The 57671-nt window shown below is 53.4% G+C and carries 44 protein-coding genes, 4 tRNA genes and 11 pseudogenes (2 of these 59 running past the window's edge); 24 read left to right on the top strand and 35 right to left on the bottom strand.

Features of this window, described 5'->3' with window-relative positions; translation table 11 throughout:
• A pseudogene (locus O3W44_RS10265) lies at nucleotides 1-1000 on the top strand (c-type cytochrome); it begins 265 nt to the left of the window's first position.
• A gap of 32 nt (nucleotides 1001-1032) precedes the next feature.
• Here the strand turns inward: O3W44_RS10265 and O3W44_RS10260 are convergent.
• The 3 genes from O3W44_RS10260 to O3W44_RS10250 all read right to left on the bottom strand — a co-directional run bounded on the left by O3W44_RS10260 (nucleotide 1033) and on the right by O3W44_RS10250 (nucleotide 3070).
• A complete protein-coding gene (locus tag O3W44_RS10260) occupies nucleotides 1033-1695 on the bottom strand; it encodes a MarC family NAAT transporter (protein ID WP_269292979.1) in 663 nt (220 codons plus the stop codon).
• Nucleotides 1696-1720: 25 nt separating this feature from the next.
• A complete protein-coding gene (locus O3W44_RS10255) occupies nucleotides 1721-2356 on the bottom strand; it encodes a hypothetical protein (protein ID WP_269292978.1) in 636 nt (211 codons plus the stop codon).
• 210 nt (nucleotides 2357-2566) lie between these two features.
• Nucleotides 2567-3070 carry a DUF2501 domain-containing protein gene (locus O3W44_RS10250; RefSeq protein WP_269292977.1) on the bottom strand — a complete coding sequence of 168 codons (504 nt, stop codon included), beginning with the start codon at nucleotides 3068-3070 and terminating at the stop codon, nucleotides 2567-2569.
• A gap of 580 nt (nucleotides 3071-3650) precedes the next feature.
• Between O3W44_RS10250 and O3W44_RS10245 the strand changes: the two genes are divergently transcribed.
• From O3W44_RS10245 to O3W44_RS10235, 3 genes are all read left to right on the top strand, one after another.
• Entirely contained in the window at nucleotides 3651-4046 is a 396-nt protein-coding gene (locus O3W44_RS10245) for a DUF2382 domain-containing protein (protein WP_269292976.1), read from the top strand.
• A 97-nt stretch (nucleotides 4047-4143) separates the two neighbouring features.
• Nucleotides 4144-5160: a YsnF/AvaK domain-containing protein gene (locus tag O3W44_RS10240; protein WP_269292975.1), complete on the top strand. Its 1017-nt coding sequence runs from the start codon at nucleotides 4144-4146 to the stop codon at nucleotides 5158-5160.
• A 342-nt stretch (nucleotides 5161-5502) separates the two neighbouring features.
• Nucleotides 5503-5587: transfer RNA gene (locus tag O3W44_RS10235), tRNA-Leu, on the top strand.
• A gap of 377 nt (nucleotides 5588-5964) precedes the next feature.
• Here O3W44_RS10235 and O3W44_RS10230 read toward each other — a convergent pair.
• Nucleotides 5965-6633, bottom strand: a complete 669-nt coding sequence (locus O3W44_RS10230) for a YecA/YgfB family protein (RefSeq protein WP_269292974.1) — start codon at nucleotides 6631-6633, stop codon at nucleotides 5965-5967.
• 345 nt (nucleotides 6634-6978) lie between these two features.
• Between O3W44_RS10230 and O3W44_RS10225 the strand changes: the two are divergent.
• Both O3W44_RS10225 and O3W44_RS10220 read left to right on the top strand, forming a co-directional pair.
• A pseudogene (locus O3W44_RS10225) lies at nucleotides 6979-8212 on the top strand (serine hydrolase domain-containing protein).
• A 107-nt stretch (nucleotides 8213-8319) separates the two neighbouring features.
• The gene (locus O3W44_RS10220; protein ID WP_269292973.1) at nucleotides 8320-8823 is read left to right on the top strand and encodes an RcnB family protein; all 504 of its coding nucleotides are present in this window, start codon (nucleotides 8320-8322) and stop codon (nucleotides 8821-8823) included.
• Between the two features lie 43 nt (nucleotides 8824-8866).
• Here O3W44_RS10220 and O3W44_RS10215 read toward each other — a convergent pair whose 3' ends face one another.
• From O3W44_RS10215 to O3W44_RS10200, 4 genes and pseudogenes are all read right to left on the bottom strand, one after another.
• Nucleotides 8867-9979, bottom strand: coding sequence for an NAD(P)/FAD-dependent oxidoreductase (locus O3W44_RS10215; protein WP_269292972.1), 1113 nt, complete (start codon nucleotides 9977-9979; stop codon nucleotides 8867-8869).
• Nucleotides 9980-10014: 35 nt separating this feature from the next.
• Nucleotides 10015-10784, bottom strand: a pseudogene (locus O3W44_RS10210) (amino acid ABC transporter ATP-binding protein).
• Nucleotides 10784-11592 (bottom strand): annotated as a pseudogene (locus tag O3W44_RS10205) (amino acid ABC transporter permease). Before O3W44_RS10205 ends, O3W44_RS10210 begins: the two co-directional pseudogenes overlap by 1 nt.
• Nucleotides 11593-11647: 55 nt before the next feature.
• Nucleotides 11648-12460 carry an ABC transporter substrate-binding protein gene (locus O3W44_RS10200; RefSeq protein ID WP_269292971.1) on the bottom strand — a complete coding sequence of 271 codons (813 nt, stop codon included), beginning with the start codon at nucleotides 12458-12460 and terminating at the stop codon, nucleotides 11648-11650.
• Between the two features lie 193 nt (nucleotides 12461-12653).
• On the opposite strand from O3W44_RS10200, the pseudogene O3W44_RS10195 reads away from it, so the two are divergent.
• Nucleotides 12654-13756: pseudogene (locus O3W44_RS10195) on the top strand (LacI family DNA-binding transcriptional regulator).
• Here O3W44_RS10195 and pdxR read toward each other — a convergent pair.
• Nucleotides 13723-15177 carry a MocR-like pyridoxine biosynthesis transcription factor PdxR gene (gene pdxR / locus O3W44_RS10190; RefSeq protein ID WP_269292970.1) on the bottom strand — a complete coding sequence of 485 codons (1455 nt, stop codon included), beginning with the start codon at nucleotides 15175-15177 and terminating at the stop codon, nucleotides 13723-13725. The pseudogene O3W44_RS10195 and the gene pdxR overlap by 34 nt on opposite strands.
• 99 nt (nucleotides 15178-15276) lie before the next feature.
• Between pdxR and O3W44_RS10185 the strand changes: the two are divergent.
• A pseudogene (locus O3W44_RS10185) lies at nucleotides 15277-15986 on the top strand (GNAT family N-acetyltransferase).
• A gap of 147 nt (nucleotides 15987-16133) precedes the next feature.
• On the opposite strand, the gene opgB reads toward O3W44_RS10185, so the two are convergent.
• Nucleotides 16134-18431, bottom strand: coding sequence for a phosphatidylglycerol--membrane-oligosaccharide glycerophosphotransferase (opgB, locus tag O3W44_RS10180; protein ID WP_269294414.1), 2298 nt, complete (start codon nucleotides 18429-18431; stop codon nucleotides 16134-16136).
• Between the two features lie 246 nt (nucleotides 18432-18677).
• Nucleotides 18678-19067: a tautomerase family protein gene (locus tag O3W44_RS10175; protein ID WP_269292969.1), complete on the bottom strand. Its 390-nt coding sequence runs from the start codon at nucleotides 19065-19067 to the stop codon at nucleotides 18678-18680.
• Between the two features lie 119 nt (nucleotides 19068-19186).
• Here O3W44_RS10175 and O3W44_RS10170 point away from each other — a divergent pair, with 119 nt between their 5' ends.
• Entirely contained in the window at nucleotides 19187-20107 is a 921-nt protein-coding gene (locus O3W44_RS10170) for a LysR family transcriptional regulator (protein WP_269292968.1), read from the top strand.
• On the opposite strand, the gene O3W44_RS10165 is transcribed toward O3W44_RS10170, so the two are convergent.
• Entirely contained in the window at nucleotides 20081-21100 is a 1020-nt protein-coding gene (locus O3W44_RS10165) for a glycosyltransferase family 32 protein (protein WP_269292967.1), read from the bottom strand. The genes O3W44_RS10170 and O3W44_RS10165 overlap by 27 nt on opposite strands.
• A gap of 547 nt (nucleotides 21101-21647) precedes the next feature.
• Between O3W44_RS10165 and O3W44_RS10160 the strand changes: the two are divergent.
• Nucleotides 21648-22595 (top strand): annotated as a pseudogene (locus tag O3W44_RS10160) (WD40 repeat domain-containing protein).
• On the opposite strand, the gene O3W44_RS10155 reads toward O3W44_RS10160, so the two are convergent.
• The 4 genes and pseudogenes from O3W44_RS10155 to O3W44_RS10140 all read right to left on the bottom strand — a co-directional run bounded on the left by O3W44_RS10155 (nucleotide 22592) and on the right by O3W44_RS10140 (nucleotide 26252).
• On the bottom strand, nucleotides 22592-23146 hold the full coding sequence (locus O3W44_RS10155; RefSeq protein WP_269292966.1) for a histidine phosphatase family protein: 555 nt from the start codon (nucleotides 23144-23146) through the stop codon (nucleotides 22592-22594). The pseudogene O3W44_RS10160 and the gene O3W44_RS10155 sit on opposite strands and share 4 nt — an antisense overlap.
• A gap of 458 nt (nucleotides 23147-23604) precedes the next feature.
• Nucleotides 23605-24069 (bottom strand): YbaK/EbsC family protein, encoded by a 465-nt coding sequence (locus O3W44_RS10150; RefSeq protein WP_269292965.1) that lies wholly within the window; start codon nucleotides 24067-24069, stop codon nucleotides 23605-23607.
• Nucleotides 24070-24166: 97 nt separating this feature from the next.
• A complete protein-coding gene (gene fhuF, locus O3W44_RS10145; protein WP_269292964.1) occupies nucleotides 24167-24958 on the bottom strand; it encodes a siderophore-iron reductase FhuF in 792 nt (263 codons plus the stop codon).
• A gap of 197 nt (nucleotides 24959-25155) precedes the next feature.
• Nucleotides 25156-26252, bottom strand: a pseudogene (locus O3W44_RS10140) (GGDEF domain-containing protein).
• 226 nt (nucleotides 26253-26478) lie between these two features.
• On the opposite strand from O3W44_RS10140, the gene O3W44_RS10135 reads away from it, so the two are divergent.
• Nucleotides 26479-26763: a DUF1435 domain-containing protein gene (locus tag O3W44_RS10135; protein ID WP_269292963.1), complete on the top strand. Its 285-nt coding sequence runs from the start codon at nucleotides 26479-26481 to the stop codon at nucleotides 26761-26763.
• 47 nt (nucleotides 26764-26810) lie between these two features.
• Here the strand turns inward: O3W44_RS10135 and O3W44_RS10130 are convergent.
• The 4 genes from O3W44_RS10130 to rsmC all read right to left on the bottom strand — a co-directional run bounded on the left by O3W44_RS10130 (nucleotide 26811) and on the right by rsmC (nucleotide 28314).
• Nucleotides 26811-26897: transfer RNA gene (locus O3W44_RS10130), tRNA-Leu, on the bottom strand.
• A gap of 28 nt (nucleotides 26898-26925) precedes the next feature.
• Nucleotides 26926-27012 (bottom strand) — tRNA-Leu (locus O3W44_RS10125).
• 30 nt (nucleotides 27013-27042) lie between these two features.
• A tRNA-Leu gene (locus O3W44_RS10120) sits at nucleotides 27043-27129 on the bottom strand.
• A 153-nt stretch (nucleotides 27130-27282) separates the two neighbouring features.
• Nucleotides 27283-28314 carry a 16S rRNA (guanine(1207)-N(2))-methyltransferase RsmC gene (gene rsmC / locus O3W44_RS10115; protein WP_269292962.1) on the bottom strand — a complete coding sequence of 344 codons (1032 nt, stop codon included), beginning with the start codon at nucleotides 28312-28314 and terminating at the stop codon, nucleotides 27283-27285.
• Nucleotides 28315-28420: 106 nt separating this feature from the next.
• On the opposite strand from rsmC, the gene O3W44_RS10110 reads away from it, so the two are divergent.
• The 3 genes and pseudogenes from O3W44_RS10110 to yjjG all read left to right on the top strand — a co-directional run bounded on the left by O3W44_RS10110 (nucleotide 28421) and on the right by yjjG (nucleotide 29940).
• Nucleotides 28421-28831, top strand: a complete 411-nt coding sequence (locus O3W44_RS10110) for a DNA polymerase III subunit psi (protein WP_269292961.1) — start codon at nucleotides 28421-28423, stop codon at nucleotides 28829-28831.
• A pseudogene (rimI, locus tag O3W44_RS10105) lies at nucleotides 28803-29242 on the top strand (ribosomal protein S18-alanine N-acetyltransferase). Before O3W44_RS10110 ends, rimI begins: the two are co-directional and overlap by 29 nt.
• A 17-nt stretch (nucleotides 29243-29259) precedes the next feature.
• Nucleotides 29260-29940: a pyrimidine 5'-nucleotidase gene (gene yjjG, locus O3W44_RS10100; protein WP_269292960.1), complete on the top strand. Its 681-nt coding sequence runs from the start codon at nucleotides 29260-29262 to the stop codon at nucleotides 29938-29940.
• 70 nt (nucleotides 29941-30010) lie between these two features.
• Here the strand turns inward: yjjG and O3W44_RS10095 are convergent, their stop codons facing one another.
• Nucleotides 30011-30670 carry a YtjB family periplasmic protein gene (locus tag O3W44_RS10095; RefSeq protein ID WP_269292959.1) on the bottom strand — a complete coding sequence of 220 codons (660 nt, stop codon included), beginning with the start codon at nucleotides 30668-30670 and terminating at the stop codon, nucleotides 30011-30013.
• 107 nt (nucleotides 30671-30777) lie between these two features.
• Between O3W44_RS10095 and serB the strand changes: the two genes are divergently transcribed.
• The 3 genes from serB (at nucleotide 30778) to nadR (ending at nucleotide 34522) form a co-directional block, all read left to right on the top strand.
• On the top strand, nucleotides 30778-31755 hold the full coding sequence (gene serB, locus O3W44_RS10090) for a phosphoserine phosphatase (protein ID WP_269292958.1): 978 nt from the start codon (nucleotides 30778-30780) through the stop codon (nucleotides 31753-31755).
• Between the two features lie 14 nt (nucleotides 31756-31769).
• Complete coding sequence (gene radA, locus O3W44_RS10085; RefSeq protein ID WP_269292957.1) at nucleotides 31770-33152, top strand: DNA repair protein RadA; 1383 nt, start codon at nucleotides 31770-31772, stop codon at nucleotides 33150-33152.
• A gap of 134 nt (nucleotides 33153-33286) precedes the next feature.
• Complete coding sequence (gene nadR / locus O3W44_RS10080; RefSeq protein ID WP_269292956.1) at nucleotides 33287-34522, top strand: multifunctional transcriptional regulator/nicotinamide-nucleotide adenylyltransferase/ribosylnicotinamide kinase NadR; 1236 nt, start codon at nucleotides 33287-33289, stop codon at nucleotides 34520-34522.
• A 69-nt stretch (nucleotides 34523-34591) separates the two neighbouring features.
• Here the strand turns inward: nadR and O3W44_RS10075 are convergent, their stop codons facing one another.
• Nucleotides 34592-35593 (bottom strand): zinc-binding alcohol dehydrogenase family protein, encoded by a 1002-nt coding sequence (locus O3W44_RS10075; RefSeq protein ID WP_269292955.1) that lies wholly within the window; start codon nucleotides 35591-35593, stop codon nucleotides 34592-34594.
• 95 nt (nucleotides 35594-35688) lie between these two features.
• On the opposite strand from O3W44_RS10075, the gene O3W44_RS10070 reads away from it, so the two are divergent.
• Nucleotides 35689-36585 carry a LysR family transcriptional regulator gene (locus tag O3W44_RS10070; RefSeq protein WP_269292954.1) on the top strand — a complete coding sequence of 299 codons (897 nt, stop codon included), beginning with the start codon at nucleotides 35689-35691 and terminating at the stop codon, nucleotides 36583-36585.
• 35 nt (nucleotides 36586-36620) lie between these two features.
• Here the strand turns inward: O3W44_RS10070 and ettA are convergent, their stop codons facing one another.
• Nucleotides 36621-38288 (bottom strand): energy-dependent translational throttle protein EttA, encoded by a 1668-nt coding sequence (ettA, locus tag O3W44_RS10065; protein ID WP_269292953.1) that lies wholly within the window; start codon nucleotides 38286-38288, stop codon nucleotides 36621-36623.
• Between the two features lie 183 nt (nucleotides 38289-38471).
• Here ettA and O3W44_RS10060 point away from each other — a divergent pair, with 183 nt between their 5' ends.
• Both O3W44_RS10060 and O3W44_RS10055 read left to right on the top strand, forming a co-directional pair.
• The gene (locus tag O3W44_RS10060) at nucleotides 38472-39140 is read left to right on the top strand and encodes an NAD(P)-dependent oxidoreductase (RefSeq protein WP_269292952.1); all 669 of its coding nucleotides are present in this window, start codon (nucleotides 38472-38474) and stop codon (nucleotides 39138-39140) included.
• On the top strand, nucleotides 39032-39418 hold the full coding sequence (locus tag O3W44_RS10055) for an NAD(P)-dependent oxidoreductase (RefSeq protein ID WP_269292951.1): 387 nt from the start codon (nucleotides 39032-39034) through the stop codon (nucleotides 39416-39418). Before O3W44_RS10060 ends, O3W44_RS10055 begins: the two co-directional genes overlap by 109 nt.
• Here O3W44_RS10055 and deoR read toward each other — a convergent pair.
• The 9 genes and pseudogenes from deoR to atzF form a co-directional block, all read right to left on the bottom strand.
• On the bottom strand, nucleotides 39415-40179 hold the full coding sequence (gene deoR / locus O3W44_RS10050; RefSeq protein ID WP_269292950.1) for a DNA-binding transcriptional repressor DeoR: 765 nt from the start codon (nucleotides 40177-40179) through the stop codon (nucleotides 39415-39417). The two genes, O3W44_RS10055 and deoR, sit on opposite strands and share 4 nt — an antisense overlap.
• A gap of 49 nt (nucleotides 40180-40228) precedes the next feature.
• Nucleotides 40229-40927: an urea ABC transporter ATP-binding subunit UrtE gene (gene urtE, locus O3W44_RS10045; protein WP_269292949.1), complete on the bottom strand. Its 699-nt coding sequence runs from the start codon at nucleotides 40925-40927 to the stop codon at nucleotides 40229-40231.
• Nucleotide 40928: 1 nt separating this feature from the next.
• On the bottom strand, nucleotides 40929-41720 hold the full coding sequence (gene urtD / locus O3W44_RS10040) for an urea ABC transporter ATP-binding protein UrtD (protein WP_269292948.1): 792 nt from the start codon (nucleotides 41718-41720) through the stop codon (nucleotides 40929-40931).
• Nucleotides 41713-42789 (bottom strand): urea ABC transporter permease subunit UrtC, encoded by a 1077-nt coding sequence (gene urtC / locus O3W44_RS10035; protein ID WP_269292947.1) that lies wholly within the window; start codon nucleotides 42787-42789, stop codon nucleotides 41713-41715. The genes urtD and urtC overlap by 8 nt, the downstream gene beginning before the upstream one ends.
• A pseudogene (urtB, locus tag O3W44_RS10030) lies at nucleotides 42789-44353 on the bottom strand (urea ABC transporter permease subunit UrtB). The gene urtC and the pseudogene urtB overlap by 1 nt, the downstream one beginning before the upstream one ends.
• Before the next feature lie 85 nt (nucleotides 44354-44438).
• Nucleotides 44439-45706: pseudogene (urtA, locus tag O3W44_RS10025) on the bottom strand (urea ABC transporter substrate-binding protein).
• Nucleotides 45707-45735: 29 nt separating this feature from the next.
• Nucleotides 45736-46425 carry a GntR family transcriptional regulator gene (locus O3W44_RS10020; protein ID WP_269292946.1) on the bottom strand — a complete coding sequence of 230 codons (690 nt, stop codon included), beginning with the start codon at nucleotides 46423-46425 and terminating at the stop codon, nucleotides 45736-45738.
• Nucleotides 46426-46434: 9 nt separating this feature from the next.
• Nucleotides 46435-50052, bottom strand: a complete 3618-nt coding sequence (uca, locus tag O3W44_RS10015; protein ID WP_269292945.1) for an urea carboxylase — start codon at nucleotides 50050-50052, stop codon at nucleotides 46435-46437.
• A 3-nt stretch (nucleotides 50053-50055) separates the two neighbouring features.
• Nucleotides 50056-51852 carry an allophanate hydrolase gene (atzF, locus tag O3W44_RS10010; protein WP_269292944.1) on the bottom strand — a complete coding sequence of 599 codons (1797 nt, stop codon included), beginning with the start codon at nucleotides 51850-51852 and terminating at the stop codon, nucleotides 50056-50058.
• A 268-nt stretch (nucleotides 51853-52120) separates the two neighbouring features.
• Between atzF and sltY the strand changes: the two genes are divergently transcribed.
• The gene (gene sltY, locus O3W44_RS10005; protein ID WP_269292943.1) at nucleotides 52121-54040 is read left to right on the top strand and encodes a murein transglycosylase; all 1920 of its coding nucleotides are present in this window, start codon (nucleotides 52121-52123) and stop codon (nucleotides 54038-54040) included.
• Nucleotides 54041-54084: 44 nt separating this feature from the next.
• Complete coding sequence (gene trpR, locus O3W44_RS10000) at nucleotides 54085-54405, top strand: trp operon repressor (protein ID WP_269292942.1); 321 nt, start codon at nucleotides 54085-54087, stop codon at nucleotides 54403-54405.
• Here the strand turns inward: trpR and yjjX are convergent, their stop codons facing one another.
• Nucleotides 54406-54924 carry an inosine/xanthosine triphosphatase gene (yjjX, locus tag O3W44_RS09995; RefSeq protein WP_269292941.1) on the bottom strand — a complete coding sequence of 173 codons (519 nt, stop codon included), beginning with the start codon at nucleotides 54922-54924 and terminating at the stop codon, nucleotides 54406-54408. It lies immediately after the preceding gene.
• A gap of 60 nt (nucleotides 54925-54984) precedes the next feature.
• On the opposite strand from yjjX, the gene gpmB reads away from it, so the two are divergent.
• The gene (gpmB, locus tag O3W44_RS09990) at nucleotides 54985-55632 is read left to right on the top strand and encodes a 2,3-diphosphoglycerate-dependent phosphoglycerate mutase GpmB (RefSeq protein ID WP_269292940.1); all 648 of its coding nucleotides are present in this window, start codon (nucleotides 54985-54987) and stop codon (nucleotides 55630-55632) included.
• Nucleotides 55633-55674: 42 nt separating this feature from the next.
• Here gpmB and robA read toward each other — a convergent pair whose 3' ends face one another.
• Nucleotides 55675-56553 (bottom strand): MDR efflux pump AcrAB transcriptional activator RobA, encoded by an 879-nt coding sequence (robA, locus tag O3W44_RS09985; RefSeq protein WP_269292939.1) that lies wholly within the window; start codon nucleotides 56551-56553, stop codon nucleotides 55675-55677.
• Nucleotides 56554-56751: 198 nt separating this feature from the next.
• Between robA and creA the strand changes: the two genes are divergently transcribed.
• Nucleotides 56752-57225 carry a protein CreA gene (creA, locus tag O3W44_RS09980; RefSeq protein ID WP_269292938.1) on the top strand — a complete coding sequence of 158 codons (474 nt, stop codon included), beginning with the start codon at nucleotides 56752-56754 and terminating at the stop codon, nucleotides 57223-57225.
• Nucleotides 57226-57271: 46 nt separating this feature from the next.
• On the opposite strand, the gene arcA is transcribed toward creA, so the two are convergent.
• Nucleotides 57272-57671, bottom strand: the 3' portion of a protein-coding gene (arcA, locus tag O3W44_RS09975; RefSeq protein ID WP_215847679.1) for a two-component system response regulator ArcA. It continues 317 nt past the right edge of the window; 400 of the gene's 717 nt are visible here — the last part of the coding sequence; its start codon lies off the right edge, out of view; the stop codon is at nucleotides 57272-57274.

Genomic DNA, 57671 nt, shown 5'->3' with positions numbered 1-57671 from the left:
AACAGCAGTTCTCTGACGCGGTTCGTAAAGGGATATTGCCGGACGGTTCGCGCCTCTATCCGGCAATGCCGTATCCAGATTATGCCAAAATCAGCGATGCCGATATGCATGCGCTCTACGTCTACTTCATGAAAGGCGTGAAGCCAAGTGCTGAGCAGCCAGAGGAAACCAAACTGAGCTTCCCGTTTAGCCAGCGTTGGGGCATGCGTTTCTGGAACTGGGCGTTTACCTCCGATAAGCCTTTCCAGCCAATCGGCGGGGCTTCAGAAGAGATTAACCGCGGTGCTTATATTGTGGAAAGCCTGGGCCACTGTGGTAGCTGTCATACGCCGCGCGGACTGGGAATGAATGAGAAGGCGCTCGACAGCGGTGACGCTAAGTTCCTTGCCGGTGGCAGCCTGAATAACTGGGATGTGCCGTCGCTGCGTGGTCTGCCGCGCTGGAGCGAGCAGGAGATTGTTGATTACCTGCAAACCGGTCGTAACGACAAAGCGGCAGTGGGCGGTGAGATGACTTCAGTGATTGAGCACAGCAGCTCACACATGACGGACGCCGATCTGAAAGCCATCGCGGCTTACCTGAAGTTTATTAGCGGCAACCCACCGTTGCAGGCCTATAACGTGCAGGCGCAGCAGGCAACAGAAGCCAAACTGACCGCCGCGAAGAACCTGACCGAAGGTGAACGTCTTTATATTGATAACTGTGGCGCATGTCACTTTGTCACCGGTAAAGGCGCGCCGGGCATCTTCCTGAACTGGATCAGGCCACGATTGTGAACGCCAACGATCCAACCGGTTTGATCCACACCATTCTGGCCGGTGCGCAGCAGCCATCAACCGAGAAAGCGCCGTCGAAACTGGCGATGCCGGGCTTTGGCAACCGCCTTAGCGACGATGAAGTGGCGCAGCTTGCCACCTTCATTCGCCACGGCTGGAGCAACAACGCACCAGCCGTAAGCAAAGATCAGGTGGCTGAGGTCCGTAAGTCACTTGAGCACTAAACAGAGCGGGGCGCAGAAGGCGCCCCGTTTTTTTAACCGTGAATGACTTCCAGCACACCATTAATAACAAACTGCACGCCCATACAGACCAGTAAAAATCCCATCAGTCGCGAAATCGCTTCGATGCCGCTTTTGCCGACCAGCTTCATAATGGTGCCTGAGCTGCGCAGCGCCAGCCATAAAATCAGGCTGACCGTAAAAAAGGTGATAACGGGCGCAACTCTGTATACCCATTCGGAAAAATCTACACCGCTTTTCACCGTTGAGGCAGAGCTGATGATCATGGCGATGGTTCCAGGCCCGGCAGTGCTTGGCATCGCGAGCGGTACAAAGGCAATATTCACTGGCTGGTTAGCTGTTTCGAGTTCATCGTGTTTATATTTGGCTTCAACGGAGTGCGCGGCCGGTTGCGCCGGAAACAGCATTTTGAAACCAATAAACGCGACGATTAACCCACCGGCGATGCGCAGACCAGGAATAGAGATGCCAAAGGTATGCAGCACGGCATTACCGGCATACCACGCCACCATCATGATGGCGAAGACATAAACAGAAGCCTCCAGCGCCTGGCGATTGCGCTCGCGGTAATTCATGTCACCCGCCAGACCGAGAAACAGCGCCACGGTTGTCAGTGGATTCGCCAACGGCAGTAACACCACCAGTCCGAGTCCTACAGCCTGAAATAATTCCAGCATGGCACCTCTCTCATAGGGGTCTGTTTTAATGTTTAGGCCGTTCCAGCGCCTCTAACAGTTCAGGGAAGAAGTCTTGCAGGATCTCGGGCGTCATCAGCTCAGGATATTGCATCAGGTGTTCACGGATGCGCTCGTTGACGTCGGGAATAAGCAGTTTTGCCGCTTCGGTGGCGCTGAGCTTGTGCTTCTTCATAACGCGCAGCAGGCCATCGGGCTGATTGTCTTCGTCTTCTGCATCATCTGCCATCTCCAGCGCATCCAGCTCGTCGAACATCTCCATCAACGCTTCCGTTTGAGGCGTTCGGGATTCATATTCGCGCGGGTGCTCATTTTCCAGAAAACGCAGCATTGCACGCATCGGCGTACCATCTGGCGTAGCGGGCGGCTCTACTGCAAACCAACTCAGCAACTGATGCATCGTGATTTGATGCACGTGATAACCGCTATCGACCAGTTCATCAGCCAGCAGTTCAGCGGTTTCATTTTCGATCAGACAGATATGGGTACGGTTCGATTCATACTGTTCGAGCCATTGGTAAATCTCCTCAATCACCCCATCGTCATACTCGAACTTTTTATTTTGGTAGCTGCCATCCGGGCCATGTACGCAGGCTTTAATGAGATCGGGATCGAAGTAAATCGCAATGTTGAAGCCTTTCATACGTGCTGTCCTGTGTGATCTAAAAAACTCACTATAACGCCGACTGAGCAGATGGGAAATGGCGAGGTTGATTGGCTGTCTGGAAGTGCGGAGAAGAACAATTTATTGTGTTTTTTTGCTGTAAACAGCAGCAACAGCGAAGCGGGGAGCACTAAAGGGGCACCGATGTGTCGGTGGAACCGGAGAATGGCAATCCTTCGCCAGTTATCCTTAAGAGATAAAGTTTTTACCCTGTTTCAACACCACGTCACAGGCTTTGGTCTTCAGCTTCTCACCCATCGGTGAATTGCTCAGGCTCTGCAAATTCAGTTGCTGACCATTACCGGTGTTTAACAGACCAGCCACACCCTGCTGATAATCGGTTTTTTGCTCTTGCGCAGTGGTGGTGCTCAGTCCCAGCTTACTTAGTACCTGATCCTTCACGGATTGCACATTGTTCTTTACCACGTTGTGCTCAACGCAATACTGCATGACACCTGCGGCATTGGTCATGCTGTTTGCGCTGACGGCTTTATCACCACCGTTTAGCAATCCTGTGATTGATGAGAGCGATAAGCCGCTGTTTTGCGAACTGCTGGTGGTTGTGCCACTGTTTTGCTGGCTGAGCTGCGATGCTGCGCTGCTCAACTGATCCTGCCAGCTTGCGGCTGACGCACTACCCGCAACCAACAGTGCTGCGATTCCCCATCCCCAAACGCGTTGTGTTTTTTTCATACTAACCTCAGTCATTTCATTATCTTTGCAGGCTCTGGCCTGTTAAGAGGAATAATGCCGGGTAAAGTTCCAAAATAATCGACGCACAGCCTGCTTTGAGAATATTCTGTATTTTTAGTTTGTCGGTTAGCTATGCGTAATCGCACTTTATAAAGGTAATATTGATAGCGGGTAATTATGCAGGGTAAATAAATTTTACACCTCAGAAACATTATTTAATATTTATACGCACCCTGTTTTTAATTGATTAATTTTATCCTGGGAAACGTAAATTTCGCGCTGCGTTTTTTGTATTGAGTTCAGCCTGCATGAGGCCTCACAGTGCATAGGGTGGGGAAACAGGATGCTGTGGCAAACTCATTTTTCATCAATAAGTTAAGGCAGAAAGGAAATTTTTCTGGCTGCGTTTAATCCGCTTTTTTAATTCTTCAGGCTGCGTTGTTTTTATTCCCGCCTCTAAAAAATAATTATTAAATCGACTTCCCAATTTAAATATCTTGTCTAGGCTTATCACTGTGTCAGGTAATTGTGGTGAACATTCATAGCGCATTATAAATTGAATTGATAAACGGGAGAATATATGGCTGGACAGCCGGAACACAATAAAGATGCCGAAGTAACGTTAAAGCTTGCAGAAGAGCAAATTGCGTTGACTAAGCAGAAAGTTGTGGATGGTCATGTCCGCGTAACCCGTTCCACAACTGAACACGATGAAGTGATCAGTACGCTGCTCCAGCAGGAAAAAGTGGAAACAGAGCGCGTGGCTAAAGCGCAGCGCGTTGAATCCATACCGGAAATCAGGGAAGAAAACGGCGTACTTATTGTCCCGGTCGTTGAAGAAGAGATTGAGATAGTAAGAAAGCTGGTGCTGAAAGAAGAGATCCACATCCGAAAGGTGCAGGAAACCGCGCCTTTTCAGGAGGTGGTAACTCGACGTAAACAGCAAGTGAAGATAGAGAGAGACGACGATCGGTAATTAAATGCTAACAAGAGAGGAATGATCATGGCACACGAAAAAAATCGTAACACTGTTCGATTCTGCAATGCAGGCAGATGCCGCGAAAAGAAATCTCATGAAAGCTGGTTTTCCTGATCAGGATATTAGTTTAATTAGTGGTGAACGTTTGCAGTCGGAAGGCAAAGCGATTCGACATCCAAGCATCTGGCAGCGCCTGTTTGGTCATACTGTAGATGAAGACCAGGCAGATGTTTATACCAGAGCGATGGATAAAGGTGGCGTCGTACTTTCGCTGCGTACCGAAGAAGATAATCTGGCCAAAGCGATGACCATTCTTCACTCGCATGATTCGGTAGATGTACCGTCACGCATGAATAGCTCGCTAACCGATGCGCCAGAGAAAAAATTCACCACAGGTGAAGCTGCTGATCCTATCGTAGGTGGCAATTTTGCTGGTGAAACCGACGATCGCAAACTACGTAAAGTAGAACCTCTCCGCACGTCGCTAACGGGTAATGAGACTGAAGAAGATATTCTGCGTCTGGCAGAAGAGCAGATTGAAGTGGGTAAACGTCTGGTCAGCGAAGGTTCAACCCGTGTCCGTCGTTATACTGTGACAGATGACGTATCACGTGATATTTCGCTGCATGAACAGCACGCAGATATATTCCGTCGTTCGGTAAACGAACCGGCGCTGGCTGGCGAAGTTGACTGGTCTGAGAAAACGGTAGAAGTGGCCGAATCGCATGAGCAGCCGGTTGTTAATAAAACCACCAATGTGAAAGAGGAAGTGGTGGTGCGTACCGACGGCAGCGATCGTACGGAAACCATCAACGATACGGTACGTCGTCAGGAAGTGGATATTGACAGGAATGCACCGGAAGCGCGTGAGCGTGCCTTGTCACCTAATAGTGGGGCCAGTACGGCAGGCAGTGCAGGCGTTACGCCAGCGGCAGCCTCAACGAATGCTGCCTCAACAAATGGTGTAAATACCACGGGTAACACAACGCTGAATCCGCAGACGCGTGACAACAAGCCAGGCATGGCCGAAAGAGCAGGTGAAAAAGTCAGTGAAGCGAAAGATAAGGTCGAAAGTAAACTGAAAAGTCACGAGTATGACCATTCGCACTAATGTGTAGGTTCAAAGCGGCTCTGAAACACTTTTGAGCAACACCAGATTGGGCCAGCCGAAAGGCTGGCCCTGTTGCGTCTGGAGGGGTCAGCTTAAGTTCTCCTGCTGTCGATAAGTCCAGGCGTGCTGAAAACAGGCGGTGAGGAAGTTTGGCCATGTTAGTAAGGAAGGGATTGTGAACGTTGGTGAATACGAGTGTTCAGCGGGCAATGAGTGATAGATGGCGGCTTCAGCGCGTGTTCCGCTGGTTTTTTCATCGCTTAGCGCACAACCCAGCGAAAGAGGCTTGCGCCGCGTATCGGTAACGGTATAATCCCCAACGTTTTCCGCATCCTCTTCAGTGCCGAAGTGGCGAAATCGGTAGACGCAGTTGATTCAAAATCAACCGTAGAAATACGTGCCGGTTCGAGTCCGGCCTTCGGCACCATCGAAATGCAAAATCAAGCTACCTGAGGGTGGCTTTTTTGTGTCTGAAATTCAGTATCCGCAAGGCTTTCCTCACTTTTTACTCGGCCTGACTCAGCCTGATTCGATCTACATCAACTTACTGATACGGGTACATCTGCATATACCCGGCTCAACTTTGTATCTCTTTTACTTTTAAAGCTGGACCACGCTAACCTCTTTTGCTTATCAGGTGTCTTTGATGGCATTTACGGGGCTTATTAATATCAGATTTAATCCTTTATTCGATGTGAATTTCAGAACCCAGACCCATTAAGAACAATCCAGCCTAATAACCATCGCCTTTACAGAATAAAGAATAAACCAATAAAAAAGCTGCCTTTCGGCAGCTTCCTTATATCAATGCAAACAGCACTGTTTATATTTTTTTCCGCTACCGCACGGACAGGGATCATTCCGGCCGGGCAGCTTGTCAGCCACTACAGGCTTTTGCGGCTCTGGTATCGCTTCGGGTTGTGAAATCCAGTGATCATGCAAAGCCAGAGCAGCAGGGCGGATAGCCTCAATGCTGGCTTCCATCTCTTCTGGCGTTAAGGCATCCAGCTTCTCGAGATTCTCTTCTTTGCCATGTAAGGCAATCGCGTCCAGTGCCGGTTGCAGGGATGCCGGTAGCGCAGACCAGTCGGTGAGCGCCACGCCGCGCATATAGCCGAAGCACCACTCTTCTACCACGGTGAATTCCAGGCCTTCCATTTCGCGGATGCCAAACACCGGTTCAAACTGCTCCGGGAACTCGGATAAACGGTCGGCGATGTCGTTCATATGCTGAAAGCAAAGCTCCATAAAGCGCGTCATTTCACGCTCGTTGCTCCACTTCGGCACATGTTTCTGACCGCCCCACAGGGCGAGTAGCCATTCGCTCGGCTCGACCATAGTCGGCCCGGAAAGCACAGCGGTGAGCAGGCCATCCAGTTCTGAGACATCCAGAATCGATGCTTCACTGCCGTATTTTTCCAGCATATCTTCAAGCCATTGCAGCTCTTTCTCGGTCAGTGGGCCTTCTTTCATACGGTTGCCTCCCCGGCGTTGCGTTGTTCAGTAGCAAATAAAACCGCAGCAGTGTACACGCTTATCGGTTCGCTACCAGCTTAACGTCAGGTTTAGCAGGGTTTTCCTTATCAGCCCAGTGATCTCCGCGATTTTAGTGCTAACCGGGGCGGTAAGCATCAGCCTTTATATTGATTACCGCTCTCATCGGCAGGGCAGAAATCGTTCAGGCGGCTAACAACCGGGAATGGCGCAGCAATGTCAGGCTGCTACAGTCGCGGCGGGCTTTGTGATATCGTGCGCCGCATTCGCTGTTTTATTGACCGCAATGCTCGCCCATAACAATGATGTGGTGTTTTTATCTGGATGGATCCTTTGACGCCTTTATTTGCCCGCTTTGCTTCAGCCTTCCGTTATCACGGGTATCGCTTATGCCTGCTACTTTTCGCTACGCTGATACTCTCTGCCTGCGGCACCCTGTCGCAAACCTCCGCGCCTGTTGGCGATCGGGTTTATCTGTCTCACGATGCGTTTCATGAAAATGTCGAAGATCTTGTCCGGCACTATATGCAGCGAAAGCAGGTTTCAGGTATCAGCATCGGTTTAATCCAGCGCGGCGGTCCGGCAACGTTTTATTCCTTCGGCGTCACTGATGACGTCCATCGCTATCCGGTTACGCCAGATACCTTATTTGCGCTGGGATCGCTAAGCAAAGGCGTTACCGCTGAAGTGATTATTCAACTGGTGAATCAGGGCAAGCTGCACTGGGATGACACGCTGAAAGATCTCCTGCCCAATAACGTGCCGTTAAGCGTTGACGCCCGGCGGATAACGCTGCTGCAGCTGGTTACACACACATCGGGTTTACCGCGTCAGGATATGGATTTGCCGATGTTGCGTCAGTTTATGCGCTATCTCAGCAGCGGTGAAAACTTCTATGGCAACCTCGACAGCGACTATGTGCTTCGCTACCTGGCCCATTTTTCCGCGCCTGCGGTGCGCGTGCCGGTTTACTCTAATCTTGGCTATGCGCTAATCGGTTACATCCTTAAACAGCGGTTGCATCAGGATATCGAATCGCTGGCCGCAACATTCATTTTTCAGCCACTGAAAATGACGCAAACCAGCTTTCAGCCGCTTACGCTGTCTGGCTTTCCACAGCGTGCGTTGGGACATGCGGGAGATCAGCCGAAGTTTATTGCGCGCGGCAACCTGACGCCGGACTGGCATTTCTGCGGTAACATGGTGGCGGCAGCCAGTCTGTATAGCACCTCACGCGATCTGCTCGCCTATCTACGCGCCCATTTGCAGCCCACCAATAATCTCTCAATAAATCAGATGTTTGCAGAAATAACTCATCCCCTGGTATCAGCGCGGCAATCAGGCGCAGAATATGGCCTGGGTGACGGATAATCTCGCTGGGCAGAAAATTACCTATCAGGTAGGTTATATCGGTGGCTATTCGAGCTTTATTGGTTTTGATAAAAAGAATGGGAACGCTATCGTGGTGCTGCAAAATGCGTTTAACTGGAGTAACTATCTGGGTATCGCATTGCTGATGGATTTGGCGAACAAAGAAAGCGTGAAATCGCCGCAATAGCGTTGCCTTTCCTTATACTTAGCCAGGCTGGCGGAAAACGGTTCCTGAACAAAGGACCCAAAGCCTGGTCTACTGTTACTACATACTTATTTAACCTGGAACTTACTATGCGCAGGACTCAAATCACTCTTTTTGCGGGTTTACTGTTTGGCTCACTGAGCCTGATTCCATCTGTGCAGGCGGCGGGTGAAGCGACGGATACCGTGCCACCCCCACCGCAAATTCAACCTGCCGATCCGGCGCAGCCCGATGCGAATGTAGCTCAACCGCAAGCCTCTTCACCTGCCGGGGAGCAACCCTCACAGTCAAACGATGGCATTACGCCAACCACGCCTGCGCAACCGGATGCCAGTGCCGCGCAGCCGAACACGCCGCCAACCTACGATCTGACCACGATCATCATCGATTACAAAGAGTACAAAGTAGGCGACATCGTGCCGCAGCAGTATCTGGATAAATCCTACACCATTACGGAATGGCAAAAGCGCAACTTACCGGCGCCTCAGGAGAACTCTCATTGGGCCTATATCAATGCGAATTACATTTTGATCGCCAATGACAGCGGTAAAATTATTATGGGTAAATCAGGTGATATCTTCTTCCGTGGATAACACCCAAAGCCGGTCAGCCTGACCGGCTGAGTTTTCAATAAAGCTAACCGAAGCGTTCGGCTCGAAAGGATGCCAGCATCGGATGCTTCTCGCCGGTAATGATTTCATCAGCCAGTAGCTCAGCGGCAATCAATGCCAGCGTCGCGCCTGAATGAGTAAACGCGACAAAACAGCCCGGCACGCTCTGCAGTTCGCCTAAAACCGGTTCGCCATCACCCGGGATCGGTTTTAATCCCAGCTTCCAGCTGTGAGGGATCAACGCTGCATCACCGCGCAGCAGCTTGCTCGCTTCCTGCGCCAGTTGCGCAACGACACTTTCGTTAATCTGATAGCTGCCATCGGATTGCAGTTTGATGTCGTTTTCATACCAGTCGTGATCCAGCGCGTAACGTTTACCAGGGTTGGGTCGTACCGCTGCGCGTGGCGTATTGAGCACTGTCTTCAGGCGCTGCTCACTCGGTTCGGTAATCACCAGCATTGACACCGGAGAGCCGTCAGGAATGGTGACGCCAAGTGGCGCAACCACCTGCGGCGTCCAGGGGCCACAGGCAACCAGAACCGCATCGGCGCGCAATTCGCCTTTATCGCTGCGCACGCCACAGGCGCGACCCTGTTCGCTGATGACGCTGGCTTTACCGGCCTGTTCAACAATCTCTGCGCCCAGCGCACGCAATTCACCCACCAGATGCTCAACCAGATGTGGCAGGCTGACCCAGCCTTCACCCGGGTTAAAAATGGCCTCGTCTGCCATCACGCCTGGATTAACCTGCTCATCAGCCTGAGCCACCGTGTTTGCCGAAACAAGGTGGGAATCATAACCGTGCGCTTTTTCATAAGAATGCCGTGCCCGCGTTCCGGCAACATCATTGGCAGACCAGCAAATTCCGCCATCAAAGCGCAGCCAGTCGCGTGTGGGATCGGCAGCAAACAGGGTACGATAACGATCAATGCCCGCCATGCGCAGCGCATGATAAGCCGTGGAGCGTTCTCCTGCTGAATTGAGCCACGATAGCGAGCGGCCCGACGCGCCAGAACAAAGCTCAGCTTCTGTCACCAGCGTCACTTTTGCACCGCGTTTTGCCAGTTGTAACGCACTGGAAACGCCCAGCACGCCGCCGCCCAAAACCACTACGCTCATCTCATTTTTACCTGCCATTGTTCTGTTCCTTGTTAAAGAAAAAGGGAAAGCCGTTACAGCACTTCTGAAAGGAAACGTTGCAGGCGGGGCGACTGCGGTGCGTCGAAAATCGCACCGGGCGAACCGACCTCAACAATCTCGCCTTCATCCATAAACACCACCTGATCGGCGACTTTGCGTGCAAAACCCATCTCGTGCGTCACCACCACCATCGTCATGCCGCGTTTGCACAGATCCGCCATTAAGGTCAGCACGCCTTTCACCAGTTCGGGATCAAGTGCCGATGTCGCTTCGTCAAACAGCATCACTTCCGGGTCCATCGCCAGCGCCCGTGCAATCGCCACGCGCTGCTGTTGCCCGCCAGAGAGATCGCGCGGCCGGTGTTCGGCGCGTTGCCCCAGGCCAACCTCTTCCAGCCGCTGGTGAGCAATCGCCATCGCCTGTGCTTTCGGCAACCCCTTTACTTTCCAGGAGCCAGCGCCACGTTCTCCAGGGCGCTGTGATCGGGAAACAGGTTGAAATGCTGAAACACCATACCGATGCGCAGCCGCAGTGCATCGGGCTTATCACGCAGCACCGAACGGTCGGCCACTAATACATCGCCCGATTTCGGTTCATGCAGACGATTAATGCCGCGTAACAGCGTCGATTTACCTGAACCCGAAGGACCGATAATGCAGGTCGTGGTGCCGGGAGGAATTTTTAACGACACGTTGCGCAGGACCTCAATCGGGCCATAAGCCAGCGTCAGATTACGTAACTCAAGGCTGGCACCCTGCCAGCTTGCCTGCGCCGGGCGTTCGGCGAGAAGTGGTTGACTCATCATTGCCCCCGATCGCTGATTAATGAATGGGTCGCTAATGCGCCGTTTGGCCGTTTCTCTACCTCATCCAGCTCTTTCAGGCCGCTTTGAGGCGCAGTAAGGCGGCGGCGACCCGTGCGGTAGCGCACATCGACATAGTTCACCATGTGTGTGAGCGGTACGGTGATCACCAGATAGAACAATCCAGCCAGCATCAGCGGCGACAGGTTGCCGGTGAGCACCGCCGCATCCTGACCCACGCGGAACAGCTCGCGCTGACTGGTCATCAACCCCAGCAGATAGACCAGCGAAGAGTCTTTGATGATGGCGATGAACTGATTCACGATAGCGGGCAACACGCGACGGATGCCCTGCGGAATTATCACCAGACGCATTGCGCGCCCATAGCTCATACCCAGCGCACGACAGGCTTCCATCTGACCGCGCTCCACGCTTTGAATGCCGGAACGGAAAATCTCACCCATATAAGCACTGGCGATCAGGCTGAGGGCAAAAATGCCGAGCGGATAGGGCGTCGGGCCAAACAGCTGATAGCTGAAGCGGGCCAGCCCCTGACCAATCAGCAGAATGGTCAGTATCGACGGCAGACCGCGAAACAGGTCGGTATAAATCCGCGCCGGAACACGCAGCCAGCGCGAGGGGGAAATACCCATTAACGCCAGCAGTAAACCAAACAGTGTGCCAAGCAGCGTTGCGGCGAGCGAAATGATAAGGGTATTGACCAGACCCGTTGCCAGTAACTGCGGCAGCACCTCTTTCATCGAATCGAGATCAAAAAAGTGCGAGAAAGTATTGTGAGCAGATCCATCGCCGTCTCCATTTAGTACGTTGATGTTGACTCAGGACGCTACGCGTCCGCGCAATTACTGTCCGCCGGGCAAATACTGCCTCGGCATTGGCGAACCCGGGAACCACTTCTGATAGAGCTGCTTCCAGGTGCCATCTTGCATCGCGGCTTTGATCGCTTTATCCAGCGCCGCTTTGAATTCAGGTTTGCCTTTAGCAATGGCAATGCCAGCAGGTGCGTCGAAGGAGGGAATATCTGCGGCTGAAACCAGCTTGAAGCGGTCGGCGTAACTCTTTGCGGCCTCATAATCGAGAAACATAGCATCAAGCGTGCCGTTGTTGAGAGCCGATACCGCGCTGTTATTATCCGGGAATCGCACCACATCAGACTGAGTGAAATGCTGCACCGCGTAGTTCTCTTGCAGGGTACCCTGGACAACACCGATGCGGTGTTTAGCCAGGGTTGCTACGTTTTTAACCGCGCTGTCACTGCGGGTTAATACCGTTAAGTAACCGGCTAAATAGCCTGTGGAAAAATCGACGGTTTTTTCACGCGCCGGGGTGATACCAATTGCCGCGACTGCTGCATCGTATTGACCATTCGCCACGGCAGGCATAATCGCTGAAAAATCCTGACCGATAAAATCGACCTTATCGATACCCATGCGATGCGCAACATTTTTGAAAAACTCCACGTCAAAGCCGGTGAACTGGCCACTGGCATCGGTGAAGGTATAGGGTTTGGAATCGCCCACGCTGGCAATGCGCAGGTGGCCGGGTTCGATCAGGCCATAGGGATTGTCATTGCTGGCCGCCAGCGTTGTGAATGATATAGACAAGAGTGCGATGGAAGTGCAGAGCAGCTTACTCAGAGTGTTATACGATTTCATAGCTCATCCGTTTTTGCAGGTTAAACATCAGAGACTGTTGAGCCGGTTGTTATTTTTGAGACCGGTCTCATTACAGGTGTCACCTTGATAACGTTGTCATTGTGAGACCGGTCTCAAGGGGATAGAATGAGTTTAAGCACAGCCTTTTTTCGGCGTCAATCATCCTGTTATCAACCTGTGATTCGAATTTATTATGACCAACCTAAAACCACGTTCTAAAGCCCCTACGGTGGCTGATGTGGCACGCGCAGCAAAAGTCTCCAAAGCCCAGGCGGCACGGGCGTTGGGCGGTTATGGTGCAGTAAGCGAAGAGGTGCAGGAGCGTGTAAGCAGTGCGGCGCTACAGCTTGGCTATCGGCCTAATGCACTGGCGCGCAGCATGAACACCGGGCGATCAAACACCATTGGTGTGATTGTCGGGGATATTGAGAATCCTCATTTTGGTCTGGCGCTACGCGGTATGGCTGATGTGGCGCGGCTTGCTGGCTATCACTTGTTGCTCAGTAACAGCGATGAAAAAGGGCAGGCTGAGCAGGATGCAGTGCGTGTCATGCTGGAAAAGCGTGTGGATGGCATTATTGTGGCACCCTGTTGCTCCAGTCTCGAAAAAAACAGCCACTTAATTCAGGTTCAGGCTGAAGGAAAAGCGTTAAAATTATTCGATCGCGCAGTAGATGGCCTTGACGTTGAAGCTATCTGCTGTGATTTTACTGAGGTCGCGCAGCAGGCGACGCAGCAGCTCATCACCGCCGGGCATCATCAAATTGCTTATGTCACCAGCATGGAACTGGACCGGCCGTATCGCGCCCTGTCCGATTTTGGCTTAACCCCGGTTGCCCAGCGTGTAGAGGGCATGATGAAGGCATTTTCTGAGGCAGGTTTGCCGTTCGATCCTGCGCTGGTTCAGGCCAATGCCTGTGATGAGGTTTACATCACCCGTATTGTCGATGCGCTGTGGCAGCGACCGCAGCCGCCAACGGCGCTGATCGCCTCTGACAGCGTGGTGGCAATGTGGCTGTTGCGGGAAATCACGCGACGTGGGTTGCGCATTCCACAGGATGTTTCATTCGTGATGTACGATAACTTCCCTGGAGTGAGGTGGTTACGCCACCGCTGACCGTCGTGGCGCAACCGGTATACGAAATGGGGCGTGAAGCGGCACGTCGCTTGATTGCCGAAATCCGGGATGAAGAGGCGGGTCCCATGCCCAGTTTTACTGCAGAGCTGATAACGCGCCACTCCATCGCCACGCCAGCGGTTAATCATTCGCCTGCGTTACCCGCGCCGGACGTGTGATCTAACAAGCGTTGGATTTGCTTCACGCCTGCCACGATTTGTGTGGTGCTGGTGTTGCCATAGCCAAGCACCAGCCCTTGCTGTTTTGGCTCGCAGAGATAAAAGGTCGAAAGGGCGGCAGGGGCAAAGCCTGCCCGCCAGAGAGCCGCCGCCAGGGCCTCATCACTCTGGCTCAGTTGCAGCACCAGATGCATGCCGCTGTCACCGCCGAGTAACTGAACATGTTCACCCAGCAGCCGCTGAAGCTCAGTACGCAATGTTGCCTGACGCTGACGATACAAACGGCGCATTTTGCTCAAGTGACGGCTGAAGTCTCCACTGCGAATAAACCGTGCCAGGGCCTGCTGTTCGAGACGGTTGCCGCCGCGCAGTAGCTCGTGCAGCGCCGGGCGTAACCGGGCAGTGAGATGGGCAGGCAATACCATGAAACCGATCCGCAGAGCAGGAAACAGCGTTTTACTGAACGAGCCGAGATAGATAACCGGTGCGTTGTCAGTCATGCCTTGCATGGCAGCAATGGGCTCACCGCGATGATGATAATCGCCGTCATAGTCATCTTCGATAATCCATGCCTGATGCTGCTGCGCCCTGGCAATCAGGGCCAGACGTCGCGCCGCGCTCATCACCGCGCCAGTGGGATATTGATGCGTGGGAGAGGTGTAAATCACTTTCGGCGGCGACCTTTGCCAGTGGCGATCAAGCGGAGCCAGCCCCTGGGCATCCACGGCGATCGGTACCACGCTTAAATCTCCGGCATGCAGCGCAGCTTTTGCGCCGCGATAGCCAGGATCTTCGACCCAGCCGGTATCGCCAGGGTTTGTCAGCAAGGTGACGCACAGCGATAACGCTTGCTGTGTACCTTCAGTGATGACGATTTGATCCGCCAGACAGCGCACGCCGCGCGTCATGCCCAGGTGCTGCGCTATCGCTTCCCGCAGATCGCTTTCGCCCAGGGGATCGCCATAGCCCAGCAGGCGTTGTGGGGTCTGACTCAATACGCTGTTTAGCGCGCGTCGCCAGGCGGCGAAAGGGAAATGGCTGAGTGCGGGTACACCTGCGCGGAGTGGCAAATCGTCGCGACTGAGGCGATGGCCTGAATGCAGGTTATTCAGGCGCTGTGCAAGCGGCAGCATAGCTGGTGTTGAGGCTGTGCTGGCACGCGGCAGCGCCACAGGCGTAATACGACTCCCCTGACGGTCACTGATCAAATAACCTTCTGCCTGTAGCTGGGTCCAGACGTTGATAACAGTGTTACGCGAGACCTGCAGCTCCTTTGCAAGCTGTCGTGTTGCGGGTAAACGCGCACCTGCGGCGAATCGCCCATCCAGAATCGCCCGCTTAACGCGCTGATAAAGCTGTTGCTGCAACGTGGTGTTATCAGCAGAAAGCGGCGCAAACAGCAGTGAAAAATCTTGTGTCACAGCGGCCTCCGTGGATCCATCATTTTGCCTGATTGTGGCGCTTTTTAACCCACCAGCAAAGTGGCAATCTGCTGTAATCGTCTAAAACAGGGAGTCGCTATGTCGCAGTGTATTAATCAGTATGGTCAGCCGGTGGGTCAGCCTTTGGTATGGCAAACGCGGCCTTATCCACAACGTGTTGTGCTCACAGGGGAAACCTGTCGTCTTGAACCGTTTAGCGTGGCTGTACACGGCGCAGACCTTTTGCCGCTTATGCGCTGGCAGAAGACGGGCGTGACTGGACATATCTCTTTGCCGGGCCGTTTGATACGCAGCAGGCCTGGCGTGCATATGCAGAGCAAATGGAAGCAAGTGACGATCCGTTACACTTCGCGGTGATTGATCGGCAAAGCGGAAAGCCGATCGGCAGCCTGGCGCTGATGCGCATCGACGCGAAACATGGCGTCATTGAAGTGGGGCATGTGGCCTTTTCGCCGCTGCTGAAACAAACGCGCATGGCAACCGAGGCGCATTATTTGCTGATGCATTATGCCTTTGAACAGCTTGGCTACCGTCGCTATGAGTGGAAGTGCGACAGTTGTAATGTGCCTTCACGACGGGCAGCTGAGCGACTGGGTTTCCGCTATGAAGGGGATTTTCGTCAGGCCATTGTTTATAAAGGACGCACCCGGGATACCAGCTGGTTTTCAATTATTGATGGTGAGTGGCCGCAGGTGAAAAAGGGCTTTGAGTATTGGCTCAGCGGTGACAATTTTACGCCAGAGGGCAGGCAACGCCAGAAGCTGGAGACGTTGCGGTTATCGCGATAAGCGTGGCCCGGCCAGCGGACTGACGGCAGCCCACTCTTTTTTACAGAGATTACGGTGCAATGCGCACCGTAATAATCCGTCATCATATTTCATGATAATCACTGAAACTTAATGCCACGCCTTGTTATGGCGCGATATTAATAAAAGTTATCCCTGAGGTTGCGGAATAATCTTTATATCAACCATACCAATACCTAATTTACGTGGATCCTGACCGATAATATTGTCAAGCGTGCTCAACTGGGGTTCCGGCGGCACGATGGTTAACGTGTGGCTGCCGTTCGGATTCGCAAAATGCAGAGTGGTGGTAGAAAATGTCTCGCCCAGCGTCATGAGTTGCTGCTGATCGCCAACACGCACGGGAATCGGACGCTGAACGTTGGGGCCAAAGGCGCGAGCGGTGATCACCAGGTCAAATTTCGCTGGAAGCGCATCAACGTACTCAATGTTGACCTCGGGCGCGAGATTGGCATTTGACCAACGCCCCCAGCTTTCCGGACGCGAAATGCCGCTAAAGCGTTTTACGGTTTCGGGCGCACCCGGCACAGCCAACAGAAAGCTGTCTGCCTTGTAGCGAATATCGTTATCCAGTATACGCAGTTGTGTCAGGTTGCGTTGATATTGCGCGTCGCTGGTGGCGCTGGCGGGAAACTGCACTTTGCCTTTCCACTGGGGTTTATCAATATGGATAACCACAGGCCACCCTCCCATCTGGCCCATTGCCAGGCAGTAGTCTGTAGAAAGCGCCAGGTCAGGTTGCCACAGCCGTGCCATTTTAAAACAGCTGTCAACCCAGACGAATTTATCGGTTGAGATGAAGTCAGCGAGCTGATAGCGCAGGGGAGCCGAATATTCGCCTTCGGGTAATGGCTCAACGTGTTTATCCGTCACGCGAAACAGAATGGGTAATTTAAATGTCGTACCAGAGAAGCTGAAATTATTCTTCGTGGTATCAATGGTGAAATTATCGATTTTTTTAGGGAAATTCCACAGCTGGATAATATCCGGCTTCCAGCTCATGATTTTCGTTTTCAAATTATCAAACTGACTGGAAAGCGATGCCGAAGAAAGCGTGCTGCGTCCAAGTCCAATCGCATTATCACCACCAAGAATATCCAGTAATGTCGCGCCGTTATCCAGCGTGCTGCGTTTGGCATCAATGATTTCAGCCTGCGGTTTATCCCCTCTGATAATCATAAACAGATCGTGACGCGGTTGCTTTACCAGATAGGGATGCGCGGTATTGTTCATCGCCAGATGGTCAGACGTCACCACAATAACCGTATTTTTGAACCAGGGTGAGGCTTTGATGCGCTCAATCAGTCGCGCCACATGCTCTTGTGAACAGGCAACAGCACTAAAAGACTGATTAGGCTTGCCATCATAGCGGTAACTTTTGCGCTGGCAGCTGCGTGAAATGAAGCCGTCCGGATGGTGCGTGTCTACCGTCAGGGTAAACAGCGCAAAACGTTTTTGCTGGCGTGAAAGCTCTTCATATTTCTGAAAAACCTCATCCATTACCGTGTCGTCGTAAAATCCCCAGTTATTACGATAGGCTGGATCGGCTACGCGGCTCTTAAGCTCTTGTGAGCCATACATATTGGCTGGGCTAAAGCCATGCGACTGAAGAAACACATCTTTACCGGCGAACCGTAAGTCTGCCCCCTGAATAAACCAGTTTTCATAGCCGGAGTTTTTCAGGATATCGCCAAGGCAGATGTTCTGCGGATAAAAGCTGGAAAGTGACGCAGAGGCGTTGCCGTCAAAAGGCGCAAACAGCGGTATACCACACTGCGAAGCCACCATGCCTGCGATGGTGTAATCAGTGCCTGGTAACTGTTCGGTATGGCTGAAATCGATACTTTGCTCTTTTTCCCGACTGAGTTCCGGTGCCAGTCCCGGAAAAGTTTGTTGGTTAAAATAGGTGCGTTCGAGGCTTTCACCGTAAATGTAAACCACGTTCAGTTCAGGCTTATTGATAAGATTTTTCGGCACTTTATAAAAGCGATCAAAATCAGAATCAGCTAACTGCGTGTGTGAGGCGATCAGGGATGCGACCTGGCGAAAGGCTGGTGTGGTTTGCACCGATCCGGCGGCACAGGCGAAAGCAATCAGACTCCAGCCAAGATGATGAGGGCGATCGTGACGGCGTAGCAGCCATGACAGCAGACACAAAAGAGAGAACAGGACAATGATAAGCCCAATCGCGGGCACGACATATTTACTCACGCCTGCGCCAGTCAGGCTGTTGGTTAACGTGTATAACACGGCATCGTTAATCCCGTCGCCGGTAAAATAGTTACTGGCGTACAGCGTAGCGTTAAGCACCACAAACAAAACGAGTAAAATTAAAACAAGCACGAACCAAATCTTATTTCGCCCGGCTTTACTGGAATAGATTGCAATGGCGGCCAGAAACAATACAACTGACACGAATTCGGACAACGTCAAACCCTCTCATGTAGTGCGCGATTCCATGCGCAACCAGCCATCTTCGCAGGATGGTTTTCCGACAATCTATATTGGCTGTCATACGGCTGCAACACATCCAACCAGAATTGTGCAGTGTATTGGAGAATGATTTAACGGCTGTTTAGTGTGGGGATGAGTTAGCCTGACGGCAGGGCGATTCCGCCATCAGCAGACGGAAAAAAGGGCGGCTGAAACCTGTTCAGCCTGAAGGTTGAAAAGCTAAAGCTTGCCGGTTAAATATTGCGCTTCGCCATCAGCGAAACTCCAGTCACCTTTGTCGTTAGTGATAAAGCTGATCATCAGATCATTGCCCTGTACACCACAGCTTTCCTGGAGTTCGCGCGCCAGTTCGGCCATAAACAATTGCTTTTGTTCACAGCTGCGTGGACTGGTATAGACGCGCACCATCACCAGATTATCGCTGCGCGTGAAGCCCAGCCCGGTGTCCTGGAACACCATTTGGTAAGGTTTATTTTCGTGAACAATCTGATAACGATCGCGCGCAGGCACCTTAAAAGCCGTCAACACCGCACGATGCGCAGCATCCAGAAGCGTGCGCAACGCTGATTCAGAACGGCCTTCAATAACATCAAATTGCAATAATGGCATGGAAAATCCCTCATCATTAAATGGAAATTATGACTGTCGATAGAGCTATCCTGACGTCTTTCACTTCAGAGAAAAAGCGACTAACCTGAAATGATTATTCACTATATTGAACAATCATCATGAAAGAGATGAAAACGGATGCCTTGTGGGGGCATTTGCACTGGCTGACTGTGCTGGCGGAGCAAGGCAGTTTTACCCGTGCGGCTGAGCGGTTAGAGGTGAGCAAGGCGGCGATGAGCCAAAAAATCAAAGAGCTTGAAGAGATAGCGGGCGTCTCGCTGGTGCAGCGAACTACGCGCAGCGTGCGGTTGACTTCAGCGGGTGAGAAACTGGTAGAGGAGCTGCGTGAGCCGTTTGCACGCATCGAGCAAAGCTTTTTCAGCGTGCGTGATACCGCGGGTCCGGTACGAGGTCTGGTGCGCATAACGGCGCCGGTTGCGTTTGCACGTCAGCAACTGGTGCCGATTATTGGCGATTTTTTGCGCGAGTTTCCACAGGTGCGATTGCAGGTAGAGGTCACCGATCGCATCGTGTCGCTGAGCAGCGAAGGGTTCGATTTAGCGATACGTCACAGTGATTCCCTGCCTGAAACACATGTTGCACTGCCGCTGTGTGAAACCCGCACGCTGCTGGTTGCTTCACCGCACTATCTGGCGCAGCAGGGCAGGCCCGTCAAGCCGCAGGACCTGGCGCAGCATAATTGTCTTTACTATCCGCGCGGGGTGGAATCACCGCGCTGGACATTCGCCGCCCTCGACAGCAACGAGCAGGTTCAGGTGCGCATTCAGGGCAGTTTTGCGACCAATAACAGTGAGTCGATTCGCGATGCGGCACTGCAGGGGCTGGGGATAGCAATGCTGCCGGACTTCAGCGCCAGCGCGGCGTTAAAGTCCGGTTCATTGCAACAGGTTTTGACTGAGTGGCAGTGCATCGATGCCTTCGCCGCCCGATTATGGCTTGTGCGGCCCTGGTCGGCGCAGGTGCCGCGAGCGGTCACGACATTGACTCACTGGCTACGCGCGCGCTTTGTTAATGGTTGACGGCAGTGCCAGCGGAGCGGGCGACGCAGTGTGCATCATCTCGCCAATCAGGCTGGTGCGGTTATATACGCCAAGACGTAAATTAAAATCGAGGTGCAGCCGCTCTTTGCCTGTCAGCTTGATGATTGGCGGCGGCGTTTGCGGACGGTGCTGAAACAGCACTGAGCGGGCAAAGGCGGCGCTGTTATCGGCATGCAAACCCTGATAGTAATAAGCGTTGGCTTCGCCCTTGCGCAAATAAACATTAATTCGGCGATATTCGCGAATGGCAACCTGCTGCGCCAGCGATAATAACTGGCGTGACGGATTTTCAATATTTTGCACAATCAGTGGAAAATCATCGCGTTTTTTCATTTCCTGAAAATAATTTTGCACGCCAATGTTTTTAACCGGTGCCAGCTGTTTTAACCATTCACGAATAAAAGGATTTTTCGGTGCGGCAGCCAGAAACCAGCTTTCGGTAACCGGCGAAAGAAAATTAATGGTAGAGCGTTCACGGTAATAGCCGATCAGGTCCATCGAACGCTCCTGATGAACTTTATGTACCCATGAAAGATTTTCAAACAGCAAGGTACTGCAATCAATGCCAATGCCGCCGTAGCGATGCAATAATTCAAGGCGAATAATTTCGCTTTTATGCGCCAGCGTTAAATCTGAGGAAATAAAATTCAGATCCGGAAGCCATTGCCGCAGCGTACGTTGCGTAATGAGATGAACGTCATGATCGGGATTATCTCGACGTATTTTATTGATATTCAATGCCATTGATTTTGGCAATTGATTATCATGCCAGTACATCCACACCATTTTAGGGATCGCTGGCAACGTTTTCTGCTGCGACATCAACACGACATTTTGTTCCTGGCCCGGATCATATTCTGGGGCGCTGACTGTGCTGTGTTTCTTTTTATTCCATAGCATCTGACTAGTGAACGATATTCTTTTCCAGCTGCGCCAGAAAGTATGCGCAGGACGTTGACTGAGTTGTGTCATGGTGCACCTGTTATTATCGTTGTACCTGTCCTGTTTCACGTTATCTTTCGCTGGCTTTGGGATCTCGTCTCGGTTTTATCCTGGTACTGAATCCGGCGTGAACACCTTTATTGCCTTCCTGTAACGCAAATAAGTCGGGTATGTCGTCGTTGGTTTTCCCTGATGGTGACGCAGCGGTAAGCGCGCGATAGTTTCCTCACGGCTGTGTAAAATTGCACTGCCCCTCCTTAATAAAACATTATTTACTTATTAGCTATTTCTTTTTCTATCTTTAGGATAATCCGGAATTAAGCCGGTCATAAGCAATTTAAAATAATTAAGTGCAAATGAATTATTTAATACACCTTTGTTAATCAGCACGGGCGTTTGAAATAAGGAATTTCTGATCTTTTTTATTTTCCCTGTCGATAAACAGCGACTTTCTGTTGTGGCATAAAAAGATTCTGCTTAAAAAGCATCCGTTAGCGCGGCTCATCGATTCGCTGGATCGTACAGCCTGAGAGCAATTGTCTACGCTTAAGGAAGGCTTACAGAGAATGGAGGCGATATGCAGCATGAATCGAGTGGATTGTTGGCAGTAGATAAACAAGGCAATCGCGTACTGTTTCTCAATCCTGAAACCTTTGCGGTACAGCAGGAGTTAAACGCATTTCCCCCGGCCTCATGAATTGCTGATGTTAACGGCATGGGAAAAAGCCTATGTCCCCATCTATGGCGACGGGGTTCACGGCGATAATCCGCATCCCGGCCACAAAATTGCGATAATCAATTTGCGACGGCGGGAAATCAGCGGTTTCATCGATCTCTCCCCGTTGCGATCACCGCATAGCGGCCAGCTGGGCCGTGACGGTAAGGTTTATCTCTGTTGTGAAGCCAGTGCCAGGGTCGCGGTGATCGATCCGAACAGCGATACATTAGAAAAAACCATTCCTGTGCCTTCTCACAATGCGCATCGCCTGACGCTGTCCCCAGCGGGCGTAAACTGTTCACTGAAAATGAGGAAGATGCGAGCATTACCGTGGTCGACTTGTGCGAAACAGAAGGGCGCGTCATTGATAACATTTTATTGCACGGCCCGATTGCCGGTATTGCGGCATCGCCAAAACACCCTTATCTGGTGGCCAGTGCCGCCGATGCGCCACAGCTTTATGTTATTGATCGCCAGAGCCATCGTGTGCGCCAGCGTTTGACGCTGCCGGGCCATAAAAAGCCCTGCCAGGTTGTTCGTTTCAGCCCGGACGGTGAATTGATGGTGGCGATTGGCAATCAGGAACCCATCGTGACGCTGTTTGATGATCTGCTCAATCCGCTGGGTGACATTGCTGTTGGCAACAAGCCAATGGATGGCTGTTTCAGCGCCGATAAGCAGCAATTGCTGATAGCCAATGAAGGTGACGGCACGCTGAGCGTTATCGATTTAGTGCAGCGTAAAGTCATTGCGACGCCGCGTGTCGGGACTGGCTGCGAAATCCTCAGTTATTTTCAGCTGAGTTAAATAAAAGGACGATGATAAATCGCCGAGCTCCAGTGACGGCTGCTGGCATGTTTCTCTGCCTGCCAGCCGCGCTTACGCAGCTCACGGGCAATCAGTTTGTTCATGATACCGTGGCCCAGCAGCAGCACAGTTCCGTGCCGGGAAAATGCGATCAGCTTGTCTGCGGCAAGCGATGCTCTGTTACGGGCATGCAGTACCGATTCAGACTCACCGGCGTAGCCGCATAACCATAGCAAACGCAGCAGGGCCAGCCAGAGCGTAGTGGGCAGCTGCACGCGATCCGATCGCAGCAATGGGATCGCAACCTCACTGAACAGATCATCGATCTCTTGCGGATGTAAACCGAGCTGGGTCAGGGAGGAGCGTGCACGCGGTAACGGGCTGCAAACCACCACCGAGGCCTGACGTGCAATGTTTATGCTGCGTTCGGGCGGCGCGTCGCTGACCAGCGCCAGATCGTAGGCTTCGCACCAGTCGGCCAGCGCCTGTGCGCTGCATCGCCCGCCCGTCTGGTGATCGGGTTTGCCGTGTCGCATCAGAATAATCGTCATAACGCTCCTGTCTGGCTCTCTTTTTAGGGTAATGCATTCCTGACATTTGCCAAATCAACAGACGCTATTCAGAGAAAATTGCTGATTTTTATCGCGACAGAACCGATTTTTATTGGGCCTGGAGTGGATATTCTGGATGAAGTGAATGTCTGTTGTGCTTTCACATCGGCAGATCCGCTGATTCACAGCCAGAAGCAACGCCTGACAATGCGTTAGCGCGCGCATTTTTTCTGACAGGCTGTATGCAAAAGGTTAGCGAATGAGTCACCCTTTCAGCGGTTATTCCCACCATGCTGTCGGCTCGTGAGCCGAAAGTATTTCAGACAGCACAGGTGTTGTTTAACCGGACGCCGACCCAGCGGAACGTGGCGTTCGCCAGCCGGACGCCTGCGATTTTGCTATTTTGGTGTTTGTATTAAGCGATTCTGCTCTCGCAGGCGCAGTGGCAAACCGCCCCACTAGCCTGTTTCGCACACATCAACCCATTTTGCTGCGGTCAGATCCGCCATTTGCTGCGGTGTAATGCGAACGGCGCTATGGATGGCGCCTGCTGCAGGCAAGACTTCATCAAAGCGACGTAGCGACACATCGCAATAAACAGTAAGCGGATTTTCCAGACCAAAAGGACACACGCCACCAACGGGATGGCCAGTCCAGTTAATCACTTCATCTACGCTTAACATGCGGGCTTTAGCCCCCAGCGCCGCTTTTAACTTGCGGTTATCAAGACGCGCATCGCCGCGTGTCACAATCAATACGACTTCGTTTTTTACTTTTAATGACAGGGTCTTGGCGATCTGCCCCGGCGTCACGCCGTGAGCGCGTGCCGCCATTTCAACGGTGGCGGTGCTTTCTGGCATCTCAATGATGCCAATTTCAGGGGCGTGTTCGGCAAAGAACTGGCGTACCGACTCCAGACTCATCTTTTTCTCCATGCTGATTGAAGGCATAAAAACTGCCATAAGCCTTCAACGCTGTAAACGAGATAAAGAGAGAATTCACATCAAAAGAGAGTAAAAATCAGGCGGAATTCAGCGTGCAGTTACCACACTGTGCGACATCAGGAATGCGATAACGCTGACAACAGCTGCGGCGCACCATCTGGCCGTTGTGTGGCAGCATAGTGCGGTAGAGGGGATTATCACTGCCGTCGCGTAAATTGCGGGTGAAAAACAGCGTCTGTTCCAGTTGCAGCACCACAGATGCTTCCAGCTGATTTTTCAGTTCGCCCAGAAACCAGTGGAACGAGAAGCCCATGTTATTCCAGATTAAGCGCGCATTAATGTCACCGTGCTGCGTTATCCCGGTGACCACCGGGATAAGATGCTGCTGAATCAGCCGATCGATACGTTGCGGGGCATTAAAATAACGCGCCTCTTCATCTTCCTGTGCATCGATCCAGAAGGCACAGGGATGACCATTTTCATGAAATTCTACGCGAATATGCTGCGGCGAGCAGTCCAGCGCACGAGACGCTTGCAGCAGCGCCAGCATCAGCGGTGGCACCAGCAAGCCAAAATACCACTGCGCCCATAACGATTGCACCGGTTTGGCTTCAGGCGTGACATCAGGATGGTTGCGATAAAGATGATCGCTGTAACGTTGAGCGAGGGCGGTGAAGGCGTCAGTGTGTGACCATTCCGCGAGCGTTAAAGTCGGTGCGCCAGGTTGGCCAAATTTAATCGTGTCCAGCATATAGCTGTAATGCGAGCGCATCAGCTCAGTAAGCTCATCAGCTAACGCGCGCGGCTTCTGCATAAAAATGACCGGAAGGGCGCTAAAACGATGTTTTTCCTGGATAACAATAGCCATGCCGACTCGCATCGAAACAGACGTGTAGATAAGAAAGCAAATGATAATCGTTATTGATTCTATCTACAAGTCAGCCAGCGTAAAGAACACTCACAGGATAAAAGCCACGGGTTATTCAGCCAGAAACCGGAATTTACCGATAAGAAAGGTGCAAATAAATAAAAGGGCAATATTAATGCCCTTTCAGATGGATGCGATTAATGTACTTCGCCAGAGGAAAGCGTATGCGTTTTAGGTAAATCTTCCCAGGCAAGTATGGTATTTCTGCCCTGGTTTTTCGCAACATATAAAGCGCGATCGGCGTTAGCGACCGCTTGATCAAATTCATTATCGTAAATAGGTGCAATCCCGGCACTAATAGTGACATGGGTTGAAACCCGCTCATTAAATCGGTGCGGAATTTCTAAATCGACCACATATTGACGAATTCTTTCAGCCAGCTTCATGGCAATTGAGGCATTAACATTGGTCATTAAAACCAGGAACTCTTCACCACCATAACGCGTGACGACATCGCGTGAACGCACGGCATCACGAATGGCTACCGATACCCGAGCCAGTGCCTGATCGCCCATCGCATGGCCGTAATTGTCGTTGTAGGCCTTAAAGTGATCGATATCCAACAGCAAAACATAATGGCTGCCCGCATGGTTAACCAGTATGTTGTCCAGTCGGTTTTTCAAACCGCGTCGGTTATAGAGTCCGGTGAGGGGATCGAGCATACTCAGATCGCTAAATGTCTCTTTTTCTTCATATAGTTGGCGCATCAGGCGCAGGGTAAAGTTATCGGCACGGCGGCGCATGAGGTGCTGTAGAGAAAAGCCGATCAGCGGCAGTGCAATGGTTAACATAATCAAGCCGAAATGCTCACCATCATCCAGTAGCAGGACGGTTAACACCGGTGGTGTGATATGCAGGCAAAATGCCATTAAATAATCGCTCAGCGCGATGGCGCTAATAAAGAAAACGCTTAACAGGCTGATGATCAAAAAACTGCCGTCGAAATAAAACACCAAATGGTAGCGGTAGTTAATATGCCACGCCCACAGCGCGCCAAGTATCAACGCAACAGGATTTAATAACGGAAATTTTAGTTTAGGCTTCATTAAACACGAGATTAACGTCGTTGCACTAAAAAAAGCCACGATGGCAACCGGAAGTGTTATTTCATTTTTTGCCGCATCCATCAGGGGTAACAGGAAAAATAGTGATACAGCGACATTTAAAAACAAAAAAGCATCAGCGAAAGCCGATATTTGCTGTGTTTCAATTCATCATAAGATTCTAATTTCATTATAAATACTCGTGACGGCCCTGAAATACCAAAGCGCAAACCGGCAGAAAATATTCTTCCGGACAATAAGCAAATTATTGCTGTGTTATGGAATCTGTTATCGGTCGCAATCTAGCATTTTCCAACTGGTCTGTCATCTTCCCAACTGGTCAAAACAAAAACAGGCTGCAGAATGAGAAAAATTATCATATGATAATGGGAATGATTATCACTTGAGGTTAGGGCGATGGTGATGGCGATTGTTGCCGCCTGCGGCTTGTGGGGATTTAGCTGGATGATGGGAAAGCGACTGGATAGCGCCTGGGGCGTATTGTTGCCGTGTGCGGCAATGCCATTATTTGCGCTGTGGGGACCAAGTTTTAGTCAGTGGCGTATTGTGATGATTGTCGCGCTGTTACTGACGATTGTGATGCTGTTTAATCAACGTCTGCGTCACTATTTGCTGCTGCCGTCGTGTCTGGCATTAGCGGGTGGTTTAGCGGCGGTTTCAGTGAATTTTAACGTGTTATAACCAGGAAAAACGGGAAAAGAGTAACAGAGAAGAGAGGATGACAACGTTGGTGCGAAGAGAGGGACTTGAACCCTCACGTCCGTTAAGACACTAACACCTGAAGCTAGCGCGTCTACCAATTCCGCCACCTTCGCATCGAGTTGTCTTTTCATATCACCGCAATGGTGCGAAGAGAGGGACTTGAACCCTCACGTCCGTTAAGACACTAACACCTGAAGCTAGCGCGTCTACCAATTCCGCCACCTTCGCGCAGTGCTGGCGATATGAAACATGTGATTTTGGTGCGAAGAGAGGGACTTGAACCCTCACGTCCGTTAAGACACTAACACCTGAAGCTAGCGCGTCTACCAATTCCGCCACCTTCGCATACCCGTAATACATGACAGTATTACAACCACGGAGGCGCATTTTAGAGATTTTACTCAATGCGTCAACAGATATTTCGCCAGGCGGAAACGATCGCTGCAAAAAGCAACGTTTTCACCGCCGTGACGGTAAAGATACCGCGATGACAGCGGATTAACGCCCTTTAGCACCGCGTCCGTAGACGGCGCGATAAACTTTGAAGCGGCCGGTTTGCGCCAGCACTTCATGGTTGCCAAAGGTTTCATCCAGCACTTGCGGATAAGGCAGGAAGGCGTTCGCGACGATACGAAGTTCGCCACCGCTGTTAAGGTGTTTAACCGCACCGCGAATCAAGGTTTGCGCGGCATCAAGGCTGGTTTGCATCCCTTCATGGAACGGCGGGTTGGAGATAATCAAATCGAAGCGCCCGGTTACGTCGGAAAAGACGTTACTGGCAAACACCTCACCTTCCAGGCCGTTCGCTGCCAGCGTCGCTTTGCTGGCTTCAATCGCGGCGGCGTGCACGTCACACAGCCACAAACGCACTTTGGGTGAGTGGCGAGGCAATGACGCGGCAATTACCCCGGCACCACAGCCGATATCCAGCACTTTGCCTTTGGTATGCGGTGTTAAGGTAGATAACAGCAGTGCACTGCCTGTATCCAGCCCGTCACGACTGAAAACACCCGGCAGCGTATGGATGGTGAGATCGTCTAACTGATAGCTGTTGTCGAACGTACTGGCATCAAACGTCGGCTGTGTCTCCAGTCGACCATGATAGAGGCCGCAGCGACGCGCGCTGTCGATCTTCTCAAGTTTGACCCATTTTTCCAGCATGCCTTCGGCGCTGCGCACGCCGCTGCGGTTTTCACCCACAACAAACACATCACAGCCGACCGGCAGCAGTGCCAGCAGGTTTTCCAACTGGAACTGCACTTCGGGTTTATTTTTGGTCCAGAAGTACACCAGCGTATCGCAGCCCTGCACATCTTCCGCCTGTGCGACCAGCCCATAACGTGCCTGCTCACCCATACGGCGACTCAGGTTTTGCCAGTGATGATATTGCTGGGTATGCACCCGCGACGAGGCGGTTTCCAACTGAGCGGGCAGGTCATCCTGCAAATCGCCAGCAAACAAAACGTGGCGAGTGGTAAATTCATCACTGTGGCGCAGAATAACTTCGCTGGCCGGGGTAAAAGCAGACATGTAGGACTCCTGTAAGATCTGAACGGCGATTATAGTGGTTTGTTGGCGCATGTTCGATGGGTTTGCTAGCATAGCGTCGCATTCAGGCAGCAGAGCAGGTAACTCCATGACGTCCAGGCGCGACTGGCTTTTACAGCAAATAGGCATTACGCAGTATCAACTGCGACGCCCGCGGGTGTTTCATGGCGAAATTGCCGTCACGCTGGCACCGAATACGCAGTTAGTGATTGTCGCTGAAACGCCACCCGGCTTGCAGGAACCGCTGATCCTGGATGTTCTGCATGCACTCAATCTGCACAGCACGCAGGTGATGGTGGTCACGCCGGAACAGCTGCAGATGCTGCCAGAAAAGCTGAACTGTATGGGCTGGTTGCTCGGCGTGGAGAGTGAACAAGCGTTTCATGGCGTCGCTTTATCGACGGCCTCCCTCAATGAACTGATCAGCAGCGGCGCGGCAAAGCGCGCGCTCTGGCAACAGATGTGTAAACATGACAGCCATCTCTTTTCTCACCCCTGACGATCTCAAACAGGCTCTGGCGATTGAACAACGTAGCCACGCTTTTCCTGGAGTGAGCAGACTTTTGCCAGCAATCACGGCGAGCGTTTTTTAAATTTTCGGCTTGATGTGGACGGTAAGATGGCTGCTTTCGCTATCACTCAGGTCGTGCTGGATGAAGCATCGCTATTCAATATTGCGGTCGATCCCGCTTATCAGCGACGCGGTTTAGGCCGTCAGCTGTTGCAGCACGTGATTGATCAACTGCTACAGCGCGACGTCATGACGTTGTGGCTGGAAGTGCGCGCCTCTAACCATCCGGCAATTGCGCTCTACGAACAGTTAGACTTTAACCAGGTCAGCCGCCGCCCCAACTATTATCCTGCCGCCAGCGGACGCGAAGATGCGATTATTATGGCGCTGACGCTGTAAGGACCTAAGGAGTTTTGATGTTAAACAATTGGGATTGCATCCTGTTTGATGCTGACGATACGCTTTTCCATTTCGATGCCTATGCCGGATTACAACGCCTCTTCGCCGGTTATGATGTGCACTTTACCGATCAGGATTACGCAGATTATCAGGCCGTGAATAAACCTTTGTGGGTCGATTACCAGAACGGCGCGATTTCTGCTTTGCAGCTGCAAACCCGTCGTTTTCACGGCTGGAGTGAAAAACTCAGTATTTCGCCTGAAGTGCTTAACAGCGGTTTCCTTACCGCAATGGCTGAGATCTGCACGCCACTGGCAGGCGCGGTCAGCCTGATGAAGCTGCTTCATGGCAAGGTCAGGATGGGCATCATCACCAACGGTTTTACCGCTTTGCAGCAGACGCGTTTAGAGCGCACCGGCTTTCGCGACTATTTCGACGCTTTGGTGATCTCGGAGCAGGTCGGTGTCCCCAAACCGGACGCAAAGATTTTTGATCATGCCCTGGCGTTGATGGGTAATCCCCATCGTGAACGTGTGTTGATGGTGGGGGATACGCCTGAGTCAGATATTCTCGGCGGCATGAATGCAGGGTTAAAAACCTGCTGGCTCGATCACGGCACCCGCCCGTTGCCTGCGCATATTACGCCAACCTGGCAGGTCAAAAGTTTGAGCGAACTGGAAGCCATTCTTAACGCGTAAAGGCAATCCGGTACGCGAATACTAAAAACCACCCTGTTTCCGGGTGGTTTTTTTGTCTGCGGCACATGGCTTAAGGCGTTTTCTCCGGACCTGACTGCTCTTCGTCGCGATCCTCTTTTACCGGTGTACTGGCCGTCAACAAAAATGGCGATTGTTGCCAGCGCGTGCGGCGATCGCGCAGTAAAGTACGGGTAAGAATGATGCCGATAGCCAGCGCCAGTAACATCATCAAACGCAAAATATTGGTGGTATTATCGACCTGGCGTGATTCTGTTACCAGCACGTGTGTATCCAGCGTGACGCGCAGAAAACCCAGCGGCCCTTCATTGCCTTCAAGTGGCTGGACAATCTGATGGTTGAAGTAGCTGCCGGCGCGCTTGCCATCCAGCGCAAGACGATCGCGAACGGTAATATTTTCACCGCTGTGTGCGACTAAACTGCCATTATCGTCGTAAACTGAGGCGTCAAGAATACGGCTGTTAACAGTCATGCGATCCAGGATAGCTTCAATTTTACTGCGATTATCTTCGCTGTTATCCATCAGCGGTTGCAGACTAAAGGCGACCTGATTCGTCAGCGTATGCGCAAGCTCATCGACCTGCTCAGAGCGAGCCATTTGATGACCGAGGCTAAACCAGGATGCGCCCTGCATCAGAACGACTAACAGCGCCATTGAGATAAGAACAATTACCGTGCGATGTAAGCGAAATTTCAGTGCGGTTTTAGCCATCGATAATCCGTGTCGTGTCCCAACAGAAAGCCTGGAGATTATGTTGCCAGAAGCAGCGCAGACAAGGTAGCCTCTTGCGTGGTTTTGTTGTGCCTACAGGAGCTCTAATGCCAAATCGTCTTACCTGGTGCGATCTGCCCGCCGATGTTTCACTCTGGCCGGGTCTGCCCCTTTCCCTTAGCGGTGATGAAGTGATGCCGCTGGATTACCGCGCTGGTCGAACAGGCTGGCTGCTTTACGGTCGTGGACTGGATAAACAGCGGCTGACCAATTATCAGCGCCAGCTCGGTGCCGCAATGGTCATTGTCAGCGCCTGGAACGTGGATGAGTATCAGGTGATTCGCCTGGCAGGCTCGCTAACGCCGTTAGCCAGCCAACTGGCACACGATACCGGACTGGATGTTGCGCCGTTGGGCAAAATCCCCCATCTGAAAACGCCCGGTCTGCTGGTGATGGACATGGATTCCACCGCGATTCAAATCGAATGCATTGATGAAATTGCGAAACTGGCCGGCAGTGGCGATTTGGTAGCGGAAGTGACCGAACGCGCCATGCGCGGTGAGCTTGATTTCACCGCCAGCCTGCGCCAGCGCGTGGCGACGCTCAAAGGCGCAGACGCCAATATATTAAAGCAGGTACGTGACGAATTGCCGTTGATGCCGGGCTTAACCCCTCTGGTGCAGAAGCTACAGGCGCTTGGCTGGCAGGTCGCCATTGCATCCGGTGGTTTTACCTATTACGCCGAATATCTGCGTGACAGGCTACATCTTGCGGCCATTGTCGCCAATGAGCTGGAAATTCGTGACGGCAAGCTGACCGGTGACGTGACGGGCCCTATCGTTGATGCCCAATATAAAGCCGACACGCTGAAAAAACTGGCGCAGCGTTTTGATATCGCACCAGAACAAACCGTGGCGATAGGCGATGGTGCTAATGATCTGCTGATGATTAAAGCGTCAGCACTCGGCATCGCCTATCATGCTAAACCCAGGGTGAATGAGCAGACGTCCGTCACCATTCGCCATGCCGATTTAATGGGTGTGTTCTGCATCCTGAGCGGCAGTCTGATTCATGAAGAGCGTTAACAAGAGGTACTGATTTGGCCAAAGCGGCAAAACGCGCATTTGTCTGTAATGAATGCGGCGCAGATTATCCACGCTGGCAGGGGCAATGTAGCGCCTGCCACGCCTGGAATACCATTACCGAGGTGCGTATCGCCGCCTCGCCAACCGCTGCGCGGAATGAACGCTTAAGCGGCTATGCGGGCAACGCCGGCACCAGTCGGGTACAAAAGCTGTCGGAAATCAGCCTGGAAGCCTTACCGCGTTTCTCAACCAGCTTTAAAGAGTTTGATCGCGTGCTGGGCGGCGGCGTGGTACCGGGTAGCGCCATTTTGATTGGCGGTAATCCGGGAGCCGGTAAATCAACGCTGCTGTTACAGGTGATGTGCAAGCTTTCGGAAGGAATGAAAACCCTCTACGTCACGGGCGAAGAGTCGTTGCAGCAGGTGGCAATGCGTGCTCACCGACTGGGATTACCTACCGATAATGTCAATATGCTGTCGGAAACCAGCATTGAACAGATTTGCCTGATTGCCGAGCAGGAGCAGCCGCAGTTAATGGTGATTGACTCGATCCAGGTGATGCACATGGCTGATATTCAGTCATCGCCCGGCAGCGTATCGCAGGTACGTGAAACGGCAGCTTACCTGACGCGCTTCGCCAAGACGCGCGGCGTTGCGATCATCATGGTCGGTCACGTTACAAAGGATGGCTCGCTGGCGGGTCCGAAAGTGCTGGAACACTGTATCGACTGTTCAGTGTTACTGGATGGCGATGCCGATTCACGCTTTCGCACCTTGCGAAGCCACAAAAACCGTTTTGGTGCCGTCAATGAGCTGGGCGTGTTCGCGATGACCGAGCAGGGAATGCGTGAAGTGAGCAATCCTTCCGCGATCTTCCTGTCGCGCGGCGATGAAGTGACATCGGGCAGTTCGGTAATGGTACTTTGGGAAGGAACACGTCCGCTGCTGGTCGAGATTCAGGCGCTGGTGGATCACTCAATGATGGGCAACCCGCGCCGTGTGGCTGTGGGGCTGGAACAGAATCGCCTGGCGATTTTGCTGGCGGTGCTGCATCGCCATGGTGGATTACAGATGGCGGATCAGGACGTCTTTGTTAACGTCGTCGGCGGGGTGAAAGTCACCGAAACCAGCGCAGATTTAGCGTTGATGCTGGCGATGGTTTCCAGCCTGCGCGATCGTCCTTTGCCGCAGGATGTGGTGATTTTCGGTGAAGTCGGATTAGCAGGTGAAATTCGCCCCGTGCCCAGCGGCCAGGAGCGTATTTCCGAAGCGGCGAAGCATGGCTTTACGCGCGCAATTGTGCCTGCCGGTAATGCGCCGAAAAAACCGATTGATGGAATGAAAGTTTACAGCGCGAAAAAGCTGGCTGATGCGCTGGCTATTCTGGATGAGCTGTAAGCACGGTTTACCTCCTCTCCAGTGATGGAGAGGACAAAGGCAGGAGATAACCCGCACTCTCTTTTTAAGCGAAAGAGGGTGCTCAGGACTGCTCGCAGCAATTGTTAGCATCAAATACATGCAGGAGGCACAACATGCCGTCGTTTGATTATCTTAAAACGGCCATTCGCCAGCAGGGCCATACGCTGCAACAGGTTGCCGATGCCAGTAGCATGACCAAAGGCTATTTGAGCCAGTTGCTCAATGCCAAAATTAAAAGTCCCAGTGCACAAAAACTTGAAGCCCTGCACCGCTTTCTCGGCCTGGAATTTCCGCGCCGCGATAAACGCATTGGCGTGGTGTTTGGTAAATTCTATCCGCTGCATACCGGTCATATTTATTTGATTCAGCGCGCCTGTAGCCAGGTTGATGAGCTGCACATCATCATGGGGCATGACGATCCCCGAGACCGTGAACTGTTTGAAAACAGCGCCATGTCGCAACAGCCGACAATCAGCGATCGTTTGCGCTGGCTGCTGCAAACCTTTAAGTATCAAAAAAATATTCGCATCCACTCTTTTAATGAAAAGGGCATTGAGCCTTATCCTCATGGCTGGGATGTCTGGAGCGACGGCGTAAAATCATTTCTCAGTGAGAAAGGGATTACGCCGGACTGCATCTACACCAGTGAAGCGCCTGATGCAGAAATGTATGAGCAGCATCTCGGCATTCCAACGGTTGTGGTTGATCCCAATCGATCCTTTATGAGTATCAGTGGCGCACAGATCCGTCAGGATCCGTTCCGTTTCTGGGAATATATTCCAACCGAAGTAAAGCCATTTTTTGTACGCACCGTGGCAATTTTAGGTGGCGAATCGAGTGGAAAATCAACGCTGGTTAATAAGCTCGCCAACATCTTTAACACCACCAGCGCCTGGGAATATGGTCGCGATTATGTCTTCTCTCACCTGGGCGGCGATGAGATGGCATTACAATATTCCGATTATGACAAAATCGCGCTGGGGCAGGCGCAGTACATTGATTTTGCGGTGAAATACGCCAATAAAGTGGCTTTTATTGATACCGACTTTGTCACAACTCAGGCGTTTTGCCTGAAGTATGAAGGGCGGGAACATCCGTTTGTGCAGGCATTAATTGATGAATATCGCTTTGACCTGGTGATATTGCTGGAAAACAACGTGCCGTGGGTGGCAGATGGCTTGCGTAGCTTAGGCAGTTCAGTTGACCGACGCGAATTCCAGTCGATGCTGGTAACCATGCTGCGTGAGAACAACATTGAATTCGTTCACGTTAAAGAGGACGACTACGACACGCGTTTTTTGCGCTGCATTGAGCTGGTCAGAGTCGTGTTAGGCGAGAAGGGCAACTGAACATCATCTTGTGCATGCTGCCCTTATTACAACGCTCTCCGTATCGGAGAGCGTTGTGACCGCAACGAATTAATAAACCATCACCACTTTACCGCGCATATGACCTTCCAGTACGCGCTGGTGTGCAGCCTGTAATGTCTCAACGCTTAATCCTTGCAGGGTCTCATTCAGCGTGGTCTGCACTTTACCGGCATCTAACAACTCCGCGACTGCCTCCAGGATCTCACCCTGACGCGCCATATCAGGCGTGGTAAACATGCTGCGGGTATACATAAATTCAAAATGCAGTGCTGCGCTTTTCAGCTTCAGCTGATCCATTGATAACGGATGTTCATTCTCAACGATGGTACAAATATGCCCCTGTGGTGCAATCAGCTTACCCATGGTTTCCCAGTGGCCGTCGGTATCATTCAGGCAAAAAATGTAATCTACCTGCCTGATACCCTGTTTTTCCAGTTCGCCGATCATATCGTTGTAATTGATCACACTGTCCGCTCCGCGATCGCGACACCACTGAGCAGAATCTTCCCGTGATGCGGTGGCAATCACTTTTACGTCACTGCGCAATTTAGCAAATGGGATCGCCAGCGAGCCGACACCGCCCGCGCCGCCGACGATCAACAGTGTTTGATCGGCTGTAGCATTCTGAATGTTAAGGCGCTCAAACAAACCTTCCCAGGCGGTCAGCGCCGTCAGCGGAATCGCCGCTGCTGCCGCCCAGTCGAGGCTTTTGGGCTTGTGCCCGGTAATACGTGCATCAATGAGCTGTTCGCTGCTGTTGCTGCCGGGGCGGGTAATGTCACCGGCGTAATAGACTTCATCACCCGGTTTGAATTGCGTCACTTTGCTGCCCACTTCCAGCACCACGCCGCTGGCATCCCAGCCCAAAACGCGAGGAACCTGCAAGCCATTCTTGATCGCACCTTTGTGTACTTTGGTATCCACGGGATTCACCGATGCGGCTTTCACTTCAACACGCAGATCATATTCGCCGGGTGTTGGGGTTTCTGGCGTGATTTCAATGAAGTTTTCTGGATGTTCGGGATCAATAGCGATAGCGCGAATAGACATAATTATTCTCCTGTAGTGATGGGCTAAGTGTAGAACGCCATTTTCATAATGATAATATGGACAATCTTTCATAGAGTGTTCGTCTGAGGTGAACAATGGAGTACCGGCAATGGCAGGACATGGCACTGTTTGCATGGGTAGCGGAGTGCGGGAGCTTTACCGCTGCGGCTGAACGTGTAGGCTTGCCTAAATCCAGTGTCAGCCAGCGTATAAGCCAGCTGGAACAGCGCCTCGGTATACGGCTGCTAAATCGCACCACGCGACAGCTCAACCTGACTTTTGCCGGTGAGCGTTATCTGTTGCATTGCCAGGAGATGATGCAGGCCAGTGAGCGCGCCGATCAGGCGATTGCCAGTCTGCGAGAGAATCCCAGCGGACGGCTACGCATTACCAGCCCGGCGGGCATTGGTGCCACGCTGCTGGCGCGCTGTAACACTGCGTTTTTGCAACATTATCCTGACGTTACGCTGGATATTTCGATCTCAGATGATATTCGTGATTTGGTGCAGGAAGGATTTGATATCGCGCTGCGCACCGGCAAACCGCAAGAATCATCGCTGATTGGTCGTCGCGTTGGCTATTGCGCACGCACGCTGGTGGCATCGCAGCAGTATCTTGATCAGCACGCGCCGATCACACACCCACAACAGTTAGCCACACATCGCTGCATTGCACATCGCGCCTGGAAAGAGTGGGTGCTGAAACAGGAAAATCAGTTTTACCGCTGGCTGCTGCCGCCCGGCCATCTGACAGATAATCTGGTTTACGCCCGCGAATGTGCGTTAGGCGATGCGGGCATTACGCTGCTGCCGCGATTTTTAACCGAGGGTGCCATGGCGGACAAGCGTTTGGTTCAGGTGCTGCCGGAATGGGAAACAGAAGGGAATGAATTATGGCTGGTCTATCCGAGCCGTAAACTGAACTCACCTGCGCTGGCCCGCTTTATTGAATTTGCTTTGCAGTCGCCGGTATTCACTGAATTTTATCGTTAACGAAAAAAATGGCGGCATTGCTGCCGCCATTACTATTACTTAATCATACGCTTGTACTTAATACGCTTCGGCTCCAGGGCTTCGGCGCCCAGAGTGCGTTTCTTGTACTCTTCGTATTCGGTGAAGTTACCTTCGAAGAACTCCACTTTGCCCTCATCCTGATAATCAAGGATGTGAGTGGCGATACGGTCAAGGAACCAGCGGTCATGCGAGATAACCATGGCGCAGCCTGGGAATTCCAGCAGGGCGTTTTCCAGCGCACGCAGAGTTTCAATGTCGAGGTCGTTGGTTGGCTCATCGAGCAACAGCAGGTTGCCGCCAACTTGCAGCAGCTTCGCCAGATGCAGACGACCACGCTCACCACCGGAAAGCTCGCCAACACGTTTGCCCTGGTCGGTGCCTTTGAAGTTGAAGCGGCCGACATAAGCACGGCTCGGCATCTCAAAGTTACCGATGCGCATGATGTCCAGACCGCCAGAAACTTCTTCCCACACGGTTTTAGAACCATCCATCGCGTCGCGGAACTGATCAACTGATGCCAGTTTCACCGTTTCACCCAGTTCGATGCTGCCGGAATCTGGCTGCTCCTGACCAGTCATCATGCGGAACAGGGTAGATTTACCCGCGCCGTTTGGACCGATGATGCCGACAATCGCGCCTTTCGGCACGGAGAACGACAGACCGTCGATCAATACGCGATCGCCGTATGATTTGGTCAGGTTGTTAACCTCAACCACTTTATCGCCCAGACGCGGGCCTGGTGGAATAAAGAGTTCGCTGGTTTCGTTACGCTTCTGGTATTCGGTGTTGTTCAGCTCTTCAAAGCGCGCCAGACGGGCTTTGCCCTTCGACTGACGACCTTTCGCGCCCTGACGCACCCACTCCAGCTCTTTCTCAATCGACTTACGACGAGCGGCTTCAGCAGAAGCTTCCTGCGCCAGGCGAGCATCTTTCTGCTCCAGCCAGGACGAATAGTTGCCTTCCCATGGAATGCCTTCGCCACGGTCCAGCTCAAGGATCCAGCCTGCAACGTTATCCAGGAAGTAACGGTCGTGGGTAATCGCCACAACGGTGCCTTCGAAGTCGTGCAGGAAGCGTTCGAGCCACGCCACGGATTCAGCATCCAGGTGGTTAGTGGGTTCGTCCAGCAGCAGCATGTCAGGTTTTTCTAACAGCAGGCGGCACAGCGCAACGCGGCGGCGCTCACCGCCCGACAGGTTACCTATTTTCGCATCCCAGTCTGGCAGGCGCAGCGCATCAGCGGCACGCTCCAGCTGGTTATCGAGATTGTGGCCGTCGTGCGCCTGGATGATCTCTTCCAGGCGACCTTGCTCTGCCGCCAGCTTGTCGAAATCTGCATCGGGTTCAGCGTACAGCGCATAAACCTCGTCCAGACGCTTCAGCGCGCCAACCACTTCAGCAACCGCCTCTTCCACGGATTCGCGCACGGTATGCTCAGTATTGAGCTGCGGCTCCTGCGGCAGATAACCGACTTTGATGCCAGGCTGCGGGCGAGCTTCGCCTTCGATATCTTTATCAATGCCCGCCATGATGCGCAGCAGCGTGGATTTACCCGCGCCGTTCAGGCCGAGCACACCAATTTTTGCGCCAGGGAAAAAGCTAAGGGAGATGTTCTTCAGAATGTGTCGCTTCGGCGGAACCACTTTGCCGACGCGGTGCATGCTATAGACGAATTGAGCCACGTTGTATTGAGCCTCTGTCTGTTTGTCGTTTGGATGATGTCGAAGTTTAGCCTTTTTCACCGCTCAATCACAGTCGACAGACGGGGATAATTCCGGGGCAGGGTGCGCGCCGGGATAACTGTTTGATTTACGCACAGCGTCGGGACTATGCTGCGTTTTGAGCTGATAAACGGAGGGGGTTCGATGAGAGTGTTGATCGCTGCGGATGAAAACGCCTGGGGCGGGTTGATTGAGTCAATTCGCCAGACCATGCCGGATGTCGAGTTCGTTGCCTCGGCGGGCCATGCGGCGGAAAGTCTGGCCGGATTTGATGCGCTGATCCCTGGCATGTGCCGGGTCGATGCGCGTCTGTTGGCAACCGCTGACCGGTTAAAACTGATTCAGCAAGCAGGCACCGGGCTGGAGGGTGTCGATATCGCGGCGGCGAAACAGCAGGGCGTCATGGTAGCGAATGTGCCTTCTCACACCTCAGGCAACGCCGACTCGGTTGCCGAACTGGGTATCTGGATGATGATTGGTCTGGCGCGACGTCATCAGGAAATTGCCTCCTGCCTGGCGCAACAGCAGCTTGGTCAGCCGGTCGGCCTCGGCCTGATGGGCAAAACCGTTGGGCTGGTCGGATTGGGTGGCATTGGTAAGGCGCTGGCGAAACGGCTGAAACCCTTTGGTATGCGACTGACAGGCGTCAAACGTGAAGCGGATGCTGCCTTTGCTGCGCAGTACGGTCTGGACTGGCTGGGGAAATGGCGCAGCTGCCTCAACTGCTGGCGCAGTCTGATTTTGTGGTGCTCAGCCTGCCCCATAATGCGCAAACCCATCACATTATTGATGCCACAGCACTCAGCCAAATGAAGCCCGGCAGCTTTCTGATTAACGTGGGGCGCGGTGGGCTGATCGACAAGCAGGCTTTTACAGCTGCGCTGGCGAACCAAACGCTGGCTGGGGCGGGGCTGGATGTTTTCTGGCAAGAGCCTCCCGATCCCCATGACGACGTGTTCCGCTATAACGTTATAGCCACACCACACATTGGTGGCGTGACCGATATCTCTCTGGCTGGAAATGTGACGGGCGTATGTGACAACTTACGTCGGCTGCGCGATGGCGAACCGGTCGAAAACCGCTGGGCTTAGCCGCAACGCAGCGTCACACCCGCAGCGCGCAACGCCTTGCTTAACTCAGGGGGCGGCGCGCTGTCGGTCACCAGCGTATCAAACAGGTTAAAATCGCCAATGCGGGCAGGCAGCACTTTACCAAACTTGCTGCTGTCGCCCACCACGATCTTGTGCTGGGCGCGCTGAAGAGCCAGCTGCTTGATCGGCAACTCATTCAGGTTGTAGCAGGTCGCACCTTGCTGCGCATCCAGTCCGGCAGCAGAGATAAAGGCTTTATTCGGGCAGAGCACGTCCAGCACCGAAACCTGCTCCAGCGGGGTAAACACGGCGTTATCGGCATGAAACTCCCCGCCACTTAAAATTACCCGGCAGCGCGGTTTCTCTTTCAATGCCAGAAACGTATTGATGGCGCTACAAATCGCGGTAAAGGGCAGATCGTCATCAATCGCATCGATCAGCAGCGGCAATGTCGTACCGCAATCAAAGAAGAGCGTGTCATTGGCTTCAATCAGCGGTAAGGCAAGCTGGGCCAGTCGCTGTTTACGCCCTACGTTGAGGTTTTGCTGATCGCTGACAAAATAGTGGCCCACGTTCTGCCGCAAATCACGCACGATATAACCGCCCAGCAGCAGCACGCTACTGGATGGTTCGCTTAAATCGCGACGGATCGTCATTTCTGAAACGCCGAGCAGCTGCGCCGCCTCTTTCAGGTGCAGTTTATCGACACGCTTTAATGCCTGAGCCAGCCGGGTGATGCGTTCTTCGCGACGAGTTTCCATGTGTGCGTTTTTCTTGAAAAAACATGCGCTATGTTAACCAGAAAATGCGTTAAATCGCTACCAGCCCGCGCACGCCATCCGCTTCCATTGTGCTGCCGCGCCTGCGCTGCACGATCTCACCGCGTGACATCACCAGATAACTGTCTGCCAGTTCCGCAGCAAAATCATAAAACTGCTCCACGAGCAGGATCGCCATATCGCCTCGCTGCGCCAGCTGGCGGATCACCGCACCGATCTCCTTGATCACTGAGGGCTGGATCCCTTCAGTGGGTTCATCAAGGATCAACAGTTGCGGACGACAGGCCAGCGCACGCCCAATCGCCAGTTGCTGCTGCTGTCCACCGGAAAGATCGCCCCCGCGCCGCGCCTTCATCTCAAACAGCACCGGAAATAATTGATAGATCTCATCCGGCACCTGTCTGGCCTGCGCCGCAGAAAAGCGCGACAATCCCATGAGCAGGTTTTCTTCTACCGTCAGGCGTGGAAAGATCTCACGGCCCTGGGGCACGTAAGCAATCCCCGACTGCACGCGCTGATGCGGCTTGCGTGAATTGATCACCGTGTCCTGCCAGCGAATTTCGCCCGATTTAGCCGGGATCAGGCCCATCAGGCATTTCAGCAGCGTGGTTTTGCCCACTCCGTTGCGGCCCAGCAGGCAGGTAATTTCACCGATTTTGACCTCAAATGAGAGGCCGCGCAGTATATGGCTGCCGCCATAGTATTGATTAAGTTCCGTTATCTGTAACATCTTAGCGTCCCAGGTAAACGTCGATGACCTGCTCGTTGGCTTGTACCTCGCGCAACGATCCCTCGGCCAGTACCTGGCCCTGATGCAATACCGTGACGTGATCGGCGATGGTTTCTACAAATCCCATATCGTGTTCCACCACCATTAACGAATGCTTGCCCGCCAGGCTGCGAAACAGTTCAGCGGTGTATTCGGTTTCCGCATCGGTCATGCCCGCCGCCGGTTCATCGAGTAACAGTAAATGCGGCTCCTGCACCAGCAGCATGCCAATCTCAAGAAACTGTTTTTGTCCGTGTGACAGCAAACCGGCTTTGCGCTGGCGCTCACCGCCTAATCGCAGCAGTTTCAGGATCTCATCAATGCGATCCTGCTGTTCGCTGCTCAGGCGGGCACGCAGACTGGCCCAGACTGACTTATCGGTTTTAAGGGCAATTTCGAGGTTCTCATACACAGTGAGGGCTTCGAATACCGTTGGTTTCTGAAATTTGCGACCAATACCAGCGCGCGCAATTTCCACCGGGGATAATTGAGTCAGATCACTGTCCTGATCGTAAAGAACCCGCCCGCTGTCTGGCCGCGTTTTCCCGGTAATCACATCCATTAATGTGGTTTTGCCCGCGCCGTTCGGGCCGATCACGCAGCGCAGTTCACCAATGCCAATGTGCAATGACAGATCGGTCAGGGCGCGGAAGCCATCAAACGAGACACTGATCTTCTCCAGCGATAACACCGGATCGGTTTGCGCCCGATGGCGATCGGAGGGATGCGGTTGGGTAAATAGCGGCTCAGTCATCTTTCCTCCGACGCAGCAGGCCAATGACGCCACGCGGCAGGAACAGCGTGACCAGGATAAACATCAGACCGAGGAAAAACAGCCAGTATTCGGGAAAGGCGACGGTGAAGACGCTTTTTGCACCGTTAACGATAGCCGCACCGAGTAAAGGGCCAATAAGGGTGCCCCGTCCGCCCAGTGCGACCCAGATGGCCGCTTCAATGGAGTTGGTTGGCGACATTTCGCTGGGGTTGATGATGCCCACCTGCGGCACGTAGAGCGCACCCGCCAGACCACACAATATGGCTGACAATGTCCAGACAAACAGCTTGAATCCTTTAGGATCGTAGCCGCAGAACATCAAGCGGTTTTCTGCATCACGTACGGCCGTCAGTACCCGGCCAAACTTGCTGCGTGCCAACGCAAATCCAGCGGCCAGGCTGAGCAACAACAGCAGGACGGTCGCCACAAACAGCCCAATTCGCGTTCCGGTGGCGGTCACGTTAAAGCCGAGCAGGGTGGTGAAACCGGTGAAGCCATTGTTGCCGCCAAAGCCGGTTTCATTGCGGAAAAACAGCAACATACCCGCATAGGTCAGGGCTTGCGTCATGATCGAAAAATAAACGCCTTTGATTTTCGAGCGGAAGGCGAAGAAGCCGAATATCCACGCCAGCACGCCAGGCACCAACACAATCAGGCAGAGCGCCCAGGCGAAGTGTTGAGTGCCAGCCCAAAACCACGGCACTTCATTCCACGACAGGAACGACATAAAGGCTGGCAGGCCATCCCCCGACGCCTGCCGCATGAGATACATTCCCATTGCGTAACCGCCCAGCGCAAAAAACAGGCCGTGACCAAGCGACAGTAACCCGGCGTAACCCCAGACCAGATCGAGGGCGACAGCGACGACGGCATAGCAAAGGATTTTACCTATCAGCGTTAGGGTATAGGTTGAGATCGCCAGCGGATGGCTGGCGGGCAACAGCGCCAGGAACGGCATCACCAGCAGCGCAATCACCACAATGCTGCCGATGACGAGCGTCAGGCGCGGCGCTTTACGCGCCACGGTTAACGTCATGGGTTGCGTCATTAGTCGATCACCCTTCCTTTTACCGCAAACAGGCCTTGCGGGCGCTTCTGAATAAACAGCACGATAATCACCAGAATCAGGATTTTACCGAGCACCGCACCTGTCTGAGGTTCCAGCACTTTGTTGAGAATGCCAAGACTAAACGCGGCAACCACCGTTCCTGCCAGCTGTCCGACACCGCCTAACACCACTACCAGGAATGAGTCGATGATGTAGCCCTGGCCCAGCTCTGGACCGACGTTACCTAATTGCGACAGCGCCACGCCACCCAGTCCGGCAATACCGGAACCGAGGCCGAATGCCAGCATGTCGACGCGACCGGTAGGAACGCCACAGCAGTCAGCCATCGACCGGTTTTGCGTCACGGCTCGCACGTTCATGCCGAGACGGGTGCGATTCAACAGCAGCCAGGTGAGCGCCAGCACGCCGGTGACAAACAGGATCACCGCAATACGGTTCCACGGCAGCACCAGGTTAGGCAGCACCTGTAAGCCTCCTGACAGCCACGCGGGATTGGCAACCTCAAGATTTTGCGCACCAAACAGCATGCGTATCAGTTGAATAAGTATCAGGCTGATACCCCAGGTTGCCAGCAGCGTTTCCAGCGGGCGGCCATACAGATGACGAATGACGGTACGCTCCAGCGCCATGCCAGTACAGGCCGTCACCAGAAACGCCACCGGCAACGCCAGCAGCGGATACCAGGGCAGATACGCTGGCGCGAACTGCTGAAACAGATGCTGGACAACCCAGGTGGCATACGCACCCAGCATTAACATTTCGCCGTGCGCCATGTTGATTACGCCGAGCAGCCCGTAAGTGATCGCGAGACCGAGGGCGGCAAGCAGCAGAATCGAACCGAGCGACAGGCCGCTAAACGCCTGACCGAGCAAATCGCCCCACATCAGACGCTTTTTAATTTGTTGCAGGCTCTCAGCTGCGGCGTCGCGCACCGTGGCATCAGGTTCATTGCTGGCCTGAGTTAAACGTTGCAGGCTGGCCTGAGTATTGGGATCGCTCGATTCGCCCAGCAGTTTTACGGCTTTCAGACGCACCAGCGGCTGTGGATCAGCCAACTGTAAATTCGCGGCCGCCATCGCCAGCGCAGCGTGAACGCGGCGGTCTTGCTCGGCGCTGAGGCGTTGTTCGATAAGCGGTAGCTGATCGGCAACGCCATCGTTTTGTAACTGCTGCGCAGCGCGCAGGCGCAAATGAGCATCGTTGCTGACCAGCTGGTGGGCGGCCAGCGCGCTGGCCGCCAGCACGCGCAAGCGGTTATTCATGAAGAGTTTTTTACATTGCCTGCGGGCTGAGCTTCGGTATCCAGCGGCAACAGCTTATCGCCGACTTTACTAAACGGCTGTTTGTTCTGATCGGTGACCAGGCTTTCCGCTTTTAACGCCTGTAACAGCGGTAAGCGGCTGGCGTCTGGCGCGGCGGCCCACTGTTGCAGTAGTGTTGCCTGCTGCGTCCGACTGGCCGCGGCAAAATCAGCGGCGGGTCCGGCGCTGGCGAACAGTGGCAGCAGCAGAAGCAGGCTAAGCAGAAAGAGGCGAAGATTCATAGGATGGGGCCTCGTTGTGTTGGTTGTGCGTGGGTTTCCTTTTCCCTCTCCCGCAAGCGGGAGAGGGAGCATCACCGCACCGATATTACTGACTCGTTTTCACCGGATGATCGGGCTTTTTGTCATTGCCTGCGATATACGGGCTCCACGGCTGAGCGCGTTCAGGCTGATCGGTCTGCCACACCACATTGAACTGACCATTCTCTTCAACCTCACCAATCATCACCGGCTTATGCAGATGGTGATTGGTCTGATCCATGGTCAGGGTAAAACCGTCCGGTGCTGTGAAGGTTTGGCCTGCCATCGCTGCGCGCACCTTGTCCACATCGGTGGTGCCTGCTTTTTCAACCGCCTGGGCCCACATATGGATGCCAACATAGGTGGCTTCCATAGGATCGTTAGTCACCACGGTGCTGGCGTTCGGCAAATTATGCGCTTTGGCGTAGGCGCGATAATCTGCGACAAATTTCGCATTGGTGGGGTTATCAACCGACTCGAAGTAGTTCCATGCCGCTAACTGGCCCACCAGCGGTTTGGTATCGATACCGCGCAACTCTTCTTCGCCTACCGAAAAAGCCACCACGGGAATATCGGTTGCTTTAATCCCTGGTTAGCCAGCTCTTTATAAAACGGCACGTTTGAGTCACCGTTGATGGTTGAAACCACGGCAGTCTTACCGCCTGCCGCAAACTTTTTGATGTTTGAAACAATGGTCTGGTAATCGCTGTAGCCAAACGGCGTATAGACTTCTTCGATGTCTTTATCCTGAACCCCTTTTGAATGCAGGAAGGCACGCAGGATCTTGTTGGTGGTGCGTGGGTAGACATAATCCGTACCCAGCAGGAAGAAGCGTTTTGCGCTGCCGCCATCTTCACTCATCAGGTATTCCACTGCCGGAATAGCCTGCTGGTTTGGCGCTGCGCCGGTATAAAACACGTTTGGCGACATCTCTTCGCCTTCGTATTGCACTGGATAGAACAGCAAGCCGTTCAGCTCTTCAAATACCGGCAGTACTGATTTACGTGACACCGACGTCCAGCAGCCAAACACGACGGCGGCTTTATCCTGGGTCAGCAACTGGCGGGCTTTTTCCGCAAACAGCGGCCAGTTAGACGCAGGATCAACCACGACCGGCTCCAGCTTTTTACCCAACACGCCGCCTTTGGCATTGATTTCGTCAATGGTCATCAGCGCCACATCTTTCAGCGGTGTTTCTGAAATTGCCATGGTGCCGGATAGAGAGTGCATGATCCCCACTTTGATGGTGTCAGCAGCCTGAGCGCCCCAGGAAAGGCCCATGCTGACAACCGTGGCGGAAAGGGCAAAAGCCTTGAGCAATGAACGTCTTTTCATCGTAATTAAACCCCTAAATGTGTTTTGAGTTATTCAATGGGTTGGAGCCGGGCCTGCTGTAACATGTGTAACGTAATTTTCCTGACTTCCGCCTTGCTGACAGCGATATGCTCGGTCAGGATGCGCTGCGCCTCCTCGGTCTGTTGCTGAAAGATTGCCTGTAAGATCTGAGCGTGCTCGCAGTAGGTCGCCTCGACCCGATCATCGCGGGTAAAGTCAAGATGGCGGATAATGCGGATCTTCTCGGTGAGTTCAGCGTGGATGCGCGCCATCTCACGGTTGCCCGCCGATGCCACCAACGCCATATGAAACGCTTCATCGTGCTGTGAAACCGTTTTGCCTTCATCGAGCCGTTCAGCCTCGATCCAGAACTGTTGCTGCGGTGCCAGCAGGATGGCGCACTGAGCAACAGGAAGAGCGCATAAACGCTTAACTGCTTCGCATTCCAGCACGGTGCGCAGGTCATACAGCTCTTCGAAATATTCAAAGTCGAAATTTTTGACCTGCCAGCCGCTGCGGAACCACACTTCGACGTAACCTTCACGCTCCAGCCAGAAAAGCGCCTGACGTACTGGCGTGCGGCTGACTTCCATGCGTTCGGCAATTTCACTTTCGCTGAAGCGATCGCCGGGCATCAGGCGAAACCCGAAGATGTCATTTTTCAGCGCCTGGTAAACGCGCTCTGCCAGGGCTTCCGGGCGGCCTTTACGGGTTGACATTAAGGCTCCTTATTCCAGCCACAGCAGGGTGTCGCCGGGACTCACCGGACGGCCCGCCTGGCAAGCGATACGCTTCACGCGCCCCGCCTGAGGCGCAATAATGGCCAGCTCCATCTTCATCGCTTCAACGATAATGAGAGGTTGTCCCGCAGCGATCTCATCTCCTGGCTGCACCAGCACTTTCCAGATGTTGCCGTTCATATCGGCCTGCACCGCCAGCGCACTGCTCTCTTCTTCAGTCACCGTTAACGTTTCATCGCTGGCGAGTGGGACGCTCTGCTCCTCCTGCGCCCACAGCGCCACCTCCTGCTCAAAGGCAGCGGACTGACGCTGACGGAACGCTGCAATGGATTCAGCGTGATCGGCGAGGAATTGCTGATGAGCGGCGAAATCAAACAGCGTCTCTTCAATACGAATAGCCGCGCGACCTTCACGGAAATCGTCGCGTAACCGGGTAAGCTCTTCTTCGCTAACCGGATAGAAACGCACCTGATCGAAGAAGCGCAGCAGCCAGGGTTCATCAGCAGTGAACTGGCTGTTTTTCAGGAATTTATTCCAGATGGGCAGCGTGCGGCCCACTAACTGATAGCCGCCAGGAGAATCCATGCCGTAGATACACATATACATGCCGCCAATACCGACAGTGCCTTCGGCGGTAAAAGTGCGGGCCGGGCTGTATTTGGAGCTCAGCAGGCGATGGCGGGGATCGACGGGCACCGCACAGGGCGCACCAAGATAGACGTCGCCCAGACCAAGAATGAGATAGCTGGCCTCAAAAAGGGTATCCCGTACGGCTTCACGGCTGGCTAACCCGTTAATGCGCTGGATAAAATCGACGTTATTTGGCAGCCACGGCGCGCTGGCGCGCACGGTTTCCTGGTAACGTTCCACTGCACCCAGGGTGGCGCTGTCTTCGAATGCCATTGGCATCCAGACGATGCGTGACGGTACTTTCAGCGTGCTGACGTCGCCGAGCGTTGCTTCCAGTTCCAGCAGTAACGTCATGAGCTGCGACTGACTGAGCTGGCGGCTGTCGTAACGCACCTGTAACGAGCGAACGCCGGGTGATAACTCTTCTATGCCCGATACGGCACGTTGCCGTAGCGCATTCATCAACAGATGCACACGCAAGCGCAGCGCCAGATCCAGCACGTTATCGCCATATTCAATCAGGACATATTTATCGCCTGCCTGGCGGTAAACCGCTTTCGGCGTACTTTCGCTGGCGTCGATGGCGGCCAGAATAGTGGCTGAGCCAAAGGCTGTTTCCGCCAGGGAAGGCACGGCAAAGTAGGGGGCGTGTTCCGGACGCAGCGTGTCAATGACATGCATCTGCGCCTTTTCCAGCGCCACGGCTTCATCCACACTGATAGGATGGAAGCGGATCTTATCGCCCGGTTTTACCTGGCCGACTTTCCACAGCTCCGCCCTGGCAATGGTTACCGGACAGACAAAACCGCCGAGACTGGGGCCGTCGTGAGTGAGAATGACCGGGAAATCACCGGTAAAATTGACAGCGCCAATGGCGTATTCGCAGTCATGCACGTTAGACGGATGCAGCCCCGCTTCGCCGCCGTTAGCGCGAGTCCAGCTCGGTTTCGGTCCCACCAGGCGTACGCCAAGACGGTTGGAGTTGTAATGCACCTGCCAGTCGCTGGCAAAGAATTCATCAATGGCAGCCTGGGTAAAAAAATCGGGTGCGCCGTGTGGCCCGTAGAGCACGCCAATACGCCATTCACTGGCGTAATGCGGGATCAGCGCGTTATCCAGAGCCTGAGGCTCACTGACGGGAGCCGGAGTCGTGCAGGCGGCAAGATGTGGCTGCGAAATTGGCAGCATATCGGCGACGCGCAATATGCGACCCGCATGACCGCCAAACTGACCGAGCGAGAACGTTGAACGACTCCCGAGATATTCCGGCACGTCAAAACCGTTACGTACCGCCAGGTAACTGCGGCATCCGCTTTGTGCGCGACCAAGCGCCAGCGTCTGCCCTGCGTTAACCGTGACGGGCTGCCAGTAACTGACAGGCTCGCCATCCAGCGTCGCCGCACAGTCTGCACCCGTCAGCGCAATCGTTGCGCGACTGTGAAAGCGCAGCGTTGGGCCTTGCAAGGTAAACTCCAGTCCGGCGGCGGCGGCATCGTTCCCCACAATGCGGTTCGCCAGGCGGAACGCAAAATCGTCCATTGGGCCGGAAGGCGGCACGCCAATATCCCAGTAGCCGAGGCGGCCAGGATAATCCTGAACAGAACTGAATGTGCCGGGTTGCAGCACTTCAACCACGGCGGCGGCAGGCGTAAAGCTGTCGAGATAACGTGTCCAGACCTTGCCACTGCGGAACTCTTCTGTGGCGATAATCTGGCGTAAATAGTCGAGGTTAGTCGGGATGCCGTGCAATTGCGTGGCGTTAAGCGCCGTCTGTAATTTTTGCAGGGCGGCTTCACGGCTATCGGCATGCACTATTAGTTTGGCGACCATCGGATCGTAGAAGCTGGAGACTTCAGTGCCGGTAGTGATCCAGCTGTCGATGCGCACGCCGTCAGGAAAACTAACATCTGTAAACACGCCGGGAGCGGGCTGGAAATTTTTTAGCGGATCTTCTGCATAAAGCCGTACTTCAATCGCGGCGCCCTGCGGCGAGCGTTGCAGGCGCGTCCAGTCGATGGTTTCACCTGCGGCAACCTTTAGCATGCACTCCACTAAATCGAGACCGGTAACGCACTCCGTGACCGGATGCTCTACCTGCAAGCGGGTATTCACTTCAAGAAAGTAAAAGGTGTCCTGTTCGGCATCGTAAATGTATTCCACCGTTCCGGCGCTGCGGTAATTCACTAACTCGCCGAGGCGAACCGCTGAGGCCAGCAGCGCGTCGCGCGTCGCCTGTGGCAGATTCGGGGCCGGCGTTTCTTCCACCACTTTCTGATTGCGGCGTTGCAGTGAGCAATCCCGTTCGCCCAGCGCCACGACTGTACCTTTGCCATCGCCAAAAATCTGAACTTCAACATGGCGCGCGCGATCGATGCAGCGTTCTAAAAAGACTCCGGCATCACTGAAAAATTGCTCGCCTGAGCGACGCACGTTTTCCCAGGCGTTACACAGCGCCCCGGCATCGACGCAGCGCGTCAGGCCAATGCCGCCGCCGCCCGCGGTGCTTTTCAGCATCACCGGATAGCCAATCTGCTCTGCGGCGTTCAGGGCTTCATCGAGCGTGGCCAGCAGCGACGTACCGGGCGTCATCGGCACACCGGCGCTGGCTGCCAGTTCGCGTGCCCGGTGTTTCAGGCCAAACTCGCCAATCTGCTGCGCCGTTGGGCCGACAAAAACAATACCCGCTTTTTCACAGGCGTCGGCAAACGGCAGGCTTTCAGAGAGAAAACCGTAGCCCGGCCAGACTGCCTCTGCGCCACTCGCCTGGGCGGCTGACAGAATTTTATCGATGCGCAGATAACTGTCACTGGCTTTATCACCGCCTAAAGCGATGGCGATATCGGCCTCTTTGACGTGCTGTGCATTGCGATCGGCATCGGAATAGACCGCAACACTTTTTACGCCGAGACGTTTCAGGGTGCGAATGGCGCGGCAGGCAATTTCGCCACGGTTAGCGATCAACACGGTACTGAACATGGTTTAGTTACTCCCCTGCGAGGCGAGCCAGTTACGCCAGCCGCCAAAATCGGTGATCTCCAGCGCGTTGCTCAGCGCAGAGCCTTCGCAAATAAAGCCTTTCACTACACGTCCATCAGCCAGTGTCAGGCTGCCGATGCCCAGCGGCGGCGGGATCTCAGCAACAAATTCGCCAAAGCGTGCCAGCGGAATATCCCACAGCTCAACGGTAATGGCGGCACCCTGTTCGGCACGCATCAGCCCCGGCTTTTTGATCGGCCCATCAAGCAGGGCAAACAGACGATAGGTGCTGGCGGTCTGCGTTTCCTCTGCCCATATCGCCTGGCGTGTAGTGAGCTGATAGTTGAGCGGCATGCCAGTAAGGTGGGCGCCCACCACGGCGAGCCGGACATGATCGGCTGAGGGTGAAAGCGGGGTGTGCTGAGCAGGCGGTGCTTTGCCGGTGGCACCCAGCGGCAGCGCCATTTGCTGCTGCCAGCGCAGGCCAAAATCAGCCAGGGCGCGATCGTGCCAGGCGGGGGCGATCAGGGTGATACCTGCGGGTAAACCATCACGACGAAACGGTGCCGGTAGTGCCAGCGCGGCGAGATCCGCCAGATTAGTGAAATTGGTGTAGGTGCCGAAGTGCGAATTGTAATGCACCGGCTCCTGCTTCATCTCTTCCAGCGTGTGGATAGTGGGGGAGGTCGGCACGATCAGCGCGTCAAACTGTGCGAGCGTTTGCTGAATCTGGCGCGTCAGCTCAGCGCGCAGATATTCCGCCTGATACGCCTCAACGGCGCTGTATTTCAGGCCGCTGGAAACAATGCCGTGCACGACAGGATCCATTTCTTGCGGGCGGTGGAGCATCTCGCCGACAGCAACGGTACGCTCAGCGACCCAGGGGCCATAATAGAGCTGTTCAGCCAGCGTCCGGAAGGGAGTGAAATCAATGGGATGCAACGTTGCACCGCTGGCCTGCAACGCTTCGAGTGCCTGATCCCACGCCGCTTCGGCGGCGGCATCATTGAAAAATTCGGGACTGGCCGGAATAGCAAAATCGGGCTGCGCTTTGATACTGGCCGGCGCGGTGTGAGGATGCACGCGCGAATAGGCATCGGCAGCATCGTAACCGCCCGCCACGCTGGCGACAGTAAAGGCATCCTCCACCGTGAGGGCAAACACGGAAATAGTGTCATTCAAACGGCAGGCGGGAACGACGCCACTGGCTGAAAACCATCCTTTAGTGGGTTTCAGGCCCACTATATTGTTGAAACCGGCGGGAACGCGGCCAGAACCGGCGGTATCTGTTCCCAGTGAAAAACCCACTAATCCGCGTGCCAGCACTGAGGCGGATCCAGAACTGGAACCGCCGCTGACATACGCAGGATCAAAGGTATTACAGACCGCGCCAAACGGGGAGCGGGTGCCAACCAGGCCGGTTGCGTATTGATCAAGGTTGGTTTTACCTATCACCACTGCGCCAGCCGCTTTGAGCTGGGCCACAACAAATGCGTCGTTTTCGGCTGTGTAAGTGAAGGCCGGACAGGCGGCGCTGGTTGGCCAGCCTGCCACGTCGATGTTGTCTTTCACCGCAAACGGCACGCCAAATAGCGGTAGCGCAGCGGGATTGCGCTGATAGCGGGTCAGCAGCGGCTCAATCTGTGCGTTGAGCTGTGCCGGTGTTGCCAGATAAATCCAGGCGTTGTCCTGGCGATTTAACGCCTCAAGATGCGAAGCCAGTAGGGTATAGATCTGCTGCGGTTCTTGCTGATAGCACTGCTGCCACTCACTCAGAGTCAGGCCAATTGTCGACGCCATACAATGAATTCCAACTGGTATACAAGATGGAATTCAGTAACGCAAAGGCTGTGCCACTTTTTTAATTACCTGTTTTCACTGGATAAACAGTACAGAGATAAGTTTATCTGATGATAAAGTGCACAGTTCCAGCGCAAAGCATGAGCAATGACGGTGCGCCCAGAGTCATGTTGCGTAAATTTTGTGAAGAACGTGGCAAGAGCGGAATCCCTGGTTAGCATGAAGAAAGTCTGGCACGCAGCCGGAGCCCGAAACAGAGGAGATAGACGTGGAGAAGTGGCGCAACTGGATGATAGGGATCTGTCTGGTCAGTATGACCGGCAGCGCATGGGCTGACTCGCTGGACCAACAACGGCAACGTTATCAACAGATTAAACAAGCCTGGGATAACCATCAGATGGCGACTGTAGAGCAACTGCTGCCCACGCTACAGGATTATCCACTCTATCCGTATCTGCAATATCGTTTGCTGGCACAAGATCTCGATCAAAAAGCCAGTCTGGTCGTAAAGAATTTTATTGATCAATATCCGACTTTGCCACCTGCGCGCTCGCTCAGTACCCGCTTTGTTAATGTGCTGGCACATCGGCAGGACTGGCAAAGCCTGCTCTACTTCAGTCCAACCGAACCGAAACCGGTACAGGCACGCTGTAACTGGTATTACGCCAAATGGGCGACCGGCCAGCAGCAGGCTGCGTTTGCCGGGGCCAAAGAGATTTGGCTGCGTGGCACCGCACTGCCGAACGATTGCGACAAGCTGTTTTCCGTCTGGCAGGCTTCAGGTCAGCTTTCGCCAATTACCATTCTTGAGCGTATTCGTCTGGCGATGAAAGCGGGTAATGACAGCCTGGTCAACTATCTGGCAAAAATGCTGCCATCCGATTATCAAACCATGGCAGATGCAGTGCTGGCCTTGCAGCGGGAGCCGTTGAGCGTAACGACGTTTGCCAACGCAGTGGGTCCAACTGATTTCACGCGGCAGGCAACAATCTATGCGTTTACCCGTGTTGCTCGCCAGGACATGGAAAATGCGCGCAGCATGATCCCGATTCTGGTGCGTGCACAAAAAATGGGGCCAGCGGACGAGCAGGCACTCAAAGAAATTGTGGTATGGCGCATGATGGGCAGCGATTTGACCTCAGAGCAGGCGCGCTGGCGTGATGCGGTCGTGATGAACAGTGAATCTACCTCGCTGGTGGAGCGACGGGTGCGGCTGGCGCTGAGCGAACACGATCGGCGTGGCCTGAATACCTGGATTGCGCGTCTGCCGGTGGAAGCCAAAGAGAAAGATGAGTGGCAATACTGGCAAGCGGATTTGCTGTTTTCACAAGGTCGTAAAGAGGAAGCTGAAGAGATTTTACGTCAGCTAATGCAGCAGCGTGGCTTTTATCCCATGGTCGCCGCTCAGCGTTTAGGCGAGCGTTACCCGCTTCAGGTCGATAAAGCGCCTGCGCCAGACAGTACCACCGCGCAGGGGGCCGAACTGGCTCGGGTAAGAGAATTAATGTATTGGGGACTTGATAACCTGGCGCGCAGCGAATGGGCCAACCTTATCGCCAGCAGAACGCATGTGCAGCAGCAGATGCTGGCGCGCTATGCTAACGAGCAGGGCTGGTGGGATCTCAGCGTGCAAGCCACCATTACGGCAAAAATGTGGGATAGCCTGAAAGAGCGTTTCCCGCTGGCCTGGCAGAGTGTGTATCAGCAATACACCCGCGATAAAGGCATTCCCCAAAGCTATGCGATGGCGATCTCCCGCCAGGAAAGCGCCTGGAATCCAAAAGCGCGCTCACCGGTGGGAGCCAGCGGTTTGATGCAAATCATGCCGGGAACGGCAACGCATACCGTGAAAATGTATAACATCCCCGGCTACGTCAATACCATCCAACTGTTTGATCCACAAACCAATATCAAGATAGGAACCCAATATCTTGAATATGTGTATCAGCAGTTTGGTCAGAACCGTATTTTTGCTTCGGCGGCATATAATGCTGGCCCTGGCCGGGTACGGAGCTGGCAAAAAACCAGCGCAGGTAATCTGGATGCAGTGGCGTTTATCGAGACCATTCCGTTTTCAGAGACACGTGGTTATGTGAAGAACGTGCTGGCCTACGACGCGTACTATCGTCACTTTATGGGGCAGCCGGATGACATCCTGTCAGAGGGTGAGTGGAATCGCCGTTACTGACTGTGTTAAGCTTCCGTACTCTTTAGCGAGTACGGAAGCCTTTCATGACCCACTCTTTTGGTTCTTCAACCCCTGTCAATCCTTCAGAGGATAACTGGCTGCGCTTTGTTGATCTGATGCAGCAAGCCTTTGCCCAGGGCCATGCGCTGCCGTTGATGCAGCTGATGATGACGCCCGATGAACGCGAGGCGTTTGGTACGCGGTTGCGTATTATCGAGGAGCTGATGAGCGGTGAGATGAGCCAGCGCGAGCTGAAGAACGCGCTCGGCGTTGGTATTGCCACCATCACCCGGGGTTCAAACAGTCTGAAAGAGGCGCCGCCAGAGCTAAAACGCTGGCTGGAAGCGCATCTGGGACGCGCCTGATTATTGCTGATAGAAAGGGTGAGTGAAGGGACACAATGCTAAAATCAGCGCCTGATGATAAACGCTTGAACGACTCAGCAAACCGTTTGTAAACGCGCCAATCGCGCCACCTTTGTGTTTGATGTTTTCCACGCCAGTCAGGCGCGCCATCTCTACTCCCAGTTCGCGCCCGGCGCGTAATCCTTCCATAACCACCGGCGGCAGGGTAAAACTGGCCGAGCGCGATTCACCGCGCTGTTTCTGGTTCTCTATGACCATCCAGGCGAAGGCGCAATCTTCTTCAATACCCGCCTCAATTGCGACCCAAAAGTCTGCTTCTGGTCGAACCTGACGCGCATTCATCACCCGCTGGCGTGCGCCAGTTCGCGTTTCAAGATTTGTTAACGGCTGTGCTGCCACGCCGCTATCGACCTCGACCCCTTCGATATGGCAGGATCCTTCGCCGAATACGTCGTTGAACGCTTGTGCAATCGCGCGGATCTTTGCTGGGTTGATAGTGGCTGCGACAACATGGTACATAATTGATTGAACCCTTGAGTGATTAAGGCAATTTTTGTCGCAGTATAACGGAAACTAAGCATGCTACAGGTCTATCTTGTTCGTCACGGTGAAACGGTATGGAATGCGGAGCGACGCATTCAGGGTCAGTCCGACAGTCCGCTGACGGAAAAAGGTGAACAACAGGCTCATCAGGTGGGCGAACGTGTTAAAGGTTTAGGTATTACGCATGTTATTTCCAGCGATCTGGGGCGAACGCGCCGCACGGCAGAAATTATTGCTGATGCGTGCGGTTGTACGGTCACGCTGGATCCGCGCCTGCGCGAACTCAACATGGGCGTGCTGGAAAAACGGCCACTGGACGGACTGACGGCAGAAGAAGAGGCCTGGCGCGCGACACTGGTCAATGGCACTGAAGCGGGTCGCATTCCTGACGGGGAATCGATGTCGGAAATGGCGGAGCGCATGCATGAGGCGCTAAATGCCTGCCTGTCATTGCCCGCTGGCAGCCGTCCGCTGCTTGTGAGCCACGGTATGGCGCTGGGCGTACTGGTGAGCACCATTCTCGGCCTTCCGGCTCATGCTGAACGTCGGTTGCGGTTGCGTAACTGCTCAATTTCGCGTGTCGATCATCAACAAAGTGCCTGGCTGGCTAAAGGTTGGGTCGTTGAAACCGCTGGCGACGTTTCTCATCTGGATGCACCTGCGCTCGATGAGTTGCAACGCTAAAACGCAAATTAAAAATGCCGTCATCGTGACGGCATTTTTGTATTAACTTGTCGGCTGACGGCGAATAGGGATCAGATATTCGCAGCGGATCTCTGTGGGCGGCTCGCTTCGTTTTTTGCCGCCGTGGGTAAAGAAACGCTCAATATCCTGGCCCTGACGCCGTGTCAGGCCAAGCGTCGGCATACAGGTGCCATATAACATCAGAATGAATTCCTGCAACTCTACGCGCGGCCCGGTATAGGTGAACTGTACATAATCACCCGCTTCCAGAATCACACTCTGTCCCGAATGCATGTTGATGGCGTTATCGGCAGGCACGGCGGTGGTGTAAAGGATCTCTTGTTCATCATCTTTGTCCTGGCTGGCACGTACCTGATGTAAACCATACAGCACGGGCGGCACGGTGTCGGTTTCCAGCAAAAACTGTTTCCAGAAATGGATGCGCATTTCATCACGGTAGCTGGAGATCTGTTCCAGCGTGCAGGTGTAGTTCTGCGTTTGACCCACCAGCACGGTTTCTGGCAGGGTGACAAAATTCGGCTCTGGCTGCTTCTCATCGTTGAGGCGAATCGGCGGTCGAATGCCGTAGGAGTTCCAGTCTGATGAACGGCGATACCACGCAGGGGTTTGATTAAACTGTTTTTTGAACGCGCGGGTAAAAGTTTGTTGTGAATCAAAACGGTATTGCAGAGCAATATCTAAAATAGGGCGACTGGTCAGGCGCAGCGCCACGGCAGCTTTTGACAGACGTCGTGCACGGATATAGGCACCAATTGCGTGTCCGGTGACATCTTTGAACATACGTTGTAAATGCCACTTAGAGTAGCCTGCTTTCAGGGCAACATTATCCAGCGAAAGCGGCTGATCCAGATGGCTCTCCAGCCAGACAAGCAAATCGCGAATGATACCGGCTTGGTCCATAAAACATCCTCATACACTCTGGTGGCGCAGCTAAACGCAGTCGACGAATAATAGCACTAATTGCTCAAAAGGCGTGGGCAGTTTCATTCGGAATGCTTGTGCTACATCAATGCGGGTTTTTACCCGTTATGGTTTGGTCAATCTGGGCAATTGCCAGTACATTACATTCTCATCTATTACGTTTGCAATGGTAACTCCATGACAATATCTCGCCTTCTCATCGCCGCCGTCACTGCAATGACATTTTCCAACCCGTTATTTGCCGAGGAGATTGGCTCAGTTGATACGGTTTTCAAGATGTTTGGTCCCGATCATAAGATCGTGGTGGAAGCCTTCGACGATCCAGACGTCAAAAATGTAACCTGTTATATCAGCCGGGCAAAAACCGGCGGTATCAAGGGTGGATTAGGCCTGGCGGAAGACACATCCGACGCAGCTATTTCTTGTCAGCAGGTCGGCCCAGTGGCGCTGAGTGACAAGATTGCCCAAGGCAGCGCGCAGGGCGAAGTCGTATTCCGTAAACGCACATCGTTGATTTTCAAGAAGCTGCAGGTTGTACGCTTCTTTGATAAAAAGCGCAACGCTTTAGTCTATCTGACCTACTCAGATAAAGTGGTAGAAGGTTCACCTAAGAATGCACTGAGTGCCGTGCCGATTATGCCGTGGCATTAAGGTAAAAAAACGCCCGACCGGGCGCTTTTTTGTTTTGAAGAGGATTTTAATCTTCCAGGTCACCGCAGAAGCGATAGCCTTCACCGTGGATAGTGGCGATGATTTCTGGCGTATCCGGCGTTGATTCAAAGTGCTTACGGATACGACGAATAGTGACATCCACTGTGCGGTCATGCGGCTTCAACTCGCGTCCCGTCATCTTTTTCAGCAGATCGGCACGGGTTTGAATTTTGCCTGGATTTTCGCAGAAATGCAGCATGGCGCGGAATTCACTACGCGGCAGCTTATACTGTTCGCCGTTCGGGTTGATTAGTGAACGGCTGTTAATATCCAGCGTCCAGCCGTTGAATTTATAATCTTCAACCTGGCGACGTTCTTCGCTTGGCAGCGCCAGATTCATGGTGCGTGACAGTAAGTTGCGCGCACGGATGGTCAGTTCACGTGGA

Source organism: Pantoea sp. LMR881 (genome assembly GCF_027157825.1).
Classification (GTDB): domain Bacteria; phylum Pseudomonadota; class Gammaproteobacteria; order Enterobacterales; family Enterobacteriaceae; genus Pantoea; species Pantoea haifensis.
This window is presented reverse-complemented; position numbering and strand designations above follow the sequence as displayed.

Excerpts from the sequence above, each read along its gene's own strand:
- O3W44_RS10260 (WP_269292979.1), bottom strand. The coding sequence starts at position 1,695 with ATGCTGGAATTATTTCAGGCTGTAGGACTCGGACTGGTGGTGTTACTG.
- O3W44_RS10255 (WP_269292978.1), bottom strand. The coding sequence starts at position 2,356 with ATGAAAGGCTTCAACATTGCGATTTACTTCGATCCCGATCTCATTAAA.
- O3W44_RS10250 (WP_269292977.1), bottom strand. The coding sequence starts at position 3,070 with ATGAAAAAAACACAACGCGTTTGGGGATGGGGAATCGCAGCACTGTTG.
- O3W44_RS10245 (WP_269292976.1), top strand. The coding sequence starts at position 3,651 with ATGGCTGGACAGCCGGAACACAATAAAGATGCCGAAGTAACGTTAAAG.
- O3W44_RS10240 (WP_269292975.1), top strand. The coding sequence starts at position 4,144 with ATGAAAGCTGGTTTTCCTGATCAGGATATTAGTTTAATTAGTGGTGAA.
- O3W44_RS10230 (WP_269292974.1), bottom strand. The coding sequence starts at position 6,633 with ATGAAAGAAGGCCCACTGACCGAGAAAGAGCTGCAATGGCTTGAAGAT.
- O3W44_RS10220 (WP_269292973.1), top strand. The coding sequence starts at position 8,320 with ATGCGCAGGACTCAAATCACTCTTTTTGCGGGTTTACTGTTTGGCTCA.
- O3W44_RS10215 (WP_269292972.1), bottom strand. The coding sequence starts at position 9,979 with ATGGCAGGTAAAAATGAGATGAGCGTAGTGGTTTTGGGCGGCGGCGTG.
- O3W44_RS10200 (WP_269292971.1), bottom strand. The coding sequence starts at position 12,460 with ATGAAATCGTATAACACTCTGAGTAAGCTGCTCTGCACTTCCATCGCA.
- O3W44_RS10175 (WP_269292969.1), bottom strand. The coding sequence starts at position 19,067 with ATGCCATTATTGCAATTTGATGTTATTGAAGGCCGTTCTGAATCAGCG.
- O3W44_RS10170 (WP_269292968.1), top strand. The coding sequence starts at position 19,187 with ATGAAAGAGATGAAAACGGATGCCTTGTGGGGGCATTTGCACTGGCTG.
- O3W44_RS10165 (WP_269292967.1), bottom strand. The coding sequence starts at position 21,100 with ATGACACAACTCAGTCAACGTCCTGCGCATACTTTCTGGCGCAGCTGG.
- O3W44_RS10155 (WP_269292966.1), bottom strand. The coding sequence starts at position 23,146 with ATGACGATTATTCTGATGCGACACGGCAAACCCGATCACCAGACGGGC.
- O3W44_RS10150 (WP_269292965.1), bottom strand. The coding sequence starts at position 24,069 with ATGAGTCTGGAGTCGGTACGCCAGTTCTTTGCCGAACACGCCCCTGAA.
- fhuF (WP_269292964.1), bottom strand. The coding sequence starts at position 24,958 with ATGGCTATTGTTATCCAGGAAAAACATCGTTTTAGCGCCCTTCCGGTC.
- O3W44_RS10135 (WP_269292963.1), top strand. The coding sequence starts at position 26,479 with ATGGTGATGGCGATTGTTGCCGCCTGCGGCTTGTGGGGATTTAGCTGG.
- rsmC (WP_269292962.1), bottom strand. The coding sequence starts at position 28,314 with ATGTCTGCTTTTACCCCGGCCAGCGAAGTTATTCTGCGCCACAGTGAT.
- O3W44_RS10110 (WP_269292961.1), top strand. The coding sequence starts at position 28,421 with ATGACGTCCAGGCGCGACTGGCTTTTACAGCAAATAGGCATTACGCAG.
- yjjG (WP_269292960.1), top strand. The coding sequence starts at position 29,260 with ATGTTAAACAATTGGGATTGCATCCTGTTTGATGCTGACGATACGCTT.
- O3W44_RS10095 (WP_269292959.1), bottom strand. The coding sequence starts at position 30,670 with ATGGCTAAAACCGCACTGAAATTTCGCTTACATCGCACGGTAATTGTT.
- serB (WP_269292958.1), top strand. The coding sequence starts at position 30,778 with ATGCCAAATCGTCTTACCTGGTGCGATCTGCCCGCCGATGTTTCACTC.
- nadR (WP_269292956.1), top strand. The coding sequence starts at position 33,287 with ATGCCGTCGTTTGATTATCTTAAAACGGCCATTCGCCAGCAGGGCCAT.
- O3W44_RS10075 (WP_269292955.1), bottom strand. The coding sequence starts at position 35,593 with ATGTCTATTCGCGCTATCGCTATTGATCCCGAACATCCAGAAAACTTC.
- O3W44_RS10070 (WP_269292954.1), top strand. The coding sequence starts at position 35,689 with ATGGAGTACCGGCAATGGCAGGACATGGCACTGTTTGCATGGGTAGCG.
- O3W44_RS10060 (WP_269292952.1), top strand. The coding sequence starts at position 38,472 with ATGAGAGTGTTGATCGCTGCGGATGAAAACGCCTGGGGCGGGTTGATT.
- O3W44_RS10055 (WP_269292951.1), top strand. The coding sequence starts at position 39,032 with ATGGCGCAGCTGCCTCAACTGCTGGCGCAGTCTGATTTTGTGGTGCTC.
- deoR (WP_269292950.1), bottom strand. The coding sequence starts at position 40,179 with ATGGAAACTCGTCGCGAAGAACGCATCACCCGGCTGGCTCAGGCATTA.
- urtE (WP_269292949.1), bottom strand. The coding sequence starts at position 40,927 with ATGTTACAGATAACGGAACTTAATCAATACTATGGCGGCAGCCATATA.
- urtD (WP_269292948.1), bottom strand. The coding sequence starts at position 41,720 with ATGACTGAGCCGCTATTTACCCAACCGCATCCCTCCGATCGCCATCGG.
- urtC (WP_269292947.1), bottom strand. The coding sequence starts at position 42,789 with ATGACGCAACCCATGACGTTAACCGTGGCGCGTAAAGCGCCGCGCCTG.
- O3W44_RS10020 (WP_269292946.1), bottom strand. The coding sequence starts at position 46,425 with ATGTCAACCCGTAAAGGCCGCCCGGAAGCCCTGGCAGAGCGCGTTTAC.
- uca (WP_269292945.1), bottom strand. The coding sequence starts at position 50,052 with ATGTTCAGTACCGTGTTGATCGCTAACCGTGGCGAAATTGCCTGCCGC.
- atzF (WP_269292944.1), bottom strand. The coding sequence starts at position 51,852 with ATGGCGTCGACAATTGGCCTGACTCTGAGTGAGTGGCAGCAGTGCTAT.
- trpR (WP_269292942.1), top strand. The coding sequence starts at position 54,085 with ATGACCCACTCTTTTGGTTCTTCAACCCCTGTCAATCCTTCAGAGGAT.
- yjjX (WP_269292941.1), bottom strand. The coding sequence starts at position 54,924 with ATGTACCATGTTGTCGCAGCCACTATCAACCCAGCAAAGATCCGCGCG.
- gpmB (WP_269292940.1), top strand. The coding sequence starts at position 54,985 with ATGCTACAGGTCTATCTTGTTCGTCACGGTGAAACGGTATGGAATGCG.
- robA (WP_269292939.1), bottom strand. The coding sequence starts at position 56,553 with ATGGACCAAGCCGGTATCATTCGCGATTTGCTTGTCTGGCTGGAGAGC.
- creA (WP_269292938.1), top strand. The coding sequence starts at position 56,752 with ATGACAATATCTCGCCTTCTCATCGCCGCCGTCACTGCAATGACATTT.